The organism is Streptomyces sp. MMG1121 (genome assembly GCF_001280015.1).
In the GTDB taxonomy this organism is placed as follows: Bacteria; Actinomycetota; Actinomycetes; order Streptomycetales; family Streptomycetaceae; genus Streptomyces.
Genome location: NZ_LGDV01000063.1, coordinates 1 through 57671 on the forward strand (window position 1 = coordinate 1; position 57671 = coordinate 57671).

Here is a 57671-nt window from a genome sequence, read left to right on the forward strand (position 1 = left end):
CCGGCCAGCCCCCGTTCCCGTTCCCACTGCTTCCTCCGTTGCCCTGGCCCTGGATGAAGTTGCCCGGAAGGGAGAAGGTCGGGGTCGGGACGGGGCCGCCGGTGGTGTCACCCGTGGTGCCGGTTGTTCCCCCGTCCGTCAGTCCGCCGATCAGTCCGCCGATTCCCCCCGTGGTGTCCCCGTTCTTGCCGTTGTCCGCCCCCCCTCGGCCTTTTCCCTGACCATCTCCCTTGTTGCTGTCGTCCGGGATGTCGATCAGGTGGAAGTCCTCCACGGGTTTCCCGTCCAGCGCGCCGGTCATCATGTCGCGCCAGATCGGGCCGGGCACCTCGCCACCGAACACCTTCTCGTGCGGGACGCCGCCGATGGTGATGTTGATCATCTTGCGCCGGTGGGCCGGGTCGCCGACCCAGACCGCGCCGGCCATGTTCGGGGTGTAGCCGACGAACCAGGCGGCGTAGCGCTCGTCCGTCGTACCCGTCTTGCCCGCGCTCGGGCGGTTGCCGAGACCGGCCTCCTGGCCCGTACCGTCCTCGACCACGCCCTTGAGGAGCGTGCTGATGGTGTCCGCGGTCTTCTGGGACATCGCGCGTGAGCACGTCGACTTCGGCACCGGCAGCGACTTCTCCTCGCTGCCGACCTTCTGCGTGACCGACTCGATGGCGACCGGGGTGCAGTACATACCGCGCGAGGCGAAGGTGGCGTACGCGTTCGCCATCGTCAGCGGGGACATCTCCTGCGTGCCGAGCGCGATGGACGGGGCCTGGTCGATCTTGCGGCCGTCCGCCCGCTGCACGCCCATCTTCTGGGCCATCTTCGTGACGGGGCAGATGCCGATGTCGCCGATCAGCTGCACGTAGTAGGTGTTGACCGACTTGGCGGTCGCTTCCTTCATGCCGTACGGGCCGTGCTCGGACTCGTTCTCGTTCGTCAGCTTGGCCGGGTTGTTCGGGTCGTTGCGCCAGCTCTTGCCGTCACACGCGGCGACCGGGCTCGGGTACGTCATCTCGTACGGCGACGGGTACTGCTGCGTCGGGGACTTGCCGCCCTCGATCGCGGCCGCCGCGACGATCGGCTTGAACGTCGAACCGGGCTGGTAGCCGGCGCCGCCGCCCATGTCCTGGTTCACGGACAGGTTGATCTGCGTCTCGTCCTTGCCGAAGCCGTACGGCCGGGACTGGCCCATCGCCAGGATCTTGCCGGTGCCGGGCTGGACGATGGTCGCGGCCGTGGCCACCGCGTCGGACTTGTAGACGTGGTCCTTGATGGACGCCTGCACGGATTCCTGGGACTGCGGGTCGAGCGTCGTATGGATCGTCAGACCGCCCTGGTTCCACAGCTTCGCCCGGGCCTCCTTGGTGTTGCCGAAGGTCGGGTCGTTCAGGACGACGTCGCGCACGTAGTCACAGAAGAAGCCGGCGCCCCGGACCGCGGTGATGCAACCGTTCTTGGGCTGGCTCGGGTTCAGCCCCAGCGGCGTCTGCTTGGCCTGGTCGGCCTCCTTCTGGGAGATGTCGCCGACCTCCGCCATGCGCTGCAGGACGGTGTTGCGCCGCTTGGTGGCCTCGGCCTCGTCGTTGACCGGGTCGTAGCGGCTCGGGGACTGCACGATGCCCGCCAGCAGCGCGGCCTGCTGCAGGTTCAGGTCCTTGGAGTGCTGGGAGAAGTACCGCTGGGAGGCGGCCTCGACGCCGTAGGCCTGCTCGCCGAAGAAGGTGATGTTCAGGTAGTTCTCGAGGATCTTCTTCTTGCCGAGCTTGTCCTCGATCTGGATCGCGTACTTCAGCTCCTTGATCTTGCGGCCGATGGTCTGCTGGGTGGCCTCGGCGACCTTCGTCGGGTCGTCGCCGGCCTCCTCGATGAAGTAGTTCTTCACCAGTTGCTGGGTGAGGGTGGAGGCACCCTGTGCGACCCCGCCGCTCTGCGCGTTCTTGTTGACGGCACGCAGCACGCCCTTGAGGTCGATCGCGCCGTGCTGGTAGAAGCGCGAGTCCTCGATCGCGACGATCGCCTTCTGCATGTACGGCGAGATGTCCTTGAGGTCGACCACCGTGCGGTCACGGGAGTAGACCGTCGCGATCTGGTTCCCGCGCGCGTCCAGTATCGTCGTGCGCTGGCTCAGCTGGGGACTCTTGAGGTTGGCCGGGATCTCGTCGAAGCTCTTGACCGACCCCTTGGCCGCGAGGCCGAGCGCGCCGGCCGCGGGCAGTGCGATGCCCGCCATCACGGCTCCGGCGAGGACACTGACACCGAGGAACTTGGCGGCCTGCTGCGTTGGCGACAGACCACCGCCCGAGCGCTTCTTTGGCATGGGGGCAGCCTAATCCGTACTCATGAGCGTTCCGAAGGAGCGGCCGCATCACGGCACGGCAAAGCAAGACGGCCTACGTTCTCATTCGCCGGACACGCGCGCAGGCCTTGGCCTAAGCTGCTCCCAACTGTCACAGCAGTGCGGTCACGTATCAATACGTCCGGCGACCCCGAATCGTTCCGGTCGTACCCCCGTTTTTCCACGGGGACGTGTCCGAGTTCCTGAGAGGCGCGTGTCCGAATCCGCCTCGTGTGTCATCAGGTGCCCGATGTGGCGCACTACAGCTGCCCCGGTTTGCCGGGACAGTCGCGTATGTCGTCAGCTCACTCCCGCGGGTGATCTGCCGCTTACCCATAGTCCGTTCGGGCCATTCAAGATTGGGCCCGAAGGGGGTGTTGCGCTGTGCCCACCTTCCGTAACGTCCTCAACTGGCGGCGGTGAATATGCCGCTGCCGCCGTGGGGGAGCCTCGATTCGGGAGAGGACGGCGCCGGTATGGGCTGGGTAACCGACTGGAGTGCGCAGGCTGCCTGCCGCACTACTGATCCGGATGAACTGTTCGTTCAAGGAGCAGCGCAGAACAGGGCCAAGGCGGTGTGCACCGGTTGTCCGGTACGTACCGAGTGCCTGGCCGATGCGCTGGACAACCGCGTCGAATTCGGCGTGTGGGGAGGCATGACGGAGCGGGAACGCCGCGCACTGCTGCGCCGGCGGCCCACCGTGACCTCCTGGCGCAGGCTGCTGGAGACCGCTCGCTCGGAGTACGAGCGTGGCGCCGGGATCGTGTCCCTCGACAGTGACGAGGTGTACGAGCACTACGCGGCGGTGAGCTGAGGGCATTGCCCTCCGGCACCTGCCTGGGGAAACGTCGGCAGCCGTGGGGCAACCGTGGGGCTCGGCAAGCGCCGATCGCGCCTGGACCTGGGCAGCCGCAATCGGCCTGTGGCCCGTCCGCCCCGCCGGGCGAGACACCCGGCGTGCTTGCGGAGGCCATGTGCCGTCCGCGAGGAGACCGTTGCCGTGTGTGGCGACGCCCGTCCTGTGTGGAGAGGTCCTGCGTCCGTGGGGCGCCGACACTCCTTGCATGTCCGTGGGGCCGCTGACACTCTCAGTGCGCCCGTTGCGACGCTGGCCCTTCCTGCGTTCCTGTGTCAGCTGCCGTTTGCCGCAGATGCGTTCCGCGCCGTCCGTGTGTGCGCATGTGCCCGCGTGGGTACGGCCATCCGCCGCATGACCGCACGCTCACGCACTCGTTTGTTCACTGCTCGCTGTCCTGGGCCTGCGTGCCCGTGGCCAGTCGTGTGCCGATGTGGCGCAGGCCCGTGAGGTCGTGGACGTCGCCGGGCAGTGCGGGTACTTCGACGACCGCCACCTCGGGGTGGCGGGCGGTGAAACGGTCACGCGTGCGCCGCTCGCGCGCGAGCAGCTGCATGCGATCGGCGTGCAGTCTCAGCAGTCCCGCGGTGAGCCGGTCGACGGGGCGCTCCGCGTCGGCGGGGGAGCCTTCCTCGGAAGCAGGGGAACCGGGCGCGGCCTCGGATGCGGGAGGTCGTGAACTGCCATGCGTGTCGGGAGAGTTACGAAGTCCAGCTTTCCCGCTGCCCTGATCGACAATGCGGGGGTCCGCAAGATTTTCCGCGGCGGCGAGTGCCCGCTCGGCCGACAGTCCGTCGGCGCCGCTGCCGTGCACCCGGTTGAGCACCAGTCCGACCAGCGGCATGCTCTCCTCGGCCAGCCGCTCCACGAAGTACGCCGCCTCGCGCAACGCGTCCCGCTCCGGGGCCGCGACCACCAGGAACGCGGTGCCGGGCGCCTGGAGCAGCTTGTACGTTGCGTCCGCGCGCGTACGGAACCCGCCGAACGTCGTGTCCATCGCGGCCACGAACGTCTGTACGTCCTTCAGCAGCTGACCGCCCAGCAGTTTGCCCAGCGTGCCGGTCATCATCGACATGCCGACGTTGAGGAAGGCCATGCCCGCGCGTCCGCCCAGCTTGGCGGGGGCCGTCAGCAGGCGGATGAGACGGCCGTCCAGGAAGGAACCGAGTCGCTTGGGCGCGTCCAGGAAGTCCAGCGCGGAGCGGGACGGCGGGGTGTCGACCACGATCAGGTCCCACTCGTCCTTCGCGCGCAGCTGGCCCAGCTTCTCCATGGCCATGTACTCCTGCGTGCCCGCGAAGCCCGCCGAGAGCGACTGGTAGAAGGGGTTCGCCAGGATCGCGGCCGCCCGCTCGGGGTCCGCGTGCGCCTCCACGACCTCGTCGAAGGTGCGCTTCATGTCGAGCATCATGGCGTGCAGTTCGCCGTCGCCCTCGGTGCCCTTCACCCGGCGCGGGACGTTGTCGAGCGAGTCGATGCCCATCGACTGGGCCAGCCGGCGGGCCGGGTCGATGGTCAGGACGACCACCTTGCGGCCCCGCTCGGCGGCCCTGAGGCCGAGCGCCGCCGCGGTCGTCGTCTTGCCGACCCCGCCCGAGCCGCAGCACACCACGATCCGGGTCTTCGGGTCGTCCAGCAGCGGGTCGACGTCCAGCACGCGCGCGGGGGAGAGGCGACGGGCCGTTTCCTGTGCCTCGGCCGGGTCCGGACTCATGACAACCCCTGCTTCCGCAGCTCGGTGGCGAGTTCGTACAGCCCCGCCAGGTCCATGCCCTCGGCGAGCAGCGGCAGTTCGCCCAGCGGCAGGTCCAGCTCGCCGAGGGCCGTGCGCTGCTCCTGCTCCAGCGCGTACCGCTCGGCGTACTCCGCCGCCTGCCGCAGCAGCGGGTCCACCAGTTTCTCGGCGTTCCCGCCCCGCCGTGCCCCGCCCAGGCCGGCGGTCGAGAGTGCCTGTGCGACCGAAGAACGCTCCACGGTCCGTACGAGTTCCAGATCGCCCGCGTCCAGCACCTCGGGCCGGACCATGTTCACGATGACGCGGCCCACCGGGAGCCGTGCCGCGCGGAGTTCGGCGATACCGTCGGCGGTCTCCTGGACCGGCATCTCCTCCAGCAGCGTCACCAGGTGCACGGCCGTCTCGGGCGACTTCAGCACCCGCATCACGGCCTGCGCCTGATTGTGTATCGGGCCGATCTTGGCCAGGCCCGCCACCTCGTCGTTGACGTTCAGGAAGCGGGTGACGCGGCCGGTCGGCGGGGCGTCCATGACGACGTAGTCGTACGCGAACTTCCCCTTCTTGTCCTTGCGGCGCACCGCCTCGCACGCCTTGCCGGTCAGGAGCACGTCCCTGATGCCGGGCGCGACGGTGGTGGCGAAGTCGATGGCACCGAGCTTTTTCAGGGCCCGGCCGGCTCCACCCAGTTTGTAGAACATCTGGAGGTAGTCCAGAAGGGCCAGTTCCGGGTCGATGGCGAGTGCGTACACCTCCCCGCCGCCCGGAGCGACCGCGATCTTCCGCTCCTCGTACGGCAACGCCTCCGTCTCGAAGAGCTGGGCGATGCCCTGCCGGCCCTCGACCTCCACGAGAAGCGTCCGCTTCCCCTCGGTCGCGAGGGCCAGCGCGAGTGCGGCGGCGACCGTCGTCTTTCCGGTCCCGCCCTTGCCGCTGACGACCTGGAGCCTGCTCACGCCTTCGAGACTAACCAGTCCGGCCGACGGTCACGCGGGAGGCTGTGGATAACGGCCGTCACAGTCCGGCCTCCCGCCTGTGGACACAGGTCCCTGGCCCCTGTGGACGACGCCCGCCATCGGCGACCGCAGGTCCCGCCGGTCGCAGCGGCTACAGTCGCCCTCATGACCAAGTGGGAATACGCAACCGTGCCGCTGCTCGTCCATGCCACGAAGCAGATTCTGGACACCTGGGGCGAGGACGGCTGGGAGCTCGTCCAGGTCGTGCCCGGGCCGAACCCCGAGCAGCTCGTGGCCTACCTGAAGCGGGAGAAGCAGGCATGAGCGCGGTCGAGGACAGGCTGGCCGAACTGGGCCTGACCCTGCCGGACGTCGTGCCGCCGCTGGCCGCGTACCAGCCGGCCGTGCAGTCCGGCCTGTATGTGTACACCGCAGGTCAGCTGCCGCTGGTCAAGGGCAAGCTGCTGGTCACCGGCAAGGTGGGCGCCGAGGTGCCGCCGGAGCAGGCCAAGGAGCTGGCCGGTGTCTGCGCGCTGAACGCCCTGGCCGCCGTGAAGTCCGTCGTCGGTGACCTGGACCGCATCGCGCGCGTGGTGAAGGTCGTCGGGTTCGTCGCCTCCGCGACCGACTTCACCGGGCAGCCCGGTGTCGTCAACGGTGCCAGCGAGCTGCTCGGCGAGGTCCTCGGCGACAAGGGTGTGCACGCCCGCAGCGCGGTCGGCGTCGCGGTGCTGCCGCTGGACGCGCCGGTCGAGGTCGAGATCCAGGTCGAGCTGGTCCCGTAACAGTCGAGCTGGTCCCGTAACACCCGCCGGCCTCCAGCACCTCTCGAACATTCGCCCGGCACGGGATAGCCTCCGGCCATGGCGAACGGTCAGTGGTATCCCCCGGAGTGGCCGGACCGCATCCGCGCGCTCGCGGACGGCACCCTCACCCCGGTGTCCCCCAGGCGCGCGGCCACGGTGCTGCTCCTGAAGGACTCCGAGCCCGGCCCCGTCGTCCACATGCTGCGCAGACGCGCCTCCATGGCCTTCGCCGGAGGCGCGTACGCGTATCCCGGGGGCGGTGTCGACCCGCGTGACGACGACCGTCTGGTGCGCTGGGCGGGCCCCGCGCGCGCGTGGTGGGCGCGGCGGCTCGGCGTCGACGAGCCGGGCGCCCAGGCGATCGTGTGCGCGGCCGTACGGGAGACGTACGAGGAGGCGGGCGTCCTGCTCGCCGGGCCCGACGCGGACTCGGTCGTCGGCGACACAACCGGGGAGGACTGGGAGGCCGACCGGGCCGCCCTGGTCGCGCGCGAGCTGTCCTTCGCCGAGTTCCTGGACCGGCGCGGTCTGGTGCTGCGCTCGGACCTGCTGGGCGCCTGGACCCGCTGGATCACCCCGGAGTTCGAGACCCGACGCTACGACACCTGGTTCTTCGTGGCCGCCCTGCCCGAGGGCCAGCGCACCCGCAACGCCTCCACGGAGGCCGACCGCACGGTGTGGATCCGCCCCCAGGAGGCCGCCGCCGGGTACGACAAGGGCGAGCTGCTCATGATGCCGCCCACCATCGCCACCCTGCGCCAGCTGCTGCCGTACGCCACCGCCGCCGAGGCGCTCGCCGCCGCCCCCGCGCGCGACATGACCGCTGTGATGGCCGGTGCCCGCCTCGTGGACGGCGAGATCGTGCTGTCCTGGCCGGGGCACGAGGAGTTCACCAAGCACATCCCGACGGCGGAGAAGACCCCCGGTGGAGGCCCCGCATGACCGACGCAAGCGCCCTGCCGGGCCAGCCCCGCGGCACGGTGCTCTCCGGCCCCGCCACCGAACGGGCCGTCAACGTCCTCGCGCCCAACGCCTCCGCGATGACCCTGGACGGCACCAACACCTGGATCGTCGCCGAACCCGACTCCGAACTGGCCGTGGTGATCGACCCGGGCCCGCTGGACGACGGCCATCTGCGCGCGGTGGTCGACGCGGCGGAGAAGGCCGGCAAGCGAATAGCCCTGACCCTGCTCACCCACGGCCACCCGGACCATGCCGAGGGCGCCACCCGCTTCGCGGAACTGACCGGTACGCGCGTGCGTGCCCTCGACCCGGCGCTGCGCCTCGGCGACGAGGGCCTGGCCGCCGGGAACGTGATCACCGTGGGCGGCCTGGAGCTGAGGGTCGTCCCGACCCCCGGGCACACCGCGGACTCGCTGAGCTTCCATCTCCCGGCCGACCGTGCGGTGCTGACCGGCGACACCATCCTCGGGCGCGGTACGACGGTCGTGGCGCACCCCGACGGCCGTCTGGGCGACTATCTGGACTCGCTGCGGCGGCTGCGGTCCCTGACGGTCGACGACGGCGTCCACACGGTCCTGCCGGGCCACGGGCCGGTCCTGGAGGACGCCCAGGGAGCCGTCGAGTTCTACCTCGCCCATCGAGCGCACCGGCTCGCCCAGGTGGAGACGGCGGTCGAGGACGGCTGCCGCAGCCCGGCCGAGGTCGTGACGCATGTGTACGCCGACGTGGACCGCTCGCTGTGGCCGGCGGCGGAGCTGTCGGTACGGGCGCAGATGGACTACCTGAGCGAGCACGGGCTGATCTAGCCCGGGTCTACTCCGGTCTCGGCGCCTTGACGCCGTGCACGCGCGCGTACTCCTCGGCGAGCCAGGGGCCGAGGTCGGCCACGTACGACCGCAGCACCCCCGGGTCGCCGACGGGCTCGTAGCCGTACCGCGCCGCCGTACGCAGCTGGTCGGCCCGATCGGGGTAGAAGACGCCGAACGCCTCGGCCATCTCCCGCAGGTCACTGGTCCAGCCGTTCCAACGGGGCATGACGAGGGTGAAGCCGGTGCGGACGAGGTGCCGGGACATGAAGCGCACGAGCGGCCGCCTGGCCTCCTCGGTGTCCTCGGCGCCCGCGATCCGTTCCCGCCAGCGGGGCAGCCACCGGGCCAGGTCGCCGTTGGTCTCGCGCGCGAGGAGGGAGTCGGGCCGGTAGCGCGGCAGATACTCGGCGAGATCGTCGCCGAGCAGCGGGGTGCACAGACAGGCGACGAACCAGCCGAGGTCGTACCGCTCCAGCTCGCTCAGCAGCCGGTCCCGCCCGTACATCAGCGTGCCGACGCCGTCGATCTGCGGGAACTCCTTGTCGACGGCCTCACCGAGCGCCCGTACGGCCTCCCTGTCGGCCTCGCCGGGCTCCTCCCGCAGCGCGACGAACAGGTCCAGGTCGCTGCGTCCCACGCGCGCGGTGCCGCGCGGGACCGACCCGTAGAGGTAGGCGCTGTGCAGCCGCGTGCCGAGAACCTCCAGCAGTCCGTCGCGTGCAGCGGCCACGACCGGGCGGAACGCGTGCGGCACGCGCGCGAGGGAACCTTCGCGGGCGATGTACCCCTGGGCGTCGAGCCCTTTCGGGGGAACCATGTCGGCCATGACATCACTGTGCCCCGGAGATCACTCCGGGGCAGGTGATTTACGGCCGGGAAACGGCCGCCGGACTTGCCGGGAAACGGCCGCCGGACTTGCCGGGAGACGGCTACCGGGAGCGCTTCGCGAGCCGCTCCACGTCCAGCAGGATGACGGCCCGCGCCTCCAGGCGCAGCCACCCGCGCTGGGCGAAGTCCGCCAGCGCCTTGTTCACGGTCTCGCGCGAGGCGCCGACCAGCTGGGCCAGCTCTTCCTGCGTGAGGTCGTGAACGACGTGGATGCCCTCCTCGGACTGCACGCCGAAGCGGCGCGAGAGGTCCAGCAGGGCGCGGGCCACGCGGCCGGGGACGTCGGAGAAGACCAGGTCGGACATGGCGTCGTTGGTCTTGCGCAGCCGGCGCGCGACGGCGCGCAGCAGGGCGGTGGCCACCTCCGGGCGTGCGTTCAGCCAGGGCTGGAGGTCGCCGTGGCCGAGACCGAGCAGCTTGACCTCGGTCAGCGCGGTCGCGGTCGCCGTACGCGGGCCCGGGTCGAACAGCGACAGCTCGCCGATCAGCTCGCCGGGGCCGACGACGGCGAGCATGTTCTCGCGGCCGTCGGGGGAAGTGCGGTGCAGCTTCACCTTGCCCTCGGTGACGACGTAGAGCCGGTCGCCCGGGTCGCCCTCGTGGAACAGGGAGTCGCCACGCGCCAGCGTCACCTCACTCATGGAGGCGCGCAGTTCCGCGGACTGCTCGTCGTCGAGAGCCGCGAAGAGCGGGTTGCGCCGCAGAACGTCGTCCACGAGTTCTCTCCTTGTCGACCTGCTCAGGGGATCTTGCTCCCCGGTGTGCCAGGGGTCCGTGTTCCCCATTTTGCCGGACGGTCCAAACAGTGTGATCTGTCACAAGGATGCCGCACAGGTGTCCCGGGGTAAGCGTCAGGGGTCCAATCGGGGGCCGATCTTCCGGGTCCGGGGCGGATGTCGGTGCCGGGCTCTAGGCTGGCCGGGAGTCCAAAACGCCGGTGGGAGCACAGTCCAAGGGGGCTTAGCGGGTGGTTGTACGTCGCGATTCCGCTGTGGGCGAACAGAGCTCGGGCGGTAGTAAGAAAACCGGAAAAACAGTCAGAACGGTCACCTCTGTAAAGCCCGTCAAGAAGGACGAGTCCCGCACGGCCCTGGTCCGCCGCGCCCGCCGCATCAACCGCGAGCTGGCCGAGGTCTACCCGTACGCGCATCCCGAGCTGGACTTCGACAACCCCTTCCAGCTGCTGGTCGCCACCGTGCTGTCGGCCCAGACCACCGACCTGCGCGTCAACCAGACGACCCCGGCGCTCTTCGCCAGGTATCCGACGCCCGAGGACCTCGCCGCCGCCAACCCGGAGGAGGTCGAGGAGATCCTGCGTCCCTGCGGTTTCTTCCGGATGAAGACCAAGTCGGTCATAGGGCTCTCCAAAGCGCTGGCGGAGGACTTCAGCGGTGAGGTGCCCGGCAGGCTGGAGGACCTCGTCAAGCTGCCCGGCGTCGGCCGCAAGACCGCCTTCGTCGTCCTCGGCAACGCCTTCGGGCGGCCCGGGATCACCGTGGACACCCACTTCCAGCGGCTGGTCCGCCGCTGGCAGTGGACGCAGGAGAGCGACCCGGACAAGATCGAGGCCGCTGTCGGCGCGCTGTTCCCGAAGAGCGAGTGGACCGATCTGTCCCACCACGTCATCTGGCACGGCCGCCGGATCTGCCACGCCCGCAAGCCCGCCTGCGGCGCCTGCCCGATCGCCCCGCTCTGCCCGGCCTACGGCGAGGGCGAGACCGATCCGGAGAAGGCCAAGAAGCTGCTGAAGTACGAGAAGGGCGGCTTCCCCGGCCAGCGCCTGAAGCCCCCGCAGGCGTACCTCGACGCGGGCGGCAAGCCGGCCCCGCCGTTGGGGGCCGCGTGACGGAACGATCCCGGGGCCCTCGGGCGTTGGACGGACAGAGGCGACGGGGGTGGCGATGACGAAGGCCAGTGAGACGCGGGGCGGAGCGGTGGCGCTCAGCAAGGAGGGGCTGCCGGACTGGCTGGCGCCGGTGGTGCGGGCGGTGGAGACGGTCGAGCCGCTCCAGCTGAGCCGTTTCCTGCCACCGGAGAACGGCTCGGGGCGGCAGTCGGCGGTGCTGATCCTGTTCGGCGAGGGCGAGCGCGGCCCCGAGCTGCTGCTCATCGAGCGCGCCGGCTCCCTGCGCTCGCACGCGGGGCAGCCGTCCTTCCCGGGCGGCGCGCTCGACCCCGAGGACGGTGATCCGAAAGCCGACGGGCTGCTCAGGGCCGCACTGCGCGAGGCCGAGGAGGAGACCGGCCTCGATCCGTCCGGCGTCCAGCTCTTCGGTGTGCTGCCCGCGCTGTACATCCCGGTCAGCGGCTTCGTCGTCACGCCCGTGCTCGGCTGGTGGCGCGAGCCCAGCCCGGTCGGCGTCGTCGACCCGAACGAGACGGCGCGGGTGTTCACCGTCCCCGTGGCGGATCTCACGGACCCCGCCAACCGCGCAACCGCCGTTCACCCCAGAGGCCACCGAGGTCCGGCATTCCTGGTCGAATCGGCCCTGGTATGGGGCTTCACGGCCGGAGTGATCGACCGCCTGCTGCACTTCGCGGGCTGGGAGCGCCCCTGGGACGGGGAGAAGCAGGTCCCACTCGACTGGCGGTCATGACAGGGTGTCGTCCGTGCTGTGTTTCCCGGGGGACGCCGTGTCCTCTTGCCGCTGCGAGGCAGGCCGGACCCTCGTCCGAGCTGCGGGGACTGGAGTGAGTAGGCGAGGCCTCAAGCAGTGAACGTGCTGGACATCCTGTTGCTGGTCGCGGCCGTGTGGTTCGCGGTCGTGGGCTACCGCCAGGGCTTCGTCGTCGGCATCCTGTCGGTGATCGGCTTCCTCGGCGGTGGACTCGTCGCCGTGTACACGCTCCCCGTCATCTGGGACGCCGTGACCGACAAGGCGAACGTCGGCACCACCGCGGCCGTGGTCGCCGTGGTCGTCGTCATCGTCTGCGCCTCCGTCGGCCAGGCCCTGACCACCCACCTCGGCAACAAGCTGCGCCGGTACATCACCTGGTCCCCGGCCCGCGCCCTGGACGCCACCGGCGGCGCGCTCGTCAACGTCGTCGCGATGCTGTTGGTCGCCTGGCTGATCGGCTCCGCCCTCGCCGGCACCACCCTGCCGACGCTCGGCAAGGAGGTGCGCGGCTCCAAGGTGCTCCTCGGGGTCTCCCGGGCGTTGCCCGCGCAGGCCAACACCTGGTTCGCGGACTTCTCCACCGTCCTCGCGCAGAACGGCTTCCCGCAGGTCTTCAGCCCCTTCGCCAACGAGCCGATCACCGATGTCCGGCCGCCCGACCCGGCCCTGGCGAGCAGCCCGGTCGCCGTCCGCGCCCAGCGCTCCATCGTCAAGGTCACCGGCACCGCCCAGAGCTGCGGCAAGGTCCTGGAGGGCACCGGCTTCGTCTTCGCCGACCGCCGCGTCATGACCAACGCGCACGTGGTCGGCGGGGTCGACGCACCCACCGTGCAGATAGGCGGAGAGGGCCGCAAGTACGACGCCAAGGTCGTCCTGTACGACTGGAAGCGCGACATCGCCGTCCTCGACGTACCGGACCTGAGGGCGAGCGCGCTGCGGTTCTCCGGCCAGGAGGCGGGCGGCGGCGACGGCGCGATCGTCGCGGGCTTCCCGGAGAACGGCTCGTACGACGTGCGCGCCGCGCGCGTGCGCGGGCGCATCACGGCCAACGGCCCGGACATCTACCACCGTGGCACGGTCAGCCGCGACGTCTACTCGCTGTACACGACCGTCCGCCAGGGCAACTCGGGCGGCCCGCTGCTCACTCCCGACGGCCGGGTGTACGGCGTGGTGTTCGCCAAGTCCCTCGACGACGCCGAGACCGGCTACGCCCTCACGGCGGACGAGATCCGGCCCGACATCGACCGAGGCCGTACGGCGAACGAGCAGGTGGGTACGGACAGCTGCGCCCTGTGACCCCGGCGTGATCCCCCGCGCGGCAGTTCAGCCGCGCGGGTGACGCAGCCGCACCGAGACCCAGCGGGCCCGGCGGCGCAGGATGCGCGGGATCCCCACGCGGAGATCCGCTTCCGCGAGTTGCGGGGTGCCGCGCTGAGGCGTGCTCAGACCGGCGGCCGAGCGGCGGTTGCGGGGTGCGTCACTGTAGTCGTGCGTCCAGCCCATACCCCGACGTGTGCCCCCGCCCGAAGGTCGATAACCACCTGCGCGCCCCCCAATTGGCCTATGCGGCAGGCATGTGGCCGCTCGAGGAACAAATGTTCAGGAACCGTCACCGGTCGGGCTCGGGATCCTTCAGCCAGTTGACGAGTTCCGTGGAGAACGCGACCGGGTCCTCCTCGTGGGGGAAGTGGCCGAGTCCGTCGAACAGGCGCCAGCGGTACGGGGCTTCGACGTACTCGCCCGAGCCGGCCGAGCTGCGCGTGCGGGTCACCGGGTCGAGTGAACCGTGCAGATGCAGGGTCGGCACCCGCACCGGGCGCTTCATCCGGCGGTTGAACTGGATGCCGTCCGGGCGGGCCAGCGAGCGCACCAGCCAGCGGTACGGCTCGATCGAGCAGTGCGCGGTCGACGGGATGCACATGGCCTGCTGGTACGTCCGCACCGCCGCGTCCTCCGGCGGCCGCGGCCCGGACCACTCCCGGATCAGCCGTCCCACCAGTTCACCGTCGTTCGCGGTGAGTTGACGCTCCGGGATCCACGGCCGCTGGAAACCCCAGATGTAGGAGCTGGCGGCCGTCTGCCGGGCGTCACGCAGCATCGCCGCGCGCCAGCGCCGCGGGTGCGGCATCGACACGACGGCGAGCCGGCGCACCAGCTTGGGCCGCATCGTCGCCGCCGTCCACGCCAGATAGCCACCTAGGTCGTGGCCGACCAGCGCCGCGTCCGGCTCGCCGAGCGAGCGGATCACACCGGTGACGTCCAGCGCCAGATTGGCGGGGTCGTACCCGCGCGGCGTACGGTCGCTGCCGCCGACGCCCCGCAGGTCCATCGCCACCGCCCGGTAGCCCGCGTCCGCGAGCGCCACCAGCTGGTGCCGCCACGTCCACCAGAACTGCGGGAAGCCGTGCAGCAGCAGCACCAGCGGACCGTCGCCGAGTTCGGCGATGTGGAAGCGCGCGCCGTTGGCGGCGACGTCCCTGTGGGTCACCTTTTTCCCGTGGGGGACGTCGATCCGTACGACGGAGGGGGCGGGGTCGCTCATGACGACGAGCGTGCCACAGCTTCGATGGCCGCGGGGCCCCGGTCCTCGGGCAGCTCCGCGCGCGGGTGCGGCTTGGCGTTCTGCAGGACGCCCGCCGTCTCCTTCACGGACGCGGCCACCTTCTGTGGGCCCTGGCCCTTCTTGGCCTTCTTCGCGAACACCAGGCCGATGAGGCCGAGCAGGACGGCGACGAACACGTTGGCCGCGAAGGACAGCACGAAGCAGATCGCCAGATTCCAATGGCTCCAGGTCCGGATGCCGTAGGCGAGGGCGAAGTTGAGCATCGGCAGGGAGAAGACCAGCACCACGGCCGCCACCGTGAAGGCGCCGCCGCTGACCGCGCCGCGCTTCACGTCCTGCTTCAGCTGGGCCTTGGCCAGCGCGATCTCGTCATGCACCAGCGCCGACATTTCGGTCGTCGCCGAGGCGAACAGCTGGCCGATGCTGCGTTCGGCGCCGACCGGGCTGCCGTCGGGTGCGCTCATCGCGTTCTCCCTTAGAGGTCTCTCGTGCCGCGGGCGTACCGTCGGCTACGGCCGCCCCGCTCGTGCGACCGTGCTCGACCGGCCGTCCCGCTGGTGTGGCCGTCTTGTTTTGTACCGTCTCGTCAGATCATGCCGGACGGTCGTCCTCCTCGCCTGCCCCGCCCGGTACTTCCGCAAGCCCGTGGCGTGCCGCGGCCGCCCGCTCGGCGGCGATACGCCGGTGTTCGGCGGCCTTGCGGTCGTAGATCGCGGCCATCCGCAGGTGATAGGCCGGGTCGTGCTGCTCGTACACGTCCGGGATGCCGTCGAGGTCGTCGTCGCGCTCTTCTTCCTCGCACAGCCTGCGGTACTTGGCGTTGCGTATCTTCAGCAGCACCGTCGCGCACACCGCCGCGATCAGCGATCCCATGAGGACGGCCGCCTTCACCTCGTCGGTGAGGACGGTGTCGCCGGCGAAGGCGAGTTCGCCGATGAGCAGCGAGACGGTGAAGCCGATTCCGGCGAGCGAGGCCACCGCGAAGACGTCGGCCCAGGCGATCTCCTCGCTGAGGGAGGCACGGGTGAAGCGGACGGTCAGCCAGGTGCCGCCGAATATGCCGATCGTCTTGCCGACCAGGAGTCCGAGCACCACGCCGAGCGTCTCCGGCTTGGTGAACACGTCCCCGAGCGCCCCGCCGGAGATCGCCACCCCGGCGCTGAACAGCGCGAACACCGGCACGGCGAGCCCGGCCGACAGGGGGCGCACCAGATGCTCGATGTGCTCGCCCGGCGAGTGCTCCTCGCCCTCACGGGTGGTGCAGCGCAGCATCAGGCCCATCGCCACGCCGGCGATGGTGGCGTGCACGCCGCTGTTGTACATCAGCGCCCAGATCACCAGCGCGAGCGGCACGTACACGTACCAGCCGCGCACGCCCTTGCGCAGCAGCAGCCAGAAGACCACCAGCCCGGCGACGGCCCCGCCGAGGGCGGCGAAGTTCAGCCGGTCGGTGAAGAAGACCGCGATGATCAGGATCGCGAAGAGGTCGTCGACGACCGCGAGGGTGAGCAGGAAGGCGCGCAGGGCGCTGGGCAGGGAGGTGCCGATGACCGCGAGGACGGCGAGCGCGAAGGCGATGTCGGTGGCGGTGGGCACCGCCCAGCCCTGTGTCGAGCCGTGCCCGGTGAGGTTGGTGAGGGTGTAGACGAGCGCCGGTACGGCCATGCCGCACACCGCGGCGACCACCGGCAGTACGGCCGCTTTCGGATCGCGCAGGTCCCCGGCGACCAGTTCGCGCTTCAGTTCGATGCCGGCGACGAAGAAGAACACCGCGAGCAGGCCGTCGGCGGCCCAGTGGGCCACGGAGAGGTTCAGGCCGAGCGCTTCGGGGCCCATGTGGAAGTGGCTGACGGCTTCGTAGCTGTGGTGGAGGGCGGGGATGTTCGCCCAGACGAGGGCCGCGACGGCGGCGAGGAGCAGCAGGACACCGCCGACGGTCTCGGTGCGCAGCGCGTCCGCGACGAAGGCCCGCTCGGGCAGGGACAGACGTCCGAGGACCTTGCGGGGGGCGGGGGGCGCGGTCACGGCGGGACCTCCGGTGGGTAGGCAGGACGGCTCACATGCCGACCAGACTTCCCGGCGCACCCTTGTCGCGTTCTTGACGCTTTACTTAGCTTACCTAAGGTTGAGCGTTAGCTCAAAGGGAGTAATCCGGGACCGGTGATCTTCACGGTAGACGCAAAAGGGGCATCAGGCCTGTCGGCCGGATGCCCCTGTGCGGTGGTGCCGGTCAGTCCTCGCTGGGTGCGGCCGGCAGCTTGGCCTGGATGAAGTCCATGACCGTGGAGTCCGTCAGCGTGGTGACGTCGCCGAGCTGGCGGTTCTCGGCCACGTCCCGCAGCAGACGGCGCATGATCTTGCCGGAGCGGGTCTTCGGCAGCTCGGCCACCGGCAGGATCCGCTTGGGCTTGGCGATCGGGCCGAGCGTGGCGCCCACGTGGTCGCGCAGCTCGCCGATGAGCGACTCGCTCTCCGCGGCCGTACCGCGCAGGATCACGAAGGCGACGATCGCCTGGCCGGTGGTCTCGTCGGCGGCACCGACGACGGCCGCCTCCGCGACCGACGGGTGCGAGACGAGCGCCGACTCCACCTCGGTGGTGGAGATGTTGTGCCCGGACACGAGCATGACGTCGTCCACCCGGCCCAGCAGCCAGATGTCCCCGTCGTCGTCCTTCTTCGCCCCGTCACCGGCGAAGTACTTGCCCTCGAACCGGGACCAGTAGGTGTCGATGAACCGCTGGTCGTCGCCCCAGATGGTGCGCAGCATCGACGGCCACGGCTCGGTCAGCACCAGATAGCCACCGCCGCCGTGGGGCACCTCGTGCGCCTCGTCGTCGACGACGGTCGCGCTGATGCCGGGCAGCGGGGTCTGCGCGGAACCGGGCTTGGCGGCGGTGACGCCGGGCAGCGGCGAGATCATCATCGCGCCGGTCTCCGTCTGCCACCAGGTGTCCACGACCGGCGTCAGGTCCGCGCCGATGTTCTTGCGGTACCAGATCCACGCCTCGGGGTTGATGGGCTCGCCCACCGAGCCGAGGATGCGCAGGGAGGACAGGTCGAACTTGGCGGGGATGTCGTCACCCCACTTCATGAACGTCCGGATCGCGGTGGGCGCGGTGTAGAGGATCGTGACCTTGTACTTCTGCACGATCTCCCAGAACCGGCCCTGGTGCGGGGTGTCCGGGGTGCCCTCGTACATGACCTGCGTGGCGCCGTTGGCCAGCGGGCCGTAGACGATGTACGAGTGGCCGGTGACCCAGCCGACGTCGGCCGTGCACCAGAACACGTCCGTCTCCGGCTTGAGGTCGAAGACCGCCCAGTGGGTGTATGCCGCCTGGGTGAGGTAGCCGCCGGACGTGTGCAGGATGCCCTTGGGCTTACCCGTCGTGCCCGACGTGTAGAGGATGAACAGCGGGTGCTCCGCCCCGAACGCCTCCGGGGTGTGCTCCGCCGACTGGCGGCCGACCAGGTCGTGCCACCACACGTCCCGCTCGTCGTTCCACGCCACGTCCTGTCCGGTACGGCGCACCACCAGCACGTGCTCGACGCCCGTGGCCTTCGTCACCGCCTCGTCGACGGCCGGCTTCAGTGCGGACGGCTTGCCGCGCCGGTAGCCTCCGTCGGAGGTGATGACGACCTTGGCGTCCGCGTCCTGGATCCGGGTCGCGAGGGCGTCCGCCGAGAAGCCGCCGAAGACGACCGAGTGCGCGGCGCCGATCCGGGCCGAGGCCAGCATCGCGATCGCGGTCTCCGGGATCATCGGCATATAGATGGCGACCCGGTCGCCCTTGCGAACGCCCAGCTCCAGCAGGGCGTTGGCCGCCTTGGAGACCTCGTCCTTCAGCTCCGCGTAAGTGATCGAGCGACTGTCGCCGGGCTCGCCCTCGAAGTGGATGGCGACGCGGTCGCCGTGTCCGGCCTCGACATGACGGTCCACGCAGTTGTACGCGACATTCAGCTCGCCGTCCTTGAACCACTTCGCGAACGGCGGGTTCGACCAGTCCAGTGTCTCGGTCGGTTCCTTGGCCCAGGTCAGCCGACGGGCCTGCTCGGCCCAGAAGCCGAGCCTGTCAGCCTTGGCCTGTGCATACGCCTCCGCGGTGACATTGGCATGCGCGGCCAGGTCGGCGGGCGGCGCGAACCTGCGTTCTTCCTTGAGCAGGTTGGCCAGGCTTTCGTTGCTCACGACATCTCCCTTTCCAAGGGTGTCCGTTGTGTCCCAGGCCACAGCTCATCAGACGCGGGGGGCCGATGACAAGGGCGGTTGCCCAAATTGGTTTAGACCTATCGGAAACTTGGGGATTCGCGCCACCCCGCATGCCTCTTCTCCTGCGGCGACACCCTCGCTGACGTCCTGGAACGCCCCGCCTTCGCAACGGGGTGCCGGTGCCCGCGGGTTGTTGGACGGCCATGGACTCGCTGGACGCGGACTGCGGAGAGGGCGGCACCTTCGTCGCCCCACGGACCGCCGCCCCTTCCGGGCAGGCCGCGCCGACTTGGCCCGCACCGGCGGTGCGGTGCGACGCCGGAACGACTTGATGCCACACGTCAGTTCATGTCCGGCTTCCGGTCCGTCGGCGGGCGCTCCACGAATGATCCGTAATCGAAAAGTAAAAACAAGGTATTACTTTTCGAGGCAAATGACGCACCCGATCACTCGCGTGAGCGAAGTAATCATTTGATCGGCTTGTCGTACTAATTCCTCTTCGGTCCCGTGCAACCTTGGCGGCGCTGCCAGTGCAACCCCGGCAGATCACCAGAAAACGGCTCTCGTCAGCGTTTGCCTGAGAGAAGGAAGAAGGTGGGCGGAACATGGCCGCCACCCAGAGGATCGCCGCCGGTGCCATGGTCGCCGCGGCCTGCGCCTCGTCGCTCGCCGGTTGCGCGACAGGCTCCAACGGTTCGAAGGAAGGGACGACCGGCCCGCAGAAGGGGGCGCCCGCGCCCCAGAGCGTGGTCCGGCTGATCGGCGACGGATCCACCGCCTACACCGGCGCGCAGCCCCATCTGCCCCGGCCCGAGCGGCTGAAGCCCGGGCGGAAGCCGCCCCAGTTCGTCGTCTTCTCCTGGGACGGCGCGGGCGAGGACAGCCAGAAGCTGTTCTCGCACTTCCGCAGGGTGTCCAAGGAGAACCACGCGACCATGACGTACTTCCTCAGCGGCGTGTACACGCTTCCTGAGGGGAAGCGTGACCTCTACAAGCCCCCGAAGCACTCGCCGGGCCGCTCCGACATCGGCTTCAACGACGAGCGGGGGATCGCCGACACCGTCAAGCAGGCCCGGCTGGCCTGGCTGGAGGGCAACGAGATCGGCACTCACTTCAACGGCCACTTCTGCGGGCCCGACGGCGGAGTCGGCACCTGGTCGGTGGACGAGTGGAAGAGCGAGATCGCCCAGGCCAAGCAGTTCGTGAAGACCTGGAAGACCAACACCGGCATGAAGAACGCGGCTCCGCTGCCCTTCGACTACGACAAGGAGCTGATCGGCGCCCGCACCCCCTGCCTCGAAGGCCAGCAGAACTTCATGAAGGCGGCCCACCAGTTGGGCTTCCGCTACGACTCCAGTGGCGTCAACAACCAGGTCTGGCCCAAGAAGAAGGAGGGCCTGTGGGACCTGTCGATGCAGCTGGTGCCCTTCCCGGGACACACCTACGAACAGCTGACCATGGACTACAACTTCATGGTCAACCAGTCCGGCACCCAGACGCAGGGCGACCCCGACAAGTTCGACTACTGGGGCGACCAGATGCGCGACGGCCTCGTCAAGGGCTTCTATCGGGCCTACGACGGCAACCGCGCGCCGCTGATCATCGGCAACCACTTCGAGTCCTGGAACGGCGGCACGTACATGCGCGCCGTCGAGGACACGGTGAAGGAGGTGTGCAACAAGCCGGACGTGCGCTGCGTGTCCTTCCACCAGCTGGTCGACTGGCTGGACGCCCAGGATCCGAAGACCCTCCAGAAGCTGCGCACCCTGAACGTGGGCGAGGCTCCCCGGCAGGGCTGGGCGTCCTTCCTGTCCGGCCGTCCGGCTCCGGCGCCCAAGGGCGTGCCCGGGGCGCCGGCGGTCAAGTACTAGGCATCAGACGGGGGTTGCCACGCCCTCGCCGAGCACGAAGGCGGGGTCGACCTGCGCCGCCAGGTCGGCCCCGGTGCGTTCGTTGCCCCACACCTCGGCGTTCTTGAGGTGGAAGTGCACCATCTGGCGGGTGTAGCGCTCCCAGTCCCGTCGCTCGTACATGGCGTCCGCGGTGGCCCGCAGCGTGTGCAGGGCGCGGGAGCCGGCCTCCTCCAGGAGATCGAACCGGGGCGGGCGGCCCTTCTCCATGGCGCGCACCCAGTCCGAGCGCCCGACCGTCACGAGCAGGTCGTCCCCGACCTCCGCGCGCAGGAAGTCGATGTCGTCCTGGTCCTGGATCTTGTTGCCGACGACCTTCAGGGCTACGCCGAAGTCGCGGGCGTACTCCTTGTACTGGCGGTAGACGGAGACCCCCTTCCGGGTGGGCTCGGCGACGAGGAACGTCATGTCGAAGCGGGTGAACATGCCGGAGGCGAAGGAGTCCGAACCGGCCGTCATGTCGACCACGACGTACTCGTCGGGGCCGTCGACGAGGTGGTTCAGGAACAGCTCCACCGCTCCCGTCTTGGAGTGGTAGCAGGCGACCCCCAGGTCGGCGTCCGTGAAGGGGCCCGTGACCATCAAACGGACGGCGCCGCCGTCGAGTTCCACCGGGCGCGCGCAGGCGTCGTAGATCTGGTTCGGCTCCCGGACGTGGACGAGGCGCGAGCCCTCGCCGGGCGGGGTCGTCTTGATCATCGTCGTGGCGGAGGGGATGCGCGGGTTGGAGCCGCGCAGGTAGTCCTTGATCAGCGGCAGTCGCTCGCCCATGGCGGGCAGCGCTGCCGCCTCCGCCTCGTCGAGTCCGAGCGCCGGACCGAGGTGCTGGTTGATGTCCGCGTCGATGGCGACCACCGGAGCGCCAGCGGCCGCGAGGTGGCGGATGAAGAGGGAGGAGAGCGTGGTCTTGCCACTGCCGCCCTTCCCGACGAAAGCAATTTTCATGTTCACCAACAGTAGTCAGGTGATAGCTGTATGTGTCAGGCGGAAGTGAAGAAGACCACTCCTTCGAGGGGTGGGGCGGTGGGGTGCGTAGGGTCGTACTCATGAGTACGACAGGCGCGACCGCCGATCCGCTTGCGACCCTGGGCTCGCTGCCCGGTGTGGCCGAGTCCGTGGAGTCCGTGCGCAAGGCCGTGGACCGGGTCTACGGGCACCGCGTCATGCGGCGCCGCAGCACCGAGATCACCTCCGAGGCGGCCCTGCGCGGCGCCCGCGGTTCCGCCGCGCTGTCCGGCGCCGACTGGGGCCTGGAGGAGGTGCGCCGGCGCACCGACTTCAGCGGCGACCCCGAGGCGCGCGTGATGGGCGCCGCCCTGCGGCTGTCGGCCGAGGCGGGGCAGCTGCTGTCCATCTGGCGGCAGTCCCCGCTGCGGGTGCTGGCCCGGCTGCACATGGTGGCCGCGGCGGGCGACGGCGACGAGGTCGGCCGGCCGCGCCAGGCGGGCGAGGCGGTGGACGAGCCGCTGATCGAGCTACCCCTGCCGGACGCCGCGGAGGTCTCCGGCCGGCTGGAGGGGCTCGCGGACCTGATCATCGCCGGGACGTCGGCGCCCGCGCTGGTGACGGCCGCCGTGGTGCACGGCGAGCTGCTGGCGCTGCGCCCCTTCGTGTCCCACAACGGCCTGGTCGCGCGCACGGCCGAGCGGATCGTCCTGATCGGCAGCGGCTTGGACCCGAAGGCGATCTGTCCGGCCGAGGTCGGGCACGCCGAACTCGGGCGCGCGTCCTACCTGGCGGCACTGGACGGATACGTCTCCGGCACTCCCGAGGGCATGGCGGCCTGGATCGCCCACTGCGGACGGGCGGTCGAGCTGGGCGTGCGCGAGTCCACGGCGGTGTGCGAGGCGCTCCAGCGCGGCGCGGCCTGAGCGGGCACCTCGACGCCAACTCGCCGGACATGGGTTGCGGCGGTACGAGTTCTCGTACCGCCGCTGGCATGCTCACCGGGTTACCAAGCGTCCTCGATATGTGCCCATCAGGTCGGGGAGCTTTGCCCGTCACCTGGTGCTGCTGGCCCGTAATCGACGGGTCGACGTCGCGTGGGTGCCCGATGTTCATGTGGGGTCCGTGGGGCCACGTGCGTAGTGGTAGGTGATCCTCTCGGATGTCCTCTGGTCTCGCGGGCCTACATTCTTTCTACCGCGGGCCGGGAGGAAGCGGAACCCTTGGCTGCACTTCTTTACTTTCGGCTTCAAACAGGGGTGAAACGGACGTTTTTCAGGCCATGCTCCGGCGTCGGCTGGTGTACCAGACGAGTCCGGCGGTCGCGGCCGCCGCTCCTATGGCCGCTGCCGCGACGAGTGCGGGGCGGGGCGGGACGGTGAGCGTGGGCAGCCTCTTCTTGAGCGGGACCGGCCTGCGGAACTCCAGAACCGGCCACCCGCGCGCGAGTGCCTCACGGCGCAGCGCGCGGTCCGGGTTGACCGCGTGCGGGTGGCCGACCGCCCGGAGCATCGGCAGGTCGGTCGCGGAGTCGCTGTAGGCGTAGCAGCGTTCGAGGTCGTAGCCCTCGGACGCGGCCAGTTCGCGGATCGCCTCGGCCTTGGTCGGGCCGTACGCGTAGTACTCCACCTCCCCGGTGAAGCAGCCGTCCTCGCCGACGACCATGCGCGTGGCCACGACCCGGTCCGCGCCCAGCAGTTCGCCGACCGGCTCGACCACCTCGGCGCCCGACGTCGACACGATCACCACGTCCCGCCCGGCCGTGTGGTGCTCCTCGATGAGGGAGGCGGCCTCGTCATAGATGATCGGGTCGATCAGGTCGTGCAGGGTCTCGGCGACGATCTCCCGCACCTGCTGTACGTTCCAGCCGCGGCACAGATCGGAGAGGTACTCGCGCATCCGCTCCATCTGGTCGTGATCCAGACCGCCGGCCAGGAAGACGAACTGGGCATATGCGGTACGCAGTGCGGCCCTGCGGTTGATCAGCCCGCCTTGGTAGAAGGACTTGCTGAAGGTGAGCGTGCTCGACTTCGCAATGACCGTCTTGTCCAGGTCAAAGAAGGCTGCTGCGCGAGGCAAGGAGTGGTTTTCCACGCCTCTGAGCATAGGCGCCCACCATTCGGCGTAAGGTGGGGCGCGTGGGTTTGCCTGAGAGGGCTCTCGGGTACACCATGGAAGTCACGGATCGTTCGCGACCGTGCTAACCCGGCCCGACTCCTCCCCCCCCGAGTCGGCCGTGGGGACGACCCCCGCTCTCCCCCCCGGCGGGGGTCGTCGCATGTCCGGACGCATTTACGTCTGATTTTCCCTTCTTTTCGCGACCGTACGGGCGCAGTCGCGCCCTCATGGCCGGCGCTTCCGCATGTCCATGATTCGCTACTCACGGTAATCATCACGCTGCGCTGTGGAAGTCGCACGGGGATCAGTGCGGACGTCACCGGTATGGGTGACGGAGATATTCACAGGCGCCGAGTTGTCCACGGTTTTCGACCAAGATCCACATGATTTCGCGGATCGCCGCACCGTGATTCCTGTGCGCGGCGGTCGTGGCGAGTTCATGGCCGGTTCCGATTGTCGTAGCGCGTATGGCCGGTTTCTGTCGGCCGCTCATATGGAGGCCGCTTGCCGGTTCTCCACACGTTTGGGAATCGCGGGGCCGCAGGGGCTGCGCGGCCCACGCAGCGAAGGGGGAACACTCGTGACCGGAACCGTCACCCACGACCCGCCGCCCGGCACCCCGGGACGGCCGCTCATCGTCACCGAGGACGTCGAACTCCTGGACGACCTGCTGCGCCTGTGCGCGGCCGCCGGCGCCACGCCCGAGGTCCACCACGGCGTCCCGGACCACGGCGACGACTGGGAAACGGCGCCGCTCGTGCTGGTCGGCGACGACGCCGCCCGGCGCGTCGGCGGGGCCACGCGCAGGCGCGGGGTGGTGCTGGTCGGCCGTGACCAGGACGACTCGGGAGTGTGGAAACGAGCCGTCCAGATCGGCGCCGACCACGTCCTGATGCTCCCCGACGGCGAGCAGTGGCTGGTCGACCGCATCGCCGACGTAGCCGAGGGAGTCGGCCGCCCGGCCCTCACCGTCGGGGTGATCGGCGGCCGGGGCGGGGCCGGCGCCTCCACGCTCGCGTGCGCCCTCGCCGTCACCTCCGCCCGCGAGGGCCTGCGCACCCTCCTCGTGGACGCCGATCCGCTCGGCGGCGGACTCGACGTACTCCTCGGCGGGGAGAGCGCCGAAGGGCTGCGCTGGCCCGCCTTCGCCGCCTCCCGGGGGCGGGTCGGCGGTGGCGCGCTGGAGGAGTCACTGCCGGAGCTGCACGCGCTGCGCGTGCTCAGCTGGGACCGCGGCGACTGCGTCGCCGTCCCGCACCAGGCGGTGCGCGCGGTGCTCGCCGCCGCCCGGCGGCGCGGCGGCACGGTCGTGGTCGACCTGCCCCGCCGTCTCGACGACGGTGTCGCCGAAGCTCTCGCCCAGCTCGACCTGGCCCTGCTCGTCGTCCCCGCCGAACTGCGGGCGGTCGCGGCCGCCGGGCGGGTGGCGTCCGCCGTCGGCATGGTCGTACGCGATGTGCGGGTGGCCGTGCGCGGGCCGTACGCGCCCGGTCTGGACGGCCGGGAGGTGGCCCGGCTGCTCGGCCTGCCGCTGGCCGGCGAGGTCCCGGTCGAACCGGCGCTGCTGCGCCCCCAGGGCGGCGCGAAACCACCCGGCGCGACCGGCCGCGGCCCGCTCGCCCACTTCTGCACGGCCTTCTGGGAGCGCGCGCTGATCGAGGCCGGAGGCACCCGATGACACTCCCCGGACTCGATCGGGCCGACGGCGCCGCCCTGCTCGACGGCGTGCGGCGATGGCTCGCCGAGAGCGGCGCCGAACCCACCCCCGCGCGCGTGGCCCAGGCCCTGCGCGAACAGGGCCGGGTGCTCGGCGACGCCGAAGTGCTCGGCGCGGCCGCACACCTGAGGAGCGAACTGGTCGGCAGCGGCCCGCTGGAACCGCTGCTCGCCGATCCGGATGTCACCGACGTGCTGGTCGCCGCTCCGGACCGGGTGTGGGTCGACCGCGGCGGCGGCCTGGAGCTGACCCCGGTGACCTTCCCCGACCCGGCGGCGGTACGACGCCTCGCGCAGCGGCTGGCAGCCGTGGCCGGACGACGCCTGGACGACGCCCGGCCGTGGGCGGACGCCCGGCTGCCCGACGGCACCCGGCTGCACGCGGTGCTGCCCCCGGTCGCCGTCGGCTGCACCTGCCTGTCGCTGCGGGTCGTACGGCCCCGGGCGTTCACGCTGGAGGAGCTGGTCGCGGCCGGCACGGTGCCGCCCGGCGGCGACCGGCTCCTGCGGGCGCTGCTGGCGGCCCGGCTGTCCTTCCTCGTCAGCGGCGGAACCGGTAGCGGCAAGACGACCCTGCTCAGCGCACTGCTGGGCCTGGTCGGAGCGGACGAACGGATCGTGCTCGCCGAGGACTCGGCCGAGTTGCGCCCGGAGCACCCGCACGTGGTCCGGCTGGAGACCCGGCCCGCCAACCAGGAGGGCGCCGGCCTGGTCACTCTGGAGGACCTCGTCCGGCAGGCGCTGCGGATGCGGCCCGACCGGCTGGTCGTCGGCGAGGTGCGCGGACCCGAGGTCGTACATCTGCTCGCGGCCCTCAATACCGGCCACGAGGGCGGCTGCTGCACTGCCCATGCCAACGCTGCGGGGGACGTCCCGGCCCGGCTGGAGGCGCTGGCCACGGCCGCGGGGCTGGACCGGGCCGCGCTGCACAGCCAGTTGGCGGCCGCGCTCTCCGTGGTCCTGCACCTCGTACGGGACCGGTCCGGGCGGCGCCGGATCGCCGAGGTGCATGTGCTGGAGCGGGATGCCACGGGGCTGGTGCGGACGGTGCCGGCGCTGCGCTGGGGAGAGCGGGCCTTCGTACGGGAGCGCGGCTGGGAGCGACTGCGGCAGCTGCTGGGTGCCGAGGGCGGGGGCGGGGACAGCCGCGACGCCGAGTGAGAAGGGCGCGTGGGGGAGGCGAGTGGGAAGTGGGAGAGGTGACGGAAGTGATCGGTGAGACGTCCATGGGAGCGGCGCTGGTCTGTCTCGGTGCGCTGGTCTGGCTGCAGGGCGGGCGGCACTACGGGATGCGGCGGGCGCGGCTGCTGCTCGCCGGCGGCGGAGTCGTGCCGACCGGGCCGCCGCCCTGGGACCAGGCGCGCGCGGAACTGACGCGACTGCGCAGCCGGTTGGGGGCCGAGTGGTGGGCGCTCGCGGCCGGTCTGCTGCTCGCGGTGCTGGGTGCCTCGGTGGTTCCGGTCGTCGCGGGGGCGGCCGGGGTGCCGCTGCTGCGCCGGGTACGGCTGGCCCGGCGGTCCCGGCGCGACCGGGAGCGACGGGTGGACGCGGTGATCGCCCTGTGCGGCTCCCTCGCCGGGGAGGTGCGGGCCGGACGACAGCCGGGCGAGGCGTTGCTGCGGGCCGCGCGGGACACCGGCGGGCTCGGCGACGCACAGGCGGCCGTGGTCGCGGCAGCCCGGTTCGGCGGGGACGCGCCCGGTGCGTTCGTCACGGCGGCCCGGCAGCCGGGCGCCGAGGGCCTGCTCGGGCTCGCCGCGTGCTGGCGGGTGGCCGTGGACCAGGGGGCCGGACTCGCGGCCGGTCTGGACCGGCTGGACGCGGCCCTGCGCGTCGAGCGGGACCAGCGCGCCGACCTGCGCGCGCAGTTGGCGGGCGCCCGGGCCACGGCGGTGCTGCTCGCCGCCCTGCCCGGCCTCGGCCTCTTCCTGGGCGCGGCCATGGGCGCCGCCCCGCTCCGCGTCCTCCTGCACACCGGCGCCGGACTCGGCTGCCTGACGGTCGGCGCGGTCTTCGAGGCGGCCGGGATGGGGTGGGCGGTTCGGATCGTCCGGGGAGCGGAGGCGGTGTGAGGCGGGGGTGTGGTGTGAGCGGGTGCATGCGGGCCGAGAGCGGGGGCTGGGCGGGTGCGAGGCGGGCGGTTGACGGTGGCGGTTCAGCGCGCGGGAGGAGAACGGGCGGTATGAGCGGGGAAGTTGTCCACAGGGTGGGGACGGTCGTGATCGTGGCACTGGGCCTCGGCTGTGGGGTTCGGCGGTTGGGACTGGTCCGGCGGCGGTGCCGGGCGCGGCGGCGGGTGGCCGAGTTGCTGGGGCTGGACAGGCCGGCGCCCGGGCGGTCGTTCGAGGCCGGGGGTGCGCTGCGGCGATGGCTGCCGCCGGCCGGGGCCGCGTGCGGTGTGTGGGCGCTGGTCGGCGGTGTGACCGGGGCCGTACTGGGACTGCTCGCCGGTGCCGGACTGTGGCGGAGCCGCCAGGCGGCGGCCTGCCGGGCGGAGCCGGTGGACACCGCCGCGGCCGCGCGCCAACTCCCGCTCGCCGCCGATCTGCTGGCCGCCTGTATCGCGGCCGGCGCCGGCCCGGTGACCGCCGCGCAGGCGGTGGGGGAGGCGCTGGGCGGGCCTGTCGGGGAAGCGCTGGCCCGGGGCGCAGCGGAAGTGCGGCTCGGCGGTGAACCGGCGTACGCCTGGCACCGGTTGGCCGCGCTGCCCGGCGCGGGAGCCCTGGCACGGTTGCTGGAGCGGGCCGACGAGTCCGGGCTTCCCGCGGCGGGTCCGGCCGCCCGTCTGGCCTCGGACGCCCGCGCGCAGTGGGCGCGCACGGCGACGGCTCGCGCCCGGCGCGCCGCCGTACTGATCTCCGCGCCCGTAGGCCTGTGCTTCCTGCCGGCCTTCATCGCCGTCGGCGTGCTCCCCGTAGTGATCGGGCTCGCGGGTGGCGCGTTGGGAGGGAGGTGAGGCGAAGAGAGGTGCACAGGCGCGAACAGACGTAATCAGGCGCGAACAACTGCAAAAGACCAGAACCTCACGGGGGTTGGAATGAACGGGAAGATCAAGGAAGCGGCGGTACGGCTGCGGGACAGGTGCCGGAAGGACGCCGGCATGGTGACGTCCGAGTACGCCATGGGGATCATCGCGGCCGTCGGATTCGCGTTGCTGCTCTACGAGGTCGTCACCAGCGGCCAGGTCCGGGCGGAGCTGCAGGCCATCGTGAAGAGGGCCCTCAGTGCGCGGATGTGAGCGTGGGACGGACCGGGGGTTCGTGACCGCGGAGGCGGCCGTGGTGCTCTGCGTGCTGGTGGCGTTCACGATGGCGCTGGTCTGGGGGCTGCTCGCGGTGGCGGCACAGATCCAGTGCGTGGACGCGGCCCGCACCGGCGCCCGGGCCGCCGCCCGGCAGGATCCGGCCGACGCGGTGGTGACGCTGACCCGGGAGGCGGCGCCGCGCGGGGCGCGCGTGACCGTGGAGCGCGAGGGCGACCAGGTCCGGGTGACGGTGGTGGCAAGGCCGCCGGTGCTGAGCGGGCTGCCTTTCGAGGTGCGTGAACAGGCCGTGGCGCTGGCCGAGGAGACCGTGGGAGCGGGAGAGGAGGGGCCGTGAGGAGGGAGGACGAGCGAGGTGGCGGCCCTGCGGGCGATTGCGGTCGGAAGCCGGGCGGCCGGGGAGGGCAGGAGGCGCCCACGGACAGGGAGCCGGGGAGCCCGGAGGCTGGGCCGTGCTCCGACCGGGGGTCCGCCACCGTGTGGAGCCTCGGGGTGATCGCCCTGCTGTGCGTGGTGTTCGGCGCCGTGCTCGCGCTGGGGCACGCCGTCGTCGTCCGGCACCGCGCGGCGGGCGGCGCGGATCTGGCGGCGCTCGCGGCGGCGGACCACTGGGCCGAGGGCGGCGCGGCGGCCTGTGCCCGGGCCGAGCGGGTGGCGGCGGCCCAGGCGGTACGGCTGGTGCGGTGCGCGATCGTGGGTGAGACCTCGGACGTGACGGCGGCCTCGGGAAGAGGACCGTTCGCGGCGCGGGTCAGGTCGAGAGCGGGCCCCGCGGGGCCGGTGCCGGTTCCGCAGGCTCCTGCGCCGGCGCACCCCCGCGCTTCTCCTCCGGCGCCTGCGGACGGCCTTCGTCCTGGCCGGCAGCGGACTCGGGCTGCTCCTCCGGCGCCCCCCGCAGCAGCACCGTGAGAAGCCGGACCGCCCCCCGCTTGTGCAACGGGTCGTTGCCGTTGCCGCACTTGGGGGACTGGATGCAGGACGGGCAGCCGGCCTCGCACTCGCAGGAGGCGATGGCCTCGCGGGTGGCGGTGAGCCAGGCGCGGGCGGTGTGGAAGGCGCGCTCGGCGAAGCCCGCGCCGCCGGGGTGGCCGTCGTAGACGAAGACCGTCGGAAGCAGGGTGTCGGGGTGGAGGGGGACGGAGACGCCTCCGATGTCCCAGCGGTCGCAGGTGGCGAACAGGGGCAGCATGCCGATCGAGGCGTGTTCGGCGGCGTGCAGGGAGCCGCCGAGGATCTCCGGGTTGACCCGGGCCTCGTCCAGCTGGTCGTCGGTGACCGTCCACCACACCGCGCGGGTGCGCAGCGTACGAGGAGGGAGGTCGAGTTTCGTCTCGCCCAGCACCTCACCCGTGATCAGGCGTCTGCGGAGGAAGGAGACCACCTGGTTGGTGACTTCGACCGAGCCGTAGCACAGACGGCCGGCGCCCCAGGGGATCTCGGTGTCCGTCTCCAGGACGGCGATCGAGGTGGTGTCACGGGCCACCGTGGAGTACGGCGGGTCGGCCTGCTCGACGAGGGCGACCGAGTCCTCCAGGTCGAGGGAGCGCACCAGATACGTGCGGCCCTGGTGCAGATGGACCGCGCCCTCGTGTACCGCGGAGTGCGCGGCGCCCGCGTCGACCGTGCCCAGCAGGCGGCCGGTGTCGGCTTCCACGACCTGGACGGGGCTGCCCCCCGCGCCGCGGATGTCGGTCAGGTCGGCGGCGCGTTCCCGGCGCGTCCAGTGCCAGGCCCTGGTCCGCCTGCGCAGCAGCTTCGCGGCCTCCAACTGCGGCAGCACGTCCGCGCAGGCGGGGCCGAAGAGGTCCATGTCCTGTTCGGTCAAAGGCAGTTCCGCGGCGGCGGCGCACAGGTGCGGGGCGAGGACGTAGGGGTTGTCGGGGTCGAGGACCGTCGACTCCACCGGCTGGTCGAACAGGGCCTCGGGGTGGTGGACGAGGAAGGTGTCCAGCGGGTCGTCGCGGGCGACGAGTACCGCCAGGGCGCCCTGTCCGGAGCGGCCCGCGCGGCCCGCCTGCTGCCACAGGGACGCGCGCGTGCCCGGGTAGCCGGCGATCACCACCGCGTCGAGGCCGGAGACGTCCACGCCCAGTTCCAGGGCCGTCGTGGCGGCGAGGCCGAGGAGTTCGCCGGAGTGCAGGGCGCGCTCCAGGGCGCGCCGCTCCTCGGGCAGGTAGCCGCCTCGGTAGGCCGCGACCCGCCGGACCAGGGAGCGGTCGACCTCGGCCAGCCTCTCCTGGGCGATGACCGAGATCAGCTCGGCGCCACGCCGGGAGCGTACGAAGGCGACCGAGCGCACGCCCTGCACGGTCAGGTCGGTCAGCAGGTCGGCGGTCTCGGCGGTGGCGGTACGCCGTACGGGGGCGCCTCTCTCGCCGTGCAGCTCGGTGAGCGGGGGCTCCCACAGGGCGAAGACGAGTTCCCCGCGCGGGGAGGCGTCGTCGGCCACCTCGACCACCGGCAGGCCGGTCAGCCGGCGGGCGGCGACGGACGGTTCGGCGGCGGTCGCCGAGGCCAGCAGGAAGACGGGCGAGGAGCCGTAGCGCGCGCACAGCCTGCGCAGCCGGCGCAGTACCTGGGCGACGTGCGAGCCGAAGACGCCGCGGTAGGTGTGGCACTCGTCGATGACGACGTACTCGAGGGATTTCAGGAAGGAGGACCAGCGCGGGTGGGACGGGAGTATGCCGCGGTGCAGCATGTCGGGGTTGGTGAGGACGTAGTTGCCGTACTGGCGGATCCACTCGCGTTCCTCGAACGGGGTGTCGCCGTCGTACACCGCGGGGCGTACGGCATTGCCCAGAGGTTGTGAAAGTTCCTTCACCGAACGGCACTGGTCCGCCGCGAGTGCCTTGGTGGGGGCCAGGTAGAGCGCGGTGGTGCCGCGGCCGTTCGGGGCCTCGGATCCGTCCAGAAGGGTGGACAGGACGGGCACGAGGTACGCGAGGGACTTGCCGGAGGCGGTGCCGGTGGCGACGACCACCGAATCGCCGTCCAGGGCGTGCTCGGCGGCCAGCGCCTGATGCGCCCAGGGGTGCTCGATACCGGCCGCCTGGACGGCCGCGATCACCTCGGACCGAATCCGGTCAGGCCAGACGGCATGGCGGCCCGCGCGCGGGGGCAAGTGCTCCGTATGAGTGATGCGCGCAGCCCGGCTCGGCCCCGAGGCGAGCCGGTCCAGGACCACGCCCGGAGACGGGCGGGACGCCGGGTCCGCCGGGGATCGATCGGATCGGTGATTCTTGGCCATCGGCACCGAGTGTGTCACTGGCGTGACGGACAATGGAGCCAAGGCGTCGTGCACGCCTGCCGGTAAGTGATTGAATGCCATCGCGGCTGGCGTTGCGTCCCGTGGGCCGCAAGGCGAGGTGCCCGAGGGGCGACCGCTCGATAGCAAGGTGCTGGAGGATCCGTGGACCTGTCCCTGTCGACCCGTACCGTCGGCGATCGTACGGTCGTCGAGGTCGGTGGCGAAATCGATGTATACACCGCGCCCAAGCTGCGCGAGCAGTTGGTCGAGCTGGTGAACGACGGGAATTTCCACCTCGTCGTAGACATGGAGGGCGTGGACTTCCTCGACTCCACCGGGCTCGGCGTGCTGGTCGGCGGGCTGAAGCGCGTGCGTGCCCACGAGGGCTCGCTGCGCCTGGTCTGCAACCAGGAGCGCATTCTCAAGATCTTCCGCATCACCGGACTGACCAAGGTGTTCCCGATCCACACCTCGGTCGAGGAAGCGGTAGCGGCCACCGACTGACCCGGACCGTCCGGCGGCGTCGGGCCCTTGCGGGGGCCTGTACGCCGGCCGGTCCGTCCCGGGTCCTTGAGCGGCCCGGGGCACCGAAGTACACCTGGGGGTGCGGGCGCTCGACGGCCCCGCCCCCGACCGCACGCCCGTAGTCGCGAGGGGGATGCATGGCCACCGTCGAACTCCGCTTCAGCGCGCTGCCCGAGCACGTCCGGACCGCCCGGTTGGTGGCGGCCGCGGTGGCACGCAGGGCCGGAGTGGACGAGGCCGTCCTGGACGAGGTCCGTCTCGCCGTGGGCGAGGCCTGCTCCCGCGCCGTCGGGCTGCACCAGAGCAGCGGTATCTCGGCACCGGTGAAGGTGGCGCTGATCGAAGAGGAGAAACAGTTCTCCATCGAGGTCGGCGACGAGGCCCCGCACGCCGTTCCGAGGGGTGACACGCCCGGCGCCGCACAGGACGCCGAGGCGGACATCGAGGAGGACGAGATGGGCCTCGCGGTCATCAGCGGTCTCGTCGACGACGTGGAGGTCACCACCGGGCAGGACGGCGGTCTGATCCGCATGACCTGGCCGACCACACCGCCGGCGGCCGCACTCCTCTGAGCCACCGCCGTTCACACTTTCGAGGGTCCTGCCGAGCAGGGCCCTCGGTGTTTTTTCCCGTGCCCCCTCCTGACGTCTCCCGAATTCGTGAAGGAATTCACGATCCCGTCTTCAGGGCTCTGATCAAGGCGTATTCCAGGAAGCAATGGGGTGAGGGCATTACTCCTTTCGGGTTCGTCGGCGAGATCTCGATCATTTCCTGATGAGCCGGTGGAGGCTAATTCCGTTTGCCGTGCTCTGTTGCGATCACACGGGGGTACCTACAATCCGTCCACATCTTGAGCTCAGCCCAAGCGTCAAGGAGGACGAATGGCGGGGCTTTCTACTTCTCCATCGGTTCACCCCACATCCCTCGCAGCCGCGGTACTGACCGACGACAACCGGGTCCTCGTGGCCGTCATCGCCGCGGTCGCCCTGGCCGCGCTGGTGGTCGCGGGGGTCCTGGTGCGTCAGGTGCTGGCCGCGGGCGAGGGCACCGACAGCATGAAGCGGATCGCCGAGGCGGTCCAGGAAGGTGCGAAGGCGTATCTCGCCAGGCAGTTGCGCACGCTCGGCGTATTCGCCGTCGTCGTCTTCTTCCTGCTCATGCTGCTGCCCGCGGACGACTGGAATCAGCGGGCCGGACGATCGGTGTTCTTCCTGATCGGGGCCGCCTTCTCGGCGGCCACCGGCTATATCGGCATGTGGCTCGCCGTGCGCAGCAATGTGCGGGTCGCCGCGGCGGCCCGGGAGGCCACACCGGCACCAGGCGAACCGGAAAAGGATCTCACCACCGTTTCGCACACCGCGATGAAGATCGCATTTCGCACGGGCGGCGTCGTCGGCATGTTCACGGTGGGGCTCGGCCTGCTGGGCGCCTCCTGCGTGGTGCTGGTGTACGCCGCCGACGCGCCGAAGGTGCTGGAGGGCTTCGGTCTCGGCGCCGCCCTGATCGCCATGTTCATGAGGGTGGGCGGCGGCATCTTCACCAAGGCCGCCGACGTCGGCGCCGACCTGGTCGGCAAGGTCGAGCAGGGCATTCCGGAGGACGATCCGCGCAATGCCGCGACCATCGCCGACAACGTGGGCGACAACGTCGGCGACTGCGCGGGCATGGCGGCCGACCTGTTCGAGTCGTACGCCGTGACACTGGTCGCCGCGCTGATCCTCGGCAAGGTCGCCTTCGGCGACTCCGGGCTGGCGTTCCCGCTGCTCGTGCCCGCCATCGGCGTCATCACCGCCATGATCGGCATCTTCGCGGTCGCCCCGCGCCGCGCCGACCGCAGCGGCATGACCGCGATCAACCGCGGCTTCTTCATCTCCGCGGTGATCTCGCTCGTGCTGGTCGCGGTCGCGGTCTTCGTCTACCTGCCGTCGAAGTACTCCGACCTGCACGGTGTGACGGACGCGGCGATCAGGGGCAAGGACGGCGATCCGCGGATCCTCGCCCTCGTCGCGGTCGCCATCGGCATCCTGCTCGCCGCCGTCATCCAGCAGCTCACCGGCTACTTCACCGAGACCAACCGCCGACCGGTGCGGGACATCGGCAAGACCTCCCTCACGGGCCCCGCCACCGTCGTGCTGTCCGGCATCTCGCTCGGCCTGGAATCCGCCGTCTACACCGCGCTGCTCATCGGGCTCGGCGTGTACGGCGCGTTCCTGCTCGGCGGTACGTCGATCATGCTGGCGCTGTTCGCGGTGGCCCTGGCCGGCACCGGCCTGCTCACCACGGTCGGCGTGATCGTCGCCATGGACACCTTCGGGCCGGTCTCCGACAACGCCCAGGGCATCGCCGAGATGTCCGGCGACGTCGAGGGCGCGGGCGCGCAGGTGCTCACCAACCTGGACGCGGTCGGCAACACCACCAAGGCCATCACCAAGGGCATCGCGATCGCGACCGCCGTCCTGGCGGCGTCGGCGCTCTTCGGCTCGTACCGCGACGCGATCACGACGAACGTGCAGGACGTCGGGGCGCAGCTCACCGGGCCGGGCGCGCCGCTGAGCCTGTCCCTGGACATCTCGCAGCCCAACAACCTCGTCGGCCTCATCGCGGGCGCCGCGGTCGTCTTCCTCTTCTCCGGACTGGCCATCAGCGCCGTGTCGCGTTCGGCGGGTTCGGTGGTGTACGAGGTGCGGCGGCAGTTCCGCGAGCACCCCGGGATCATGGACTACACCGAGAAGCCCGAGTACGGGCGGGTCGTCGACATCTGCACCAAGGACGCCCTGCGGGAGCTGGCCACACCGGGTCTGCTCGCCGTGATGGCGCCCATCTTCGTCGGCTTCACCCTCGGCGTCGGCGCGCTCGGCTCCTACCTCGCCGGAGCGATCGGCGCGGGCACGCTGATGGCGGTGTTCCTCGCCAATTCCGGCGGCGCCTGGGACAACGCCAAGAAGCTGGTGGAGGACGGCCACCACGGCGGCAAGGGCAGCGAAGCCCACGCGGCCACGGTGATCGGCGACACGGTCGGCGACCCCTTCAAGGACACCGCCGGACCCGCGATCAACCCGCTGCTGAAGGTCATGAACCTGGTCTCGCTGCTCATCGCGCCCGCGGTGATCAAGTTCTCCTACGGCAGTGACAAGAGCGTCGGCGTACGGATCCTGATCGCGGCCCTCGCTCTGATGGTGATCAGCATCGCCGTGTACATCTCCAAGCGGCGCGGTATCGCCGTCGGCGACGACGAGAGCGCCGAGCGGATCTCCAACTCACCGAACACGGCGGTGGTTTCGTAGCCGTACCGCTGGTTCCCTTCGAAAAGCCCTGCTCAACGGGCGGGCGGGTGGCGCGTGCTGACGTGCCGCCCGCCCGCTCGCGTCTGTGGGCATGGCTGTGGGCACGGCCGTGGACACGGCTGTGGGCATGGCTGTGGGCACCTCTGTGGCCCCGCCCACGTGGTGAGCCTTCTCTCTCATGGTGGAAAGAGTCACAAAGGGCGCTTTAGGGGGCGTACGGGGTGTGGGGGGTGTGCGTCCGACGTGTAGGGTCCGTGGGCCGAGAGCCAGGGAAGGGACCGATCCGGTGAACAAGAAGCTCGCGGCCGCGCTGTCCGGCGGTGCGGTACTCGTGGTGACGCTGACGGGATGCACCAGCAGCGGAGGCAGCAAGGGGCCCGACCCCAAGCTGGTCGCCTGGGCCAAGACGGTGTGCGACCCGCTGCCCGCGCAGCAGGCGAAGATCTCGGGGGCCAACGCCTCGCTCAAGGCGGTCGCGCAGGACGGTCCCCCGAAGGACGTTCAGAAGACCGACTCCCAGGCCTTCCAGGACCTGGCCGACGGCTTCAAGGCGCGTGCCACCACCCTGAGCAGCGCCGGGGCGCCTCCGGGTGTCGACGGCGGTGCGGCGAAGCAGCAGGACGCCGTCAAGAAGCTCACGGCCCTGTCCGCGGCCTACGCCGACCTGAAGAAGCAGGTGGACGGGCTCGACACCAAGGACCAGACGAAGTTCGCCTCCGGTCTGGGCGACCTCTCGGATCGGATGAAGGCGGTGTCGGCCCAGTACGACAGTGCGATCACCGCCTTGGAGGGCCTGGAGAAGGGCGACGTCAACCAGGCGGTGGCCAAGCAGGCGGGCTGCACGAAGGCCTCCTCGGCCTCCGCGTCGCCGTCGGCCAGCAAGGGCTGAGTCACCCGCCGCGGGCCACAATGGGGGCGTGACTGACTCCGGACTCGCCTCCTTGCCCGCTTCCGACCGGCCCGACACCGCCGCGCGCCTGCGTGAGGCGCTGCTGGCCGCCTCCTTCACCGCCGACGGGCTGCTCGACCTGCTCGGCGCCCCCGCGTACGCGGCGCTGGCCCGCAGCGAGACCGTGCCCGCCCTGCGTGCGACCCGTGGCGACACGCCGCTGGAGACGCTCGTGCGGCTGTTCCTGCTCCAGCAACCGGTGCCGTACGCGCGCGTGGCGCACGTTCTGCCGGTCGAGGACGCCCTCGAATCCGGGTGGCTCACGCGCGTGGGCGGCGACGAGGTGGCCGCGACCGTGGACGTACGGCCCTACGGCGGCCCTGATGGCGAGGACTGGTTCATCGTCTCCGACCTGGGCTGCGCGGTCGGCGGCGCGGGCGGCGTCGGACAGCACGACGAGGGTGTCGTCCTGGGCGTCGGCGGCGCCTCCACGACCCTCGCCGGCATCACCGTCCGTACGCCGGTCGCCGCCGCCCTGGACCTCGGCACCGGGTCCGGCATCCAGGCGCTGCACGCCGCCCAGCACGCCACGCGCGTGACGGCGACGGACCTCAACCCGCGCGCGCTGCACATCACCGCGCTCACGCTGGCGCTGTCCGGCGCACCGGCGGCCGATCTGCGCGAGGGCTCGCTCTTCGAACCGGTCCGGGACGACGAGACGTTCGACCTGATCGTGTCGAACCCGCCGTTCGTCATCTCGCCCGGCGCCCGGCTGACGTACCGGGACGGCGGGATGGGCGGGGACGATCTGTGCCGCTCACTCGTTCAGCAGGCGGGGGAACGGCTGAACGAGGGCGGGTTCGCGCAGTTCCTCGCCAACTGGCAGCACGTCGCAGGGGAGGACTGGCAGGACAGACTCAGGTCGTGGGTGCCGCGCGGGTGCGATGCCTGGATCGTGCAGCGCGAGGTACAGGACGTCACGCAGTACGCCGAGCTGTGGCTGAGGGACGCCGGTGACCACCGGGGGGATCCGGCGGACTACCAGGCGCGTTACGACGCCTGGCTCGACGAGTTCGAGGCGCGCAAGGTCAAGGCGGTCGGCTTCGGCTGGATCACCCTGCGCCGGACGGGTACCGCCGAGTCCGTCGTCACCGTGGAGGAGTGGCCGCATCCGGTCGAGCAGCCTCTCGGGGACGCGATCCGGGCGCACTTCGAGCGTCTCGACTATCTCCGGGAGCACGACGACGCGGCGCTGCTCGAAGGCCACTTCAAGCTGACCGCCGAGGTCGTCCAGGAGCAGGTCGGCCTGCCCGGCGCCGAGGACCCGGAGCACGTGGTGCTGCGCCAGCACCGCGGGATGCGCCGGGCCACGAAGGTGGACACGGTCGGCGCGGGCTTCGCGGGCGTCTGCGACGGCACGCTCAGCGCGGGCCGCATCCTGGACGCCATCGCCCAACTCATGGGCGAGTCCCCGACATTGCTCCGCGACCGCACCCCCGCCCAGATCCGGTTGCTGGTGGAACAGGGGTTCTTGGAGCCGGTGGGCTGAGGGGACTTGGGCCGGGGCCTGGGCTGGGCCGTGCTGTGTGGGCGGAGTTTCGCCGAGCGGCGAACCGGGCCGGTGGGCCGAGGCCGCGTGGCGAAGCGCCGGGCTCGGATCGCGAGCGGGTAGGCCGGGCCCATGGGCCCGGCCTGCGGACCAGGTCGGCGGGTCGAGCCTGTGTGTCGGGCCGCGGGTTGAGTGCGAGTGGGGTCGGCTGCGCCGCCCTGCGGCCCTGCCGCCCTGCCGTGTCGGCGGGCTGGGCGGCGTCCTGGGCCTGCGAGCCGAGTCGGAGGAGGTCAGAGGAGAGGGCCCTGCCGTCGGAACCGGCGGAGCTGACTCCGTCAGCCGGGCCCGCGGGTGCCGCACGGGGGAGTGCCGGGGCAGGTGGCGTAGGCCGGGTGCCCCTGCCGTCGTAGGCGCGGTCGGACCGTGTCGGCACCGGGGCGGGATCTTCGTCGTATGCCCGTGGCACGGGACCGGAATCCGTGGGACGGGGTGCCGGACGCGCCGAGAGTGTGAAAAAGGCCGGAAAAGAATGCGCGCCGGAGTGATGACGAACAGGTTCGATCGGGTGTTCGAGATCGAGATGGCCTGCGGTTCACCCCGATGTCGCCTGCTCGCCTCCCGTGCGTGACACCCTCCCCGCGCTGGGCAAGGCCGGACGGCACGGAAGGGGTGCGCGGGGGATGGAGAGCGGGCCGGCGATCTTCGCGGGAGTGGTGTTCGCCCTGTTCGGAGGCGCCCTGCTGGCCTGGACCGGCACTCGCGTCCGGCGCCGGGAGCCAGTGGCGCACGGTGTGAACCGGGTCGCATCGGCCACCCTCGCGAGCGTGGCCGGGACGGTCGCTCTGGCACTCGGTGTGTACTGCCTGACCCGCCTCTGACGTCGGCAGGTGTGCCGCGGCGGGTGTGCCGCGGGAGTAAGGGGAGGGTCACGCTCCGGACATGGGCCGCGGGGCCGCCGGGCACTCCGGGCGGCAGGAATGGCGGTAGTCGGGTTACCGTTCGAGTGGCCGTTGTGGGCTTTTCCCGTTTGACACGGGGGCGGGATGTACCGTCACACTCCGCAGCGTCACACGTGCCAGCAGTACGCCGCGACCCCGGGACGAAGGACTGGGGAGGCCACAGCGTCGACCGGAGAGAAGAGCGAAGTTGTCCCCGACCAGCGAGACCGCACAGGGCGGCCGCCGACTCGTCATCGTCGAGTCGCCTGCCAAGGCGAAGACGATCAAGGGCTACCTCGGCCCTGGCTATGTAGTCGAGGCGAGCGTCGGGCACATCCGTGACCTTCCCAACGGCGCCGCCGAGGTGCCCGAGAAGTACACCGGCGAGGTCCGCCGCCTCGGTGTGGACGTAGAACATGACTTCCAGCCGATCTATGTCGTCAACGCTGACAAGAAGGCCCAGGTCAAGAAGCTCAAGGACCTGCTGAAGGATTCCGACGAGCTCTTCCTCGCCACCGATGAGGACCGGGAGGGCGAGGCGATCGCCTGGCACCTCCAGGAGGTCCTCAAGCCGAAGATCCCCGTCAAGCGGATGGTCTTCCACGAGATCACCAAGGACGCGATCCGCGACGCCGTCGCCAACCCGCGCCAGCTCAACCAGAAGCTGGTCGACGCCCAGGAGACCCGTCGCATCCTCGACCGTCTCTACGGCTACGAGGTCTCGCCGGTCCTGTGGAAGAAGGTCATGCCCCGGCTGTCGGCCGGCCGCGTCCAGTCCGTCGCGACACGTCTCGTCGTCGAGCGGGAACGCGAGCGCATCGCGTTCCGTTCTGCTGAGTACTGGGACCTGACGGGCACCTTCGCGACCGGCCGCGCGGGAGACCCGTCGGACCCGTCGTCGCTGGTCGCCCGCCTGCAGACCGTCGACGGGAGGCGGGTCGCGCAGGGCCGCGACTTCGACTCCCTGGGACAACTCAAGAGCGAGAACATCCTCCACCTCGACGAGGCGACCGCCCGCGCCCTCGCCGCCGCCCTGGAGAACACCCGTTTCTCCGTTCGCTCCGTCGAGTCCAAGCCGTACCGCCGCTCGCCGTACGCCCCGTTCCGTACGACGACGCTGCAGCAGGAGGCCAGCCGCAAGCTCGGCTTCGGCGCGAAGGCCACGATGCAGGTCGCGCAGAAGCTGTACGAGAACGGCTACATCACGTACATGCGTACGGACTCCACGACGCTGAGCGACACGGCGATCGCAGCGGCCCGCGCGCAGGTCACGCAGCTCTACGGCGCCGACTACCTGCCCCCGCAGCCGCGCACCTACGCCGCCAAGGTCAAGAACGCGCAGGAGGCCCACGAGGCGATCCGCCCCTCGGGCGATCGTTTCCGCACTCCCGCCGAGACCGGCCTGACCGGCGACCAGTTCAAGCTCTACGAGCTGATCTGGAAGCGGACCGTCGCCTCCCAGATGAAGGACGCGACCGGCAACAGCGTGACCGTGAAGATCGGCGGCACCGCCACCGACGGCCGGGACGTCGAGTTCAGCGCCTCCGGCAAGACGATCACCTTCCACGGCTTCCTGAAGGCCTACGTCGAGGGCGCCGACGACCCGAACGCCGAGCTGGACGACCGCGAGCGCCGGCTGCCCCAGGTCGCCGAGGGCGACGCGCTGTCGGCCGAGGAGATCACGGTCGACGGCCACGCCACCAAGCCCCCGGCGCGCTACACCGAGGCCTCCCTGGTCAAGGAGCTGGAAGAGCGCGAGATCGGCCGCCCGTCGACGTACGCGTCGATCATCGGCACGATCCTCGACCGCGGCTACGTCTTCAAGAAGGGCACGGCCCTGGTGCCGTCCTTCCTGTCCTTCGCCGTGGTCAACCTCCTGGAGAAGCACTTCGGGCGGCTCGTCGACTACGACTTCACCGCCAAGATGGAGGACGACCTCGACCGCATCGCGGCCGGTGAGGCGAAGGCCGTGCCGTGGCTGAAGCGCTTCTACTTCGGCGAAGGCACCGGTCACGGAGGCGCCGCCGAGGCGGGCAACGGCGACGGGGACCACCTCGGTGGCCTCAAGGAGCTGGTGACCGACCTGGGTGCGATCGACGCGCGCGAGGTGTCGTCGTTCCCCGTGGGCAACGACATCGTGCTCCGCGTCGGCCGCTACGGCCCCTACATCGAGCGTGGCGAGAAGGACACCGAACAGCACCAGCGCGCCGACATCCCCGACGACCTGGCGCCGGACGAGCTGACCGTCGAGCTGGCCGAGGAGCTGCTGGCCAAGCCCAGCGGTGACTTCGAGCTGGGCGCCGACCCGGCGACGGGCCACCAGATCGTCGCCAAGGCCGGCCGCTACGGCCCGTACGTCACGGAGATCCTCCCCGAGGGCACCCCGAAGACCGGCAAGAACGCGGTCAAGCCGCGTACGGCTTCGCTCTTCAAGTCGATGTCGCTCGACACGGTGACGCTCGACGAAGCGCTGAAGCTGATGTCGCTGCCGCGCGTCGTCGGCGCCGACGCCGAGGGCCAGGAGATCACCGCGCAGAACGGCCGCTACGGCCCGTATCTGAAGAAGGGCACGGACTCGCGCTCGCTGCAGTCCGAGGACCAGCTCTTCACGATCACGCTGGAAGAGGCGCTGGCGATCTACGCCCAGCCCAAGCAGCGTGGCCGGGCCGCCGCCAAGCCGCCGCTGAAGGAGCTGGGCGAGGACCCGGTCTCCGGCAAGCCGGTCGTGGTCAAGGACGGCCGCTTCGGTCCGTACGTCACCGACGGCGAGACCAACGCGACCCTCCGCTCCGGCGACAGCGTCGAGGAGATCACCCCCGAGCGCGGCTTCGAGCTGCTCGCCGAGAAGCGCGCGAAGGCGCCCGCCAAGAAGACCGCGAAGAAGACGGCCCCGGCGAAGAAGATCGCGGCCAAGAAGACGGCCCCGGCGAAGAAGACCGCGGCCAAGAAGACGGCGGCGAAGAAGACGACCGCGGCCGCGAAGAAGACCACGGCGAAGAAGACCACCGCCAAGAAGGCGACGGCTTCCAAGGCGACGGCTTCCGGCACGGAGGACTGACGCCCGGTCGGAGGCCGGCGGACTCTCCCGCCGGCCTCACGGCTCGGGCCTGACGGCTGCGTCCCTGGCTCCCGGCCTCGGCTGGCTTCGGCCCCGGCCTCGGCTGGCCCCGGCCTGGCTTCGGCTTCGGCTTCGCTGAGCGAACGCCCCGGCATCACTTTGATGTCGGGGCGTGTGCATGTGCGGACAGGCGAGGTGTGGTGTCGGTGGCTGCCGATAGGCTGAACGCATGACGCGAGCCGACCAGCCAACGGCCCACCCCACAGCACCGGACGACGCCCTGGTCGCGGACTCCCGCGAGCGCGCCGTCCGCTCCCTGCTGCGCCGCCCCGAGCTACGGCGCCTGTGGAGCGCGCAGCTGGTGAGCGGTGTCGGTGACGCCCTCGCCCTTCTCGTCCTGGTCGTTCTCGTCCTCCAGGCGGCGATCGCCCAGGGCTCGTTCGGCGGCGGATACCGGGGCGTGGCGTTCGCAGTGGCGACCGTCTTCGCCGCGCGTGTCCTCGCCACGCTGCTCTTCGGCGCCGTCCTGCTCGGCCCGCTGACCGCGCTCACCGGGCAGGAGGGTCCGCTCGACCGGCGCTGGACCATGGTGGGCGCCGACGTCCTGCGCGCCCTGCTGCTGATCGTCTCGCCCCTGTGGATCGACTGGACGCCGGACAACGCACTGGCCGTCCTGCTCGTCACCGCCTTCGTCACCGGAGTCGCCGAGCGCCTGTGGACGGTGTGCCGGGAGAGCGCGGCCCCCGCCCTGCTGCCCGGACCGCCCCCGGAGGGCGCCACCGTGCGGCCGCTGCCGGACCACATGGACGCGCTGCGCCGCCTGACGCTGCGCACGAGCTTCCTGGCCGTCCCGCTGGCGGCCGCCACGCTGGTCGGCGCCGGGCTGATCAACAACCTGCTGGGCACCGGCGTGGCCTGGTTCGACCAGCACCACGCGGCCCTCGGGGCGTATGTGGCGGCGGGCCTGTTCGCCGCCTCCGTGTCCGTCGTGGCCTTCCTCGAACTGCCCGACGTGCGCACCCCGCGCGCGCGGTCCCCGCTGGAGGGGCTGCGCCGCCCGCGCACCGGCACCGGGGTCGACAAGGGCCGTACGGGCGTGATCCCGCTCCTCGTCCCGGCCTGTGCCGCTGTCGCGGGCGCCATCGCCGCGGCCGCCTCGGTGTGCGTGCTGCACGCCACCGACCTGGGCGGCGGCCCGGTCCTGTACGGCCTGCTGGTCCTGGGCCTGACCGGCGGCGTCGGCATCGGTATCCGTACGGCCCCCGCGCTGCTGCCCTCGCTCTCGCGCCGCAGGCTCCTCGCCCTCGCGATCGCCTTCACCGGCATCGCCCTGCTGGCCGCCGGGCTCGTCCCGGACGTCACCACGGTGCTGCTGATCGTCACGCTCGCGGGCTTCACCGCGGGCGTGGCCGCGAACACCGGGCACGCCCTGCTCGACCAGGAGACCGAGGACTACCGCCGGACGCGCGTCACCGAGCACCTGCAAGCGGTGGTCCGGGTCGCCATAGCGCTGGGCGCCCTGATCGCGCCGGTGGTCGCCGGGCTCATCGGCCGGCACCGCCTGGAGAACGGCCGGTTCGTCTTCGCGCACGGCGGCGCCTCCTTCACGCTGATGCTGGTCGGCGCGCTGCTGCTGCCGGTGGCCGCGCTGGTGCTCGCCAAGGTCGACGACCGCTCGGGCATCCCGCTGCGCCAGGACCTAAAGGACGCGCTGCTCGGCGGCGACGACCCGGACGAGGCACCGGCGGCCGGCGGCTTCTTCATCGCCTTGGAGGGCGGCGACGGCGCCGGCAAGTCGACCCAGGCCGAGGCCCTCGCGGAGTGGATCCGGGCCAAGGGCCACGAGGTCGTGCTCACCCGTGAGCCCGGGGCCACCCCCGTCGGCAAGCGGCTGCGCTCGATCCTGCTGGACGTGTCCTCGGCGGGCCTGTCCCACCGCGCGGAGGCGCTGCTGTACGCCGCCGACCGCGCCGAGCACGTCGACACGGTCGTCCGCCCCGCCCTGGAGCGCGGCGCGGTCGTCATCTCCGACCGCTACATCGACTCGTCCGTCGCCTACCAGGGCGCTGGCCGCGACCTGTCCCCGACCGAGATCGCCCGCATCAACCGCTGGGCGACCGCCGGGCTCGTCCCGCACCTCACCGTCCTGCTGGACGTCTCCCCGGAGGCGGCCCGCGAGCGGTTCACCGAGGCACCGGACCGGCTGGAGTCGGAGCCGGCGGAGTTCCACGCGCGCGTACGGGCCGGTTTCCTCACGCTGGCCGCCTCCGACCCCGGTCGCTACCTGGTGGTGGACGCCGGCCAGGAGCCCGAGGCCGTCACCACGGTGATCCGGCACCGGCTCGACACCGTGCTGCCGCTGTCCGAGGCCGAGATCAAGGCCCAGGAGGAGGCGCGGAAGAAGGCCGAGGAGGAGGCCCGCCGCAAGGCCGAGGAAGAGGCCGCGCGCAAGGCCGAGGAGGAGCGCCTGGAGCGCGAGCGCCAGGAGCAGCTCGCCAAGCTGCGTGCCGAGGAGGAGGAGCGCAAGCGCCGCGAGCTGGAGGAGGCGCAGCGCCGCGAGGCCGAACGGCAGGCGGAGGAGGCCCGGCAACGGGCCGAGGAAGCGGCCCGGCGCGCGGAGGAGGAGCGGCAGCGGCTGCTGGCCGAGGAGAAGGCCCGCGCCGAGGAGGAGGCCCGCCGCAGGGCCGAGGAGGAGCGGCGCCGCAAGCAGGCTGAGGAAGAGGCCCGGCTGCGCGCCGAGGAAGAGGCTCGGCAGGCCCGGCTGCGCGCGGAGGAAGAGGCGCGGCGTCTGGAGAAGCAGCGCAAGGCCGAGGAAGCGCTGCTGCGCGCCGAGGAGGCCCGCCGGCAGGCGGCCGAGGCAGCAGCGGCGGCCGACACGGCTGCCCGCAGGTCCAGCACCCCCCTGCCGGCCGCGCCGGGCGTGGTGCCCGAGGCGACGACGGTTCCCACACCGGTCGTGTCGTCGGCCCCGCGCGGCACCGAGGAGACTGTCCCGACGCCGGTCGTGCCGCTCGGGAAGGACGAGCGGGGCGCCGAGGAGACAGCGGTGCTGCGCCCGGTGCGTGAGGACCGTGCCGGGGCCGGGTCGGCCCAGGGGGCCCGGGAGGCCGACGAGCAGGCGGCGGCTCGGGAGCCCCGTACCGGGCGAACGTCCGGGCCCGGCTCCGACGCCGAGGTGACGGCCGAGCTGCCGCAGCCGCCGGCGGTTCCGGGCGCGGCGGACGAGACGGCGGTGCTGCCGCCGGTGTCCGCGGAGGAGACGGCGGTTCTGCCGCCGGTGCGTGCGCAGGAGGCGGCCGTACGACCGCCGGTGACTCCGGGCGCGGCCGACGAGACGGCCGTACTGCCGCCCGTACGGGGTGACGCCCCGGCGAACCGGGTGCCGGCCGGGTTCTTCCGGGACGAGCGGCCCGCCGCCGGCCCGGACGGCTCCGAGGACCGCACCCGCGAGATGCCCCAGCTCGACGCCGACGGCACGCCGCGACGCCGGCCGCGCCCCGACTGGGCCGAGGAGACCCCGCTGGACGACCTGCCGACGCTGGCGGACGAGCTGCTGGGGTCGTACGACGAGCGGGAGCGCGCCGACCACGACGAGGAGCAGGGCCGCAGGGGCCGGGGCCGGCGAGGCTGACGGCGGATCCCTGCGGGTACGGCGAGCACAGGGCGGCGCGGGTCGCGGCAGCGACCGGCGCCGCCCTCGCCTTTACAGCGGCCACGTCGGGCAGCGGTCACTCGGGCCGGCGATCAGCTTGGCCAGCTGTCACCAATGGCCGCCGGACCGCGTTGTCAGTGCCCACCCGCACAATGGATTCCGAACGCGGAGTGTGATGGAAACGCGGAATGTGACGGAAGGGCGGCGTGACCCATGACCGTATGGGACGACCTCGTCGGGCAGGAGAAGGTGAGCGCGGTGCTCGAAGCCGCCGCACGGGACGCCGATGCCCTCGTCACGGCCGCCGCGGCCGACAAGCCGCTGCCCGAGACCTCGAAGATGACCCACGCCTGGCTGTTCACGGGTCCGCCCGGCGCGGGCCGCAACCAGGCGGCGCGGGCCTTCGCCGCGGCCCTGCAGTGCGTGAGCCCCGACCGCGCCCTCGGTGGTACGCCCGGCTGCGGCTTCTGCGACGGCTGCCACACCGCGCTGCTGGGCACGCACGCGGACGTCAATACGGTGGCCGCGGTCGGCTCCGAGATCCTGGTGAAGGACATGCGGGACACGGTCCGCAAGTCGTTCACCGCGCCGGCGACCGGCCGCTGGCAGATCATCCTGGTCGAGGACGCCGAGCGGCTGAACGAGAAATCGGCCAACGCCGTCCTCAAGGCGGTGGAGGAGCCCGCCCCGCGTACGGTCTGGCTGCTGTGCGCCCCCTCCATCGAGGACGTCCTGCCGACGATCCGCTCCCGCTGCCGCCACCTGAACCTGCGCACGCCGTCCGTCGACGCGGTCGCCGACATGCTCGTACGCCGTGACGGCATCGAACCCGGGATCGCCGCGTCGGCCGCCCGTGCGACGCAGGGCCACGTCGACCGGGCCCGCCGCCTGGCCACCGACCCGGCAGCCCGTGAGCGCCGCGCCGCCGTACTGAAGCTGCCCCTGCGTCTCGACGAGGTCGGCGCCTGTCTCAGAGCCGCACAGGAGCTGGTCGACGCGGCTGCCGAGGACGCCAAGCAGCTCGCCGAGGAGATGGACGGCAAGGAGACGGAGGAGTTGAAGGCGGCGTTGGGCGCGGCCCAGGGCGGCCGGCTGCCGCGCGGTACGGCGGGCGTGATCAAGGACCTCGAGGACATGCAGAAGCGTCGCAGAACCCGCACACAGCGCGACAGCCTCGACGTCGCCCTCGGCGACCTCACCGCTTTCTACCGCGACGTGCTCGCCCTCCAGCTCGGCTCCCGCGTGGCGATCGCCAACGCCGACGCCGAGGACGCGCTGGAGCGGCTCGCCCGGGGCAGCGCCCCGGAGTCCACACTCCGCCGCATCGAGGCGATCGGCGCGTGCCGCGAGGCCCTCGACCGCAATGTGGCTCCGCTGCTAGCGGTGGAGGCGATGACGATGGCGCTGCGGGCGGGATGACGGACGCGCAGAGCCTCCCGCACACCTGGGCGGCTGTGCCCGCAGCCGCCCGTGTCCCTCGTACGAGCACATCACCCCCACGCATTGCGCTCGATCCATCGCACAGCGTTACGCTCGCTTGATGCACACCAGGCCATCCCCCCGCCGGACCCGGAGCACCCGTACCCGGACGAAGGCCCGCCTCGGCGCCTCCCTCCTCGCGGCCGCCGCCCTGCTCGTGTCCGCCTGCTCTCCCGGGAGCTCGACCACCTCGGCCGGCGACACGGCGGAGGCGGCACTGGCCGCGCTGCCGCAGGCGACGCCGTCGGCGCTGTCGTCGTACTACACCCAGAAGTTGCGCTGGCGAAGCTGTGGTGTCCCCGGTTTCCAGTGCGCGACGATGAAGGCCCCGCTGGACTACGACAACCCCGGCTCGGGTGACGTCCGGCTCGCCGTCGCCCGCAAGAAGGCCACTGGCAAGGGCAAGCCGATCGGTTCGCTGCTGGTCAACCCGGGCGGCCCGGGCGGCTCGGCGGTCGAGTATCTGCAGAGTTACGCGGGTGTCGGCTACCCCTCGGACGTCCGCGCCCGCTACGACATGGTCGCGATGGACCCGCGGGGCGTCGCCCGCAGTGAGCCGGTGGAGTGCCTCGACGGCCGCCAGATGGACGCGTACACGCAGACGGACATGACGCCCGACGACCAGCATGAGCAGAACGCGCTGGTCACGGCGGACAAGAAGTTCGACGAGAGCTGCGGGGCACACTCGGCACGGCTGCTGCGGCACGTCTCCACCGTCGAGGCGGCGCGGGACATGGACATCCTGCGGGCGGTGCTGGGTGATCAGAAACTGAACTACGTGGGAGCGTCGTACGGCACGTTCCTCGGCGCGACGTACGCCGGCCTGTTCCCCGACCGGGCCGGCCGGATGGTCCTGGACGGCGCCATGGATCCCTCGATCATCGCCCGCGAGCTGAACCTGGACCAGACGGCGGGTTTCGAGACGGCGTTCCAGGCCTTCGCGAAAGACTGTGTGAAGCACCCCGACTGCCCGCTCGGCGGCAAGGGCACGACGCCCGCGCAGGTCGGCGACCACCTCAAGGCGTTCTTCCAGAAGCTGGACGCGCACCCGATCCCGGCGGGTGACGCGGACGGCCGCAAGCTCGGCGAGGCGCTGGCCACGACCGGGGTGATCGCGTCGATGTACGACCAGGCGGAGTGGGAGCAGCTGCGCGAGGCACTGAACTCGGCGATGAAGGAGAACGACGGCGCGGGCCTGCTCGCGCTCTCCGACAGCTACTACGAACGTGACGCGGGTGGCCACTACAGCAATCTGATGATGGCCAACGCCGCCGTGAACTGCCTGGACCTGCCGCCCGCCTTCACCGGCCCCGACCAGGTACGGCAGGCCCTCCCCACGTTCGAGAAGGCGTCCCCGGTCTTCGGCGCCCCCCTGGCCTGGGCCGCGCTGAACTGCACGTACTGGCCGGTGAAGGCCACGGGCACGTCGCACCGCATCAAGGCGAAGGGCGCGGCACCGATCGTGGTGGTCGGCACGACCCGCGACCCGGCGACCCCCTACCGCTGGGCCCAGTCCCTGTCCCGCCAGCTTTCCTCGGCGCGCCTGCTGACCTATGTCGGCGACGGCCACACCGCCTACGGCCGCGGCAGCGCCTGCATCGACACCGCGATCAACACCTACCTGATCCACGGCACCCCGCCGACCGCGGGAAAGCGCTGCTCATAGCCCTGTCACCCGCCCCGGAGTCCTCGCCTCCGGGGCGTGGTCGGAGCACTCCGGGAAACTGTGTAGACTTACCGACGTTGCCGATCGCACCATAGTGCGGACGGCGCGCCGCCTTAGCTCAGATGGCCAGAGCAACGCACTCGTAATGCGTAGGTCTCGGGTTCGAATCCCGAAGGCGGCTCCACTGAAACCCTGGTTCGGATCACTTCCGACCCGGGGTTTCATCGTTTCCGCCCGGTCCATGAGTGCTTCTGCCCCGGCTCCGAGTGCTTTCCCCCGGTCTTGTCCGCTTCTGTCCCGTTCCTGAGGGAACGCTCGGACAAAAGCGGAGCAAAGGGGCTGCAAAGTGAATGGGGGTCGGGTGAACCCGCGGAACTGAGGCAACATCTTGGTGAACGATGGGCGCCGCGCGGTCAGGACGGGGCGCCCCCGTCGGCCGGATGGGGTGAGGGACGTGGTGGAGCCGAGGATCGCGGTCGCCGTGGTGACCATGGGAAACCGGCCCGCCGAAGTCGATGCCCTGCTGGAGTCCGTGGCCAAGCAGGACCTCGCCCCCGCTCGCATCGTGATCGTCGGCAACGGCTGCCGGCTACCCGAGTTCGCCCGCCGGCTCTCGCTGCCCGGCGAAGTCACCACCGTCGACGTCGAGGACAACCTCGGATGCCCGGGCGGCCGGAACGTGGCCCTCGCCCGGCTGCGGGAGTTCGGGGACGTCGATGTCGTCGTGGAGCTGGACGACGACGGTCTGCTCGTCGACGCCGATGTGCTGCGCCGTGTGCGCGACCTGTACGCCGCCGATCCGCGTCTGGGCATCGTCGGTTTCCGCATCGCCGACGAGCACGGCGAGACCCAGCAGCGGCATGTGCCCCGGGTGGGGAAGTCGGATCCGATGCGCGGGGGCTACGTCACCGGGTTCCTCGGCGGCGGGCATGCCCTGAGCACCGCAATGCTGGCCGAGACCGGGGACTGGCCCGCCGAGTTCTTCTTCGCGCACGAGGAGACCGACCTCGCCTGGCGCGCAGCCGACGCCGGCTGGAAGATCCTCTACGCCCCCCAGCTGCTGCTCCAGCACCCCAAGACCTCGCCGGCCCGGCACGCCATCTACTACCGCGTCAACGCCCGCAACCGCGTCTGGCTGGTCCGCCGTCGGCTGCCGTTGCCCCTCGTCCCCGTGCACCTCGGCGTGTGGACGCTCCTCACCCTCGCCCGCACCCGCTCCCCGGCCGGGCTGAAGGCATGGTTCGCCGGGTTCATGGAGGGTCTGCGGGAGTCGGCCGGCGAGCGGCGGCCCATGCGCTGGCGGACGGTGTGGCGGCTGAGCCGGCTCGGGCGTCCGCCGGTCATCTGACAGCGTCTGACGATCGTCTGGCAGCGTCCGCCGGTCGTCCGAGGGGGCCGGTGGTCTGCGAAGGGAGACGGGACAGGGCCCCGGTCGTTCACCTCCGCCGACCGGGGCCCCTTGTGTCCCCGGATCCAGCCTGCGGCGACACTCCCCCGAGTTACGCGACATACGCGCGCGCCGTCGGGCCGGATCCGATGGAATGATCACATCAGGATGCGCCAACGGATCGCTAACATGTGGCCAACGGTTGGTCGGTGTGTCACGGGCTCGTTGGCCAGAACTCGCCGAGGGTACCGGAGGCAGGTCGTCAGACGGGCCGATCCGGGGCCGGTCCGGCCGGTAGAAGGTGGCGGGAAACCGCTGTGGGCAGGGCGGATTTCCGCCAGGGAACGGCGGGCACGCGCCCGCTGCGCAGCGCGGTCGGACCCGACCGCGCGGGAAGGCAGTGGAGCGGCGTGATGCGGCGGTGCGGGCTGCGGTTCGGACTGCTGGGACCACCGGTCCTGTATGACCGACCGCCGTACGAGATCTCGTACGGGAGCTCTCGAGAGACGTCGTACGAGAGGTCTCAAGAGACGTCGTGCGAGAGGCCGTACGAGACCCCTGGTTCCCCTTCCGGCGAGCCCGAGGCCCACGGCACCCGCTCCGTTCCTGGCGGCGACACTCCCGACGACACCCCCGACAACGGCGTCCGCGCCATCGGCAGTCCCAAAGTGCGTGCCCTGCTCGCAGCGCTGCTGCTGGAGGCTGGCCGGGTCGTGCCGGTCGAGTCGCTGAAGGACGCCCTGTGGGGCGGGGCGCCGCCCGTCTCCGCGCAGGCCTCCCTGCACAACCACGTCACCCGGCTGCGTCGGCTCCTGGACGACCCCGAGCGGCTGCGGGCCGTACCGCCGGGGTACGTGCTGCGCGTCGATCACGGCGAGCTGGACATGCATGTCTTCGACGCCCGGGTCGCCGAGGCGCGGGCCGCGCATGCCTGGCGGGACTGGGCGGGCGTCGTACGGGCGTGTACGGCCGGGCTCGCGCTCTGGCGCGGCGCCCCGCTGAGCGGGCTCCCCGTCGACCTCGGCGGCTATGCGCTGGTGCAGCGCCTGGAGGAGGCGCGGCTGCTCCTGCTGGAGTGGCGTTACGACGCCGAACTCTCCCTCGGTGGGGCGCGGTTGGCCGCGCTCGTGCCGGAGCTTGCGGCGCTCGTCGCCGAGTATCCGCTGCGTGAGGCGTACCACCGTCAGCTCATGCTCGCCCTGTACCGCACCGGCCGCCAGGCCGAGGCCCTCGCCGTCCATCGTGACCTGCGCGCCCGCCTGATCGAGGAACTGGGTGTCGAACCCGGCCCGGCGGTCCGTGAGGCGCATGCCGAGGTGCTGCGGGGGAACGGCGAGGGGCGGGAGCAGGGGGACACCGGCGGGGACGTCCGGCAGCAGGCGTCTGCCGGCGATGGGCGCGCGGGGGCCGCCGTCGAGGAGTCGCACGGGGACGGGCGGGAGGAGACCGAACCGGCCGCGCGGCAGACCCCGCGCCCGGCCCAGCTGCCCGCTCCGCCGGCCCACTTCACGGGGCGGGCCGACGCGCGTCGCGAGCTGTGGCACGCGCTCACCGAGCCGCCCGCGCCGGCCCCCGCCATCGCCGTGATCAGCGGCATGGCGGGCGTCGGCAAGAGCGCGCTAGCCCTGTATGTCGCACATGAGCTGAGGGAACGTTTCACCGACGGCCAGCTCTACGTCAACCTGCACGGCGCCACCCCCGGCATGACCCCGCTCACCGCCGCGCAGGCACTCGCCGCGCTGCTCCGGGACCTGGGTACCGAGCCCCGCAGCATCCCAGAACACCCGGATGCCGCAGCCGCGTTGCTCCGCTCGCTGCTCGCCCCGGCCCGGATCCTGCTGGTGCTGGACGACGCGGCGAACGCGGCCCAGGTACGGCCCCTGCTGCCGGCCGGTCCCGGCTGCGCGGTGATTGTCACCAGCCGCTCGCCGCTGACCGCTCTCGACGGCGCCCGGCGCTTTCCGCTCACCCCGTTGACCTGCGAGGACAGTGCGGCGCTGCTGCGCGCGGTGAGCGGACGCGACGGGTTGGGCGCCGGGCACGCGCTGGTCGAGCTGACCGGCCGGCTCCCGTTGGCCCTGCGCGTGGTCGCCGCCCGGCTCGCCGCCCGCCGGGCCCTCACCCCCGATGTGCTGGCGGGCCAACTCGCCGAGACCGGCGGCCGGTTGCGCCACCTCGAGTACGACGATCTGAGCGTCCGGCGCTCCCTGGCCGTCGCCCACGACTCGCTCGCCGCCGCCGAGCGGGAGGCCGACCGGGACGCGGCCCTCGCCCTGCGCCGCATCGGCGCGCTCGACCTGCCGACCTACGGCGCCCTGCTGATCGCCCGCCTCACCGGCACCGACGAACGCCGTGCCGAGGCCGCCCTCGACCGTCTCGTCGACGTCGCCCTCCTGGAGGAGACGACCTACGGCCGCTACGCCCCCCACGACCTGGTCCGCGACTTCGCCCGCGAACTGGCGGACAGCGGGCGGGGTGCCGGTGCGGGGGTACCGGGCGGGGTGTCGGACACGGGTGCGCGCGAGCGGGCGGGGCGGGGTGCCTGGGATGCGTGGTCCGGCGGCGGTACGGGGCGGGGCGCCTCGGACACGCGGTCGGGTGGAGCAACGGGGCAGGACGTCGCCGGGCGAGCCGTCTCTGCCGCCGCCCCTGCATCAGACCGCGCGGATACCGGCCCGCACCAGGACACACAGCGGGACGTCGACCGCTGGGCCGCCCCTGCCAGCGCTTCCGCGCCGTCTGCCGACAGGGCTGCCCACGCGGACACTCGTGTGCGCCGTGACGTCGACGGCAGGGGTGATTCTGTCGACACGTCCGCGCTGTCTGCCGACCGCGCTGCCGTCGCCGACGGCCGTGTGCGCCGTGACGTCGACGGCGGCAGTGACCCTGTCGACACCTCCGCGCTGTCCTCCGACCAGTCCGCCCCCGGCGGCACTCCTGTGGGCCGCGACGCCGAACGCCGGGGTGACTCCGCCGGCAGCCCCGTTCCCACCCCCACTCCTGCCCTCGACCCCGACCTGGTCGCCCTCCGCTGGTACGCCGCCGTGGCCGAGCGGATGCTTGAGGCGGTCGTGGAGCCCGGGCTCGATCAGGACGATCGCCGCCGGGCGACCTCCGCGCAGCCGGCGGAGCATGCGGCCGAGGTGGCGGCGCTGGGGTATTTCGGCTCCGCCGAGGAGGCCGTCGGGTGGGGTGAGGTGGAGCTGGAGAACATCGTCGCGCTGGTGGAGCGGAACGCGGACACCGCCGACGCGCACCGGGCGGCCTGGCTTTCGGTGCTCGCGCGGCTGCTCTTCCCCTACGTCCAGCGCAGCGGTCACGTCGCGGAGATGGAAGTGCTGGGACGAGCCGCGCTCAAGGCGGCGCGGCGGCTCGGGGACGCACCGGCCGAGGCGTACGCGCTGGGCGACCTCGCGGGCCTGTACTTCCTGACCGGCCGGCAGAAGGACGCCCTCGTCCTCACCGACCAGGCCCTGGAGATCTGGCGACGCGTCGATGTCGTCTCCAGGATCCGGCGTTGTCTGAACAACCGCGGGCTCCTGCTGGAGGGACTGGGCCGGTTCGCGGAGTCCGGGGAGGCGCTGCGGCAGAGCCTCGCGTACTCCCGGCAGTTGAACGACCCCTACGGCGAGGCCGTCACCCACAGCCACCTCGGCAACCTCTACGAGCACACCGACCCGCGTGCCGCCATCGAGCAGCACCGGCGCTCGCTGGCGATCGGCGACGCGATCGGCGCGGTCATCGTGCAGCACTCGGCACACTGCAACATCGGTTACGCCCACCTCGCCCTCGGCGAACCGGCCGCCGCAGCAGGGCACTTCGAGGAGAGCCTGCGTATCCTCGGCGGCGCCGGCGACTGGCACGGCGAGTCCCAGACCCGGCTCGGTCTGGTCCGTGCGCTGCGGCAGCTGGGGGAGACCGGGCGGGCGAGCGGTGAGTGCGCCGAACTGCTGCAGCGCGCCGATGCCCGTGCCGACGCCTACATGGGCGCTCTCGCCCGGCATCAGCACGGGCTGCTGCTGCGCGAGCAGGGCCGGCGGGCGGAGGCGTACGACGCCTGGCGCGCGGCGCTCGCGGCGCTGGACGGCACGGACGAGCAGACGGTGCTGGGCGAGCTGCGGGCACTGCTCGCCGAGGACCGGCCGCACCGGACCAAGGCCCCCTGATCCGCGCTCACTTGGCGTCGGCATAGCACTCCACCACCGCCGTCGTGAACGGGAACCGCACCGGGGTCTCGCCGAAGGTCAGCCGTCCGGCGAGGTCGGCGGAGGCGCGGATGGCCTGCACGACGGTGTCGGCCTCCTCGGCAGGGCAGTGCACGATCACCTCGTCGTGCTGGAAGAAGACCAGCTCGGCCTTGAGGTCCGCGCAGGCCCGGCGGAGCGCGGCGAGCATCAGCAGGGCCCAGTCCGCGGCGCCTCCCTGGACGACGAAGTTCCGCGTGAAACGGCCCCGCGCGCGGGAGTTGGCCGAGGCGTAGCCCGGGACCCAGGCCTGGCCGTCCGCCGCCGGTGCCTCCGTGTCGTCCTCGCCGAGGGGGATGCCCGCCTCCTCGGCCGCGTCCTCGCCGGACCCGGCTGCCGGCGGGCAGGTCCGGCCCAGCCAGGTGCGCACGAGCCGGCCCTCCTCGCCCGCGCGGGCGGCCTCGTCGACGTAGGCGACGGCCTTCGGGAAGCGGCGGCGGAGCGCGGCCAGGTTCTTCAGACCGTCGCCGGAGGTCTGGCCGTAGACCGCGCCGAGCACGGCGAGCTTGGCCTGGTCGCGGTCGCCGGAGAAGGCGTGCTCGGACACGGACTGATAGAGATCGCTCGCGCGGCCGGCGACCTCCATCAGTCCGGGATCGCGGGAGACGGCGGCGAGCACGCGCGGCTCCATCTGGTCGGCGTCGGCCACCACCAGCCGCCAGCCGGGGTCGGCGACCACGGCCCGGCGGATCACCTTGGGGATCTGCAGTCCGCCCCCGCCGTTGGTCACCCAGCGCCCGGTGACCGTGCCGCCGGCGAGGAACTCGGGGCGGAAGCGGCCGTCGTGCACCCAGTCCTGGAGCCAGGACCAGCCGTGCGCCACCCAGATGCGGTACAGCTTCTTGTACTCCACCAGGGGTGCGACGGCCGGGTGGTCGACGGACTGGATCTCCCAGCGGCGGGTCGAGCGCACCTTGATCCCGGCCTGTGCGAAGGCCTTGATCACATCGGCGGGCAGATCGGGGCGCACCCGGCGCCCGAAGGCGGCGGACACCTCGTCGGCCAGCTCGGCCAGGCGGCGCGGCTCGCCACCGCCCGCGTACCGCTCGCCCAGCAGGTCGTGCAGCAGCTCGCGGTGGACCTCGGCGCTCCAGGGCAGACCCGCGCGGTTCATCTCGGCGGCCACCAGCATCCCGGCCGACTCGGCGGCCGTCAGCAGCCGCATCCGGTCGGGGTGGGCCGTGCGCTCGTGCCGCCGCAACTGCTCGGCGTAGACCGCGAGGAGGTCGGTCAGGGGCAGACGGGCGCCGGTGGGCTCGAACAGTGGGGACTGGGCGCCCGGTTCGGCCGCGCGCTGCGGCGGGTCGGGCGGTACGGGGCCGCCCCGGAGGCGGGCCAGGGCGGCGGCGGCCGAGCGTGGCTCGCCGTGCCGGCCCTCGTGACCCAGCAGGAGTGTCTCGGCGTCCTCGATGTCGTAGCACCGCTCCACTCGCACCCCCGTGGCGAGCAGACGCGGGTAGACCTCGGGGGTGGACCGCCACACCCAGCGCGTCACCTCCGGGCGGCTCCGCACCGCCCCGGCGAGATCGCTCTCCCGCCGAACCGGCCCGGCGGGCAGCCCGTCCGGGCCGAGGGGGGCGACGTCCACGCCACCGTCCTCGGCCGGCGCGAGTGCCCACCGGTCGGTCATGAACGCGAGTGTGGCAGGCGGGTCTGACAATCGCCCTGAACTGCGGTTTCATCCCGCGACCGCGTCGCAGGCCGCCGTCCTCGACCGAGTCGCGGGCCGCTTTCCTGGACCGAGTCGCCGGCGGCATTCCTCGGGCCTGTCGCCGGCCGCCGTCCTCGGCCTCCGCGACGACTGCTGTCCTCGGCGGGCGGTCTCAGTCCTCGGCGGAGTCCGACCCGTCCGACCCCTCCCCGGCTCCCGGCATCTTCTGTTCCGTCAGCAGTGACATCATCTTGGCGATGTGCCGCTCGGTTCCGGGCTTGGTGATGCCGAGGCCGTTGAGGACGCCCTCGCCGTTCTCCTGTTCCAGGAGCGCGAGCAGGATGTGCTCGGTGCCGATGTAGTTGTGGCCGAGCCGCAGGGCCTCGCGGAAGGTCAGTTCCAGGGCCTTCTTGGCCTCGGGGCCGTAGGGGATCAGATCGGGTACGTCGTCCGCGGCGGGCGGGAGCGCGGCCGTCGCGGCCTGGCGTACGGAGTCCAGCAGGACGTTCTGCGCGGTGATCGCCTTCGCCGCCATGCCCTCCGGCTCGGCCAGGAGCCCGAGGACCAGGTGTTCGGGGCGGCCCTCGGGGTTGCGGGCCGCCACCGCCTCGTTGTGCGCGGCCATGACGACGTTCCGCGCGCGCGTGGTGTAGCGGCTGAAGCCCTGGCTGAGGTCGAGGTCGGCGGACTCCTTCGACACGAACCGCTTCTGCGCCGCCTGCCGGGTCACGCCCATGCTCCGGCCGATCTCGGACCAGGACGCGCCCGAGCGTCGCGCCTGGTCGACGAAGTGGCCGATCAGATGGTCGGCCACGTCACCGAGGTGGTCGGCGGCGATCACCGCGTCCTGGAGCTGGTCGAGGGGTTCGGGATGAACCTTCTTGATGGCCTCGATGAGGTCGTCGAGGCGTACGGATGACGTGATGTTCGGGTTGGTCGCCATGTGTCAACCGTAGGTTGCACCCCTCATGCTGTCAACCGATGGTTGACAGTCTGGTTTTCCTGTCGAACGGGCCCCGTCGCCGGGTCGTTCGCCCGCCCTCGCGCCGTCACTTCGGCGTGGCCGCCAAGCGCACCGCCAGCCCCGCGAACACCGTCCCGCTGAAGTAGTCCAGGCCCCGGGCCACCCGTCGGCTGCGCCGCAGCAGCGCGGTGAGCTTCCCGGAGAGCAGTCCGACCGAGCCGTCGACCAGCACGCCCATCACCGTGATCGTGCACCCCAGGACGAGGAACTGCTCGCGCACGTGTCCGAGGGCGGGGTTCACGAACTGCGGCAGGAAGGAGACGTTGAAGAGAATGACCTTCGGGTTGAGCAGGTTGGTGACGGCTCCCCGCCAGAACGCGCGCCGGCGTCCGGGCCCGGGATCCGCCCCCGTCCCCTCGCCGTTGCCGTCGTCGCCGCGGAACGCCTTGACCGCGAGGA

The 57671-nt window shown here is 71.6% G+C and carries 44 protein-coding genes, 1 tRNA gene and 1 pseudogene (1 of these 46 running past the window's edge); 30 read left to right on the forward strand and 16 right to left on the reverse strand.

What is annotated here, in order from left to right; genetic code table 11:
* The coding region (locus tag ADK64_RS07335; protein WP_053656274.1) for a transglycosylase domain-containing protein at positions 1 to 2311 on the reverse strand (2311 nt) is incomplete at its 3' end.
* Positions 2312 to 2805: 494 nt separating this feature from the next.
* Here ADK64_RS07335 and wblA point away from each other — a divergent pair.
* A complete protein-coding gene (gene wblA, locus ADK64_RS07340) occupies positions 2806 to 3144 on the forward strand; it encodes a transcriptional regulator WblA (RefSeq protein WP_053656277.1) in 339 nt (112 codons plus the stop codon).
* Between the two features lie 424 nt (positions 3145 to 3568).
* Here the strand turns inward: wblA and ADK64_RS07345 are convergent, their stop codons facing one another.
* Both ADK64_RS07345 and ADK64_RS07350 read right to left on the reverse strand, forming a co-directional pair.
* Positions 3569 to 4900 (reverse strand): ArsA family ATPase, encoded by a 1332-nt coding sequence (locus tag ADK64_RS07345; RefSeq protein WP_053656279.1) that lies wholly within the window; start codon positions 4898 to 4900, stop codon positions 3569 to 3571.
* Positions 4897 to 5874 carry an ArsA family ATPase gene (locus ADK64_RS07350; protein ID WP_053656281.1) on the reverse strand — a complete coding sequence of 326 codons (978 nt, stop codon included), beginning with the start codon at positions 5872 to 5874 and terminating at the stop codon, positions 4897 to 4899. Before ADK64_RS07350 ends, ADK64_RS07345 begins: the two co-directional genes overlap by 4 nt.
* Positions 5875 to 6039: 165 nt before the next feature.
* Between ADK64_RS07350 and ADK64_RS44765 the strand changes: the two genes are divergently transcribed.
* The 4 genes from ADK64_RS44765 to ADK64_RS07365 all read left to right on the forward strand — a co-directional run bounded on the left by ADK64_RS44765 (position 6040) and on the right by ADK64_RS07365 (position 8449).
* Entirely contained in the window at positions 6040 to 6198 is a 159-nt protein-coding gene (locus ADK64_RS44765; protein ID WP_009189813.1) for a DUF4177 domain-containing protein, read from the forward strand.
* Positions 6195 to 6659, forward strand: coding sequence for a RidA family protein (locus tag ADK64_RS07355; protein ID WP_053656283.1), 465 nt, complete (start codon positions 6195 to 6197; stop codon positions 6657 to 6659). The genes ADK64_RS44765 and ADK64_RS07355 overlap by 4 nt, the downstream gene beginning before the upstream one ends.
* A 78-nt stretch (positions 6660 to 6737) precedes the next feature.
* Positions 6738 to 7622 carry an NUDIX hydrolase gene (locus tag ADK64_RS07360; RefSeq protein WP_053656285.1) on the forward strand — a complete coding sequence of 295 codons (885 nt, stop codon included), beginning with the start codon at positions 6738 to 6740 and terminating at the stop codon, positions 7620 to 7622.
* Positions 7619 to 8449: an MBL fold metallo-hydrolase gene (locus ADK64_RS07365; protein WP_053656287.1), complete on the forward strand. Its 831-nt coding sequence runs from the start codon at positions 7619 to 7621 to the stop codon at positions 8447 to 8449. The genes ADK64_RS07360 and ADK64_RS07365 overlap by 4 nt, the downstream gene beginning before the upstream one ends.
* 7 nt (positions 8450 to 8456) lie before the next feature.
* On the opposite strand, the gene ADK64_RS07370 is transcribed toward ADK64_RS07365, so the two are convergent.
* Positions 8457 to 9278: a nucleotidyltransferase domain-containing protein gene (locus ADK64_RS07370; protein WP_053656289.1), complete on the reverse strand. Its 822-nt coding sequence runs from the start codon at positions 9276 to 9278 to the stop codon at positions 8457 to 8459.
* 103 nt (positions 9279 to 9381) lie between these two features.
* A complete protein-coding gene (locus ADK64_RS07375; protein WP_018547939.1) occupies positions 9382 to 10056 on the reverse strand; it encodes a Crp/Fnr family transcriptional regulator in 675 nt (224 codons plus the stop codon).
* Positions 10057 to 10331: 275 nt separating this feature from the next.
* On the opposite strand from ADK64_RS07375, the gene nth reads away from it, so the two are divergent.
* The 3 genes from nth (at position 10332) to ADK64_RS07390 (ending at position 13254) form a co-directional block, all read left to right on the forward strand.
* A complete protein-coding gene (nth, locus tag ADK64_RS07380; RefSeq protein WP_053656291.1) occupies positions 10332 to 11186 on the forward strand; it encodes an endonuclease III in 855 nt (284 codons plus the stop codon).
* A gap of 55 nt (positions 11187 to 11241) precedes the next feature.
* Positions 11242 to 11937, forward strand: a complete 696-nt coding sequence (locus tag ADK64_RS07385; RefSeq protein ID WP_053656292.1) for an NUDIX hydrolase — start codon at positions 11242 to 11244, stop codon at positions 11935 to 11937.
* A gap of 117 nt (positions 11938 to 12054) precedes the next feature.
* Positions 12055 to 13254, forward strand: coding sequence for a MarP family serine protease (locus tag ADK64_RS07390; protein WP_053656294.1), 1200 nt, complete (start codon positions 12055 to 12057; stop codon positions 13252 to 13254).
* 27 nt (positions 13255 to 13281) lie between these two features.
* Here ADK64_RS07390 and ADK64_RS07395 read toward each other — a convergent pair whose 3' ends face one another.
* The 5 genes from ADK64_RS07395 to acs form a co-directional block, all read right to left on the reverse strand.
* On the reverse strand, positions 13282 to 13461 hold the full coding sequence (locus ADK64_RS07395) for a hypothetical protein (protein WP_053656296.1): 180 nt from the start codon (positions 13459 to 13461) through the stop codon (positions 13282 to 13284).
* A gap of 106 nt (positions 13462 to 13567) precedes the next feature.
* On the reverse strand, positions 13568 to 14500 hold the full coding sequence (locus ADK64_RS07400) for an alpha/beta fold hydrolase (RefSeq protein ID WP_053656299.1): 933 nt from the start codon (positions 14498 to 14500) through the stop codon (positions 13568 to 13570).
* Positions 14497 to 14985 (reverse strand): phage holin family protein, encoded by a 489-nt coding sequence (locus tag ADK64_RS07405; RefSeq protein WP_053656301.1) that lies wholly within the window; start codon positions 14983 to 14985, stop codon positions 14497 to 14499. Before ADK64_RS07405 ends, ADK64_RS07400 begins: the two co-directional genes overlap by 4 nt.
* 127 nt (positions 14986 to 15112) lie before the next feature.
* The gene (nhaA, locus tag ADK64_RS07410; RefSeq protein ID WP_053656302.1) at positions 15113 to 16546 is read right to left on the reverse strand and encodes a Na+/H+ antiporter NhaA; all 1434 of its coding nucleotides are present in this window, start codon (positions 16544 to 16546) and stop codon (positions 15113 to 15115) included.
* Positions 16547 to 16751: 205 nt separating this feature from the next.
* Positions 16752 to 18707 (reverse strand): acetate--CoA ligase, encoded by a 1956-nt coding sequence (gene acs / locus ADK64_RS07415; protein ID WP_053656304.1) that lies wholly within the window; start codon positions 18705 to 18707, stop codon positions 16752 to 16754.
* A 626-nt stretch (positions 18708 to 19333) separates the two neighbouring features.
* Here acs and ADK64_RS07420 point away from each other — a divergent pair.
* Entirely contained in the window at positions 19334 to 20599 is a 1266-nt protein-coding gene (locus tag ADK64_RS07420; RefSeq protein ID WP_053656306.1) for a hypothetical protein, read from the forward strand.
* 3 nt (positions 20600 to 20602) lie between these two features.
* Here the strand turns inward: ADK64_RS07420 and ADK64_RS07425 are convergent, their stop codons facing one another.
* Positions 20603 to 21583, reverse strand: coding sequence for an ATP-binding protein (locus tag ADK64_RS07425; RefSeq protein ID WP_199829518.1), 981 nt, complete (start codon positions 21581 to 21583; stop codon positions 20603 to 20605).
* A 101-nt stretch (positions 21584 to 21684) separates the two neighbouring features.
* Here ADK64_RS07425 and ADK64_RS07430 point away from each other — a divergent pair, with 101 nt between their 5' ends.
* Positions 21685 to 22509, forward strand: coding sequence for a Fic family protein (locus tag ADK64_RS07430; RefSeq protein ID WP_053656310.1), 825 nt, complete (start codon positions 21685 to 21687; stop codon positions 22507 to 22509).
* Between the two features lie 349 nt (positions 22510 to 22858).
* Here ADK64_RS07430 and ADK64_RS07435 read toward each other — a convergent pair whose 3' ends face one another.
* Positions 22859 to 23689: an HAD family hydrolase gene (locus ADK64_RS07435; RefSeq protein WP_053656312.1), complete on the reverse strand. Its 831-nt coding sequence runs from the start codon at positions 23687 to 23689 to the stop codon at positions 22859 to 22861.
* A 592-nt stretch (positions 23690 to 24281) separates the two neighbouring features.
* On the opposite strand from ADK64_RS07435, the gene ssd reads away from it, so the two are divergent.
* The 7 genes and pseudogenes from ssd to ADK64_RS48900 all read left to right on the forward strand — a co-directional run.
* Entirely contained in the window at positions 24282 to 25379 is a 1098-nt protein-coding gene (gene ssd / locus ADK64_RS07440; RefSeq protein ID WP_053656314.1) for a septum site-determining protein Ssd, read from the forward strand.
* Positions 25376 to 26578 (forward strand): TadA family conjugal transfer-associated ATPase, encoded by a 1203-nt coding sequence (locus ADK64_RS07445; RefSeq protein ID WP_053656315.1) that lies wholly within the window; start codon positions 25376 to 25378, stop codon positions 26576 to 26578. The genes ssd and ADK64_RS07445 overlap by 4 nt, the downstream gene beginning before the upstream one ends.
* Before the next feature lie 65 nt (positions 26579 to 26643).
* A complete protein-coding gene (locus ADK64_RS07450; protein WP_199829524.1) occupies positions 26644 to 27489 on the forward strand; it encodes a type II secretion system F family protein in 846 nt (281 codons plus the stop codon).
* 110 nt (positions 27490 to 27599) lie between these two features.
* Entirely contained in the window at positions 27600 to 28373 is a 774-nt protein-coding gene (locus tag ADK64_RS07455) for a type II secretion system F family protein (RefSeq protein WP_078992536.1), read from the forward strand.
* Between the two features lie 81 nt (positions 28374 to 28454).
* On the forward strand, positions 28455 to 28655 hold the full coding sequence (locus ADK64_RS07460; protein ID WP_053656319.1) for a DUF4244 domain-containing protein: 201 nt from the start codon (positions 28455 to 28457) through the stop codon (positions 28653 to 28655).
* 22 nt (positions 28656 to 28677) lie between these two features.
* Positions 28678 to 29016, forward strand: a complete 339-nt coding sequence (locus tag ADK64_RS07465; RefSeq protein WP_053656321.1) for a TadE family type IV pilus minor pilin — start codon at positions 28678 to 28680, stop codon at positions 29014 to 29016.
* 176 nt (positions 29017 to 29192) lie between these two features.
* Positions 29193 to 29390, forward strand: a pseudogene (locus ADK64_RS48900) (Rv3654c family TadE-like protein); the annotation flags it as partial.
* Positions 29391 to 29430: 40 nt separating this feature from the next.
* Here the strand turns inward: ADK64_RS48900 and ADK64_RS07470 are convergent.
* Positions 29431 to 32007, reverse strand: coding sequence for a DEAD/DEAH box helicase (locus ADK64_RS07470; protein WP_234384491.1), 2577 nt, complete (start codon positions 32005 to 32007; stop codon positions 29431 to 29433).
* A gap of 81 nt (positions 32008 to 32088) precedes the next feature.
* Between ADK64_RS07470 and bldG the strand changes: the two genes are divergently transcribed.
* From bldG to ADK64_RS07535, 13 genes are all read left to right on the forward strand, one after another.
* The gene (gene bldG / locus ADK64_RS07475; RefSeq protein WP_010986038.1) at positions 32089 to 32430 is read left to right on the forward strand and encodes an anti-sigma factor antagonist BldG; all 342 of its coding nucleotides are present in this window, start codon (positions 32089 to 32091) and stop codon (positions 32428 to 32430) included.
* 158 nt (positions 32431 to 32588) lie between these two features.
* A complete protein-coding gene (locus ADK64_RS07480) occupies positions 32589 to 33023 on the forward strand; it encodes an ATP-binding protein (RefSeq protein ID WP_053656325.1) in 435 nt (144 codons plus the stop codon).
* Positions 33024 to 33332: 309 nt separating this feature from the next.
* The gene (locus ADK64_RS07485) at positions 33333 to 35735 is read left to right on the forward strand and encodes a sodium-translocating pyrophosphatase (protein ID WP_053656327.1); all 2403 of its coding nucleotides are present in this window, start codon (positions 33333 to 33335) and stop codon (positions 35733 to 35735) included.
* 286 nt (positions 35736 to 36021) lie between these two features.
* The gene (locus ADK64_RS07490) at positions 36022 to 36624 is read left to right on the forward strand and encodes a hypothetical protein (protein WP_053656328.1); all 603 of its coding nucleotides are present in this window, start codon (positions 36022 to 36024) and stop codon (positions 36622 to 36624) included.
* A gap of 28 nt (positions 36625 to 36652) precedes the next feature.
* Positions 36653 to 38173: a N5-glutamine methyltransferase family protein gene (locus ADK64_RS07495; RefSeq protein WP_053656330.1), complete on the forward strand. Its 1521-nt coding sequence runs from the start codon at positions 36653 to 36655 to the stop codon at positions 38171 to 38173.
* Between the two features lie 680 nt (positions 38174 to 38853).
* Entirely contained in the window at positions 38854 to 39051 is a 198-nt protein-coding gene (locus tag ADK64_RS45805; protein WP_053656332.1) for a hypothetical protein, read from the forward strand.
* A gap of 268 nt (positions 39052 to 39319) precedes the next feature.
* The gene (gene topA / locus ADK64_RS07505) at positions 39320 to 42169 is read left to right on the forward strand and encodes a type I DNA topoisomerase (protein WP_053656334.1); all 2850 of its coding nucleotides are present in this window, start codon (positions 39320 to 39322) and stop codon (positions 42167 to 42169) included.
* A 229-nt stretch (positions 42170 to 42398) separates the two neighbouring features.
* Positions 42399 to 45800, forward strand: a complete 3402-nt coding sequence (tmk, locus tag ADK64_RS07510; RefSeq protein ID WP_053656337.1) for a dTMP kinase — start codon at positions 42399 to 42401, stop codon at positions 45798 to 45800.
* 234 nt (positions 45801 to 46034) lie between these two features.
* Positions 46035 to 47240 (forward strand): DNA polymerase III subunit delta', encoded by a 1206-nt coding sequence (locus ADK64_RS07515; protein WP_053656339.1) that lies wholly within the window; start codon positions 46035 to 46037, stop codon positions 47238 to 47240.
* Between the two features lie 121 nt (positions 47241 to 47361).
* Positions 47362 to 48966 carry an alpha/beta hydrolase gene (locus ADK64_RS07520; RefSeq protein ID WP_053656341.1) on the forward strand — a complete coding sequence of 535 codons (1605 nt, stop codon included), beginning with the start codon at positions 47362 to 47364 and terminating at the stop codon, positions 48964 to 48966.
* 107 nt (positions 48967 to 49073) lie between these two features.
* Positions 49074 to 49150: transfer RNA gene (locus ADK64_RS07525), tRNA-Thr, on the forward strand.
* Positions 49151 to 49420: 270 nt separating this feature from the next.
* On the forward strand, positions 49421 to 50314 hold the full coding sequence (locus ADK64_RS07530; RefSeq protein WP_078992537.1) for a glycosyltransferase family 2 protein: 894 nt from the start codon (positions 49421 to 49423) through the stop codon (positions 50312 to 50314).
* 452 nt (positions 50315 to 50766) lie between these two features.
* The gene (locus ADK64_RS07535; protein WP_053656344.1) at positions 50767 to 54519 is read left to right on the forward strand and encodes a BTAD domain-containing putative transcriptional regulator; all 3753 of its coding nucleotides are present in this window, start codon (positions 50767 to 50769) and stop codon (positions 54517 to 54519) included.
* 7 nt (positions 54520 to 54526) lie between these two features.
* Here the strand turns inward: ADK64_RS07535 and ADK64_RS07540 are convergent, their stop codons facing one another.
* The 3 genes from ADK64_RS07540 to ADK64_RS07550 all read right to left on the reverse strand — a co-directional run.
* On the reverse strand, positions 54527 to 56227 hold the full coding sequence (locus ADK64_RS07540) for a bifunctional 3'-5' exonuclease/DNA polymerase (protein WP_053656345.1): 1701 nt from the start codon (positions 56225 to 56227) through the stop codon (positions 54527 to 54529).
* Between the two features lie 193 nt (positions 56228 to 56420).
* Positions 56421 to 57191, reverse strand: coding sequence for a Clp protease N-terminal domain-containing protein (locus tag ADK64_RS07545; protein ID WP_053656347.1), 771 nt, complete (start codon positions 57189 to 57191; stop codon positions 56421 to 56423).
* A gap of 106 nt (positions 57192 to 57297) precedes the next feature.
* Positions 57298 to 57671, reverse strand: partial view of a LysE family translocator gene (locus tag ADK64_RS07550; RefSeq protein WP_053656350.1) — the 3' portion only. It continues 256 nt past the right edge of the window; 374 of the gene's 630 nt are visible here — the last part of the coding sequence; its start codon lies off the right edge, out of view; its stop codon occupies positions 57298 to 57300.

Excerpts from the sequence above, each read along its gene's own strand:
- wblA (WP_053656277.1), top strand. The coding sequence starts at position 2,806 with ATGGGCTGGGTAACCGACTGGAGTGCGCAGGCTGCCTGCCGCACTACT.
- ADK64_RS07345 (WP_053656279.1), bottom strand. The coding sequence starts at position 4,900 with ATGAGTCCGGACCCGGCCGAGGCACAGGAAACGGCCCGTCGCCTCTCC.
- ADK64_RS44765 (WP_009189813.1), top strand. The coding sequence starts at position 6,040 with ATGACCAAGTGGGAATACGCAACCGTGCCGCTGCTCGTCCATGCCACG.
- ADK64_RS07355 (WP_053656283.1), top strand. The coding sequence starts at position 6,195 with ATGAGCGCGGTCGAGGACAGGCTGGCCGAACTGGGCCTGACCCTGCCG.
- ADK64_RS07360 (WP_053656285.1), top strand. The coding sequence starts at position 6,738 with ATGGCGAACGGTCAGTGGTATCCCCCGGAGTGGCCGGACCGCATCCGC.
- ADK64_RS07365 (WP_053656287.1), top strand. The coding sequence starts at position 7,619 with ATGACCGACGCAAGCGCCCTGCCGGGCCAGCCCCGCGGCACGGTGCTC.
- ADK64_RS07370 (WP_053656289.1), bottom strand. The coding sequence starts at position 9,278 with ATGGCCGACATGGTTCCCCCGAAAGGGCTCGACGCCCAGGGGTACATC.
- ADK64_RS07385 (WP_053656292.1), top strand. The coding sequence starts at position 11,242 with ATGACGAAGGCCAGTGAGACGCGGGGCGGAGCGGTGGCGCTCAGCAAG.
- ADK64_RS07395 (WP_053656296.1), bottom strand. The coding sequence starts at position 13,461 with ATGGGCTGGACGCACGACTACAGTGACGCACCCCGCAACCGCCGCTCG.
- ADK64_RS07400 (WP_053656299.1), bottom strand. The coding sequence starts at position 14,500 with ATGAGCGACCCCGCCCCCTCCGTCGTACGGATCGACGTCCCCCACGGG.
- ADK64_RS07405 (WP_053656301.1), bottom strand. The coding sequence starts at position 14,985 with ATGAGCGCACCCGACGGCAGCCCGGTCGGCGCCGAACGCAGCATCGGC.
- ADK64_RS07420 (WP_053656306.1), top strand. The coding sequence starts at position 19,334 with ATGGCCGCCACCCAGAGGATCGCCGCCGGTGCCATGGTCGCCGCGGCC.
- ADK64_RS07425 (WP_199829518.1), bottom strand. The coding sequence starts at position 21,583 with ATGAAAATTGCTTTCGTCGGGAAGGGCGGCAGTGGCAAGACCACGCTC.
- ADK64_RS07430 (WP_053656310.1), top strand. The coding sequence starts at position 21,685 with ATGAGTACGACAGGCGCGACCGCCGATCCGCTTGCGACCCTGGGCTCG.
- ADK64_RS07435 (WP_053656312.1), bottom strand. The coding sequence starts at position 23,689 with ATGCTCAGAGGCGTGGAAAACCACTCCTTGCCTCGCGCAGCAGCCTTC.
- ADK64_RS07445 (WP_053656315.1), top strand. The coding sequence starts at position 25,376 with ATGACACTCCCCGGACTCGATCGGGCCGACGGCGCCGCCCTGCTCGAC.
- ADK64_RS07450 (WP_199829524.1), top strand. The coding sequence starts at position 26,644 with ATGGGAGCGGCGCTGGTCTGTCTCGGTGCGCTGGTCTGGCTGCAGGGC.
- ADK64_RS07455 (WP_078992536.1), top strand. The coding sequence starts at position 27,600 with ATGAGCGGGGAAGTTGTCCACAGGGTGGGGACGGTCGTGATCGTGGCA.
- ADK64_RS07460 (WP_053656319.1), top strand. The coding sequence starts at position 28,455 with ATGAACGGGAAGATCAAGGAAGCGGCGGTACGGCTGCGGGACAGGTGC.
- ADK64_RS07470 (WP_234384491.1), bottom strand. The coding sequence starts at position 32,007 with ATGGCATTCAATCACTTACCGGCAGGCGTGCACGACGCCTTGGCTCCA.
- ADK64_RS07480 (WP_053656325.1), top strand. The coding sequence starts at position 32,589 with ATGGCCACCGTCGAACTCCGCTTCAGCGCGCTGCCCGAGCACGTCCGG.
- ADK64_RS07485 (WP_053656327.1), top strand. The coding sequence starts at position 33,333 with ATGGCGGGGCTTTCTACTTCTCCATCGGTTCACCCCACATCCCTCGCA.
- ADK64_RS45805 (WP_053656332.1), top strand. The coding sequence starts at position 38,854 with ATGGAGAGCGGGCCGGCGATCTTCGCGGGAGTGGTGTTCGCCCTGTTC.
- tmk (WP_053656337.1), top strand. The coding sequence starts at position 42,399 with ATGACGCGAGCCGACCAGCCAACGGCCCACCCCACAGCACCGGACGAC.
- ADK64_RS07515 (WP_053656339.1), top strand. The coding sequence starts at position 46,035 with ATGACCGTATGGGACGACCTCGTCGGGCAGGAGAAGGTGAGCGCGGTG.
- ADK64_RS07520 (WP_053656341.1), top strand. The coding sequence starts at position 47,362 with ATGCACACCAGGCCATCCCCCCGCCGGACCCGGAGCACCCGTACCCGG.
- ADK64_RS07535 (WP_053656344.1), top strand. The coding sequence starts at position 50,767 with ATGCGGCGGTGCGGGCTGCGGTTCGGACTGCTGGGACCACCGGTCCTG.
- ADK64_RS07540 (WP_053656345.1), bottom strand. The coding sequence starts at position 56,227 with ATGACCGACCGGTGGGCACTCGCGCCGGCCGAGGACGGTGGCGTGGAC.
- ADK64_RS07545 (WP_053656347.1), bottom strand. The coding sequence starts at position 57,191 with ATGGCGACCAACCCGAACATCACGTCATCCGTACGCCTCGACGACCTC.